Origin of the sequence: Desulfoluna butyratoxydans, from assembly GCF_900699765.1 — a bacterium.
GTDB classification, from domain to species: Bacteria; Desulfobacterota; Desulfobacteria; order Desulfobacterales; family Desulfolunaceae; genus Desulfoluna; species Desulfoluna butyratoxydans.
Genome location: NZ_CAADHO010000015.1, coordinates 42,699 through 100,369, shown reverse-complemented (window position 1 = coordinate 100,369; position 57,671 = coordinate 42,699). Strand labels below are relative to the sequence as shown.

Here is a 57,671-nt window from a genome sequence, read left to right as displayed (position 1 = left end):
CGAACGAACTCTTCACGAAGGTCGTCGATGTAGGCCTTCACCGCACCGGTTTTCAGAGCTTTTTGATCGAGACCGTCCAGCTCCTCTTCCTGGCCGAGGTCGGCCGTCAAGGTCACCACTTCGCAATCATAGGTCTCGATGAGCCACTTGAGAATAACAGATGTATCGAGTCCGCCGGAGTAGGCAAGGACCACTTTTTTGATATCAGACACAATAACCCCCTGGGCATTTTTTTGGCTTCGCAAGACATCAGCACACCGCATTGCAAAACACTTAAGCGGTGACTGGATTCACCGCCTCGCCTGAGGCTCAGGAACGAAGGCGGAATTGCATGATCTTTTGCTCTTACGAACGCATCTTAAATTTTTATCAGAGTGAACAACAAACGCCCTTGATACAGAAAACGATACCAGGGCATTCAGTATGGATGGTACATCAAGGCAAGACCCCAGAGGGCCATTACGTCAACGTCAACCTCGGCAGTGACAACTCGTTCCCTGCCATCCCCCACGCTCCTTATTAACACCACGTTATAAAAGGACGCAACAGACAAATAGTGAGGATGGTGAAGCAACGACAGGAAACAAACAGTGACTGAGCCATGGACACCAGCATCCGCTCCCCTTCGCCTTCCCCGGCCCAAAGTGGAACCCAAAGAGACCCAAACACCGTCTCTGGGGCACTACGCTCCAGCAGCAGGCGTGGCCCTGCGGGTGAGGCGTGCATATTTTGCAGTGCATACACGCCTGCTTAATGCCCACGGTCAACCAGAGGTACGAGGATGAAAGATTAGCGAGCCTCCCTGTCCGCCGGAGGCGCGCTTTATCCCCTTACAACGTCTGGTTGATCAACATATCAAGGATGGCTTTATGCATGTGGAGCTTGTTCTCCGCCTCGTCCCAGATAATGGACTGGGGGCCTTCCATGACAGACTCGGAGACCTCTTCCCCGCGGTGGGCGGGAAGGCAGTGCATGAAGGAGGCATCAGGCTTGGCAAGGGCCATGAGGGCGTCATCCACGATGTACCCTTCAAAGGCTTTCTCACGGACCTTCTGCTCAGCTTCCTGGCCCATGCTGGCCCAGACGTCGGTGTAGACAATGTCCGCTGCGGCCACCGCCTCTTTGGGATCGCGTACCACCGTGATTTTCGCACCACGGGCCAGGGCTTCCTTAAGGATACCCGCATCCGGGTCAAAGCCTTCGGGGCAGGCAAGGGAGAGCTCAAACCCGAGGGTGGAGGCCGCCCACATCCAGGAGTGGGCAACGTTGTTGCCGTCTCCCACCCAGGCCACCTTGGCATCGTAGCTGCCCTTGGCCTCGATGACGGTCATAAGATCCGAAAGGATCTGGCAGGGGTGATACATATCGGTCAGGGCGTTGACCACGGGCACGTCTGAGTAGCTGGCGTACTCTTCCACCAGCTCCTGGGAGAAGGTACGAATCACCAGGCAATCGATGTAACGGGCCAGAACGCGGGCCGTGTCCTTGACGGGCTCGCTGCGCCCGATCTGGGTGTCGTTCTCATTCATGAAAATGGACACGCCCCCAAGCTGGATGGTGGCTGTCTCAAAGGAGATTCGGGTTCGGGTGGAGGGCTTGTTGAACAGGAGCCCCACGCTTTTCCCTTCCAGAGGGCGGTCCGTAATCCCCTCTTTTTTTCTCTTCTTAAGCTCCAGCGCGCGGGCGAACAGAGCGTCAAATTCGTCTTTGGTCAGGTCCTTGAGTGTCAGCAGGTCTTTTTTCATCGTTCTCTCCTTGATCGGTTCCTTTGACGCACAAAAAAAATAATGGCTGTTCAGCTTGGCCTCCGGCGGCAAGGTGTGCCACCTTGAAAGCTTATTGCCGCTGCGCTTTCCCCCTCGATTGTCGCGCCGTAGCCCATTGACGCTGATCGAATGGGAACTCACTGACATGGGCGTAGGCGGATTCCTCGGGGTAAATCGCAGCGGCCTTCACGTATGACGTGTAGTTTTTTTTAACTGAGGCCCAAAACCAATCGAAATACAGACAAATTCGATTGATTAAACACCCACCCCTTCAAAACCTGTTTATCAAACTTTTTAAAAGTTTGGCCCCCGGCGGGGCCGCCGGAGGCCTTTTCCAGGCTACAGAAGCTGAACAGTATCAAACAATCAGGCGGCGCCCATGTCGGTAAAAATCTCGTCCAGTACGCCCATGAGGGCATCGATCTCAGGCCGCGTGATGATCAGGGGCGGCACAAAGCGCAGGGTCTTGCCCTGCACCGCGTTGATCACCTGACCTTTTGCAAGGGCCTTTTCAACCACAGCAGCACCGTCGCCATCGATCTCCATGCCGAGAAGCAGGCCCTGGCCCCGCACATCCTTAACCAGAGCGTGCTTTGCCTTGAGGGTTTCAAGGCAGGCCTTGAAGTAAGCGCCGGTGTCGGCGGCTTTGTCCACCACCTTCTCCTCGTCAAAGGCCCGTACCACGGCAAGGGCGGCCGCAGTCACCAGGGGGGTCCCGCCGAAGGTGGACCCGTGGGCGCCTTTGGAAAATGCAGCCATCACCTTGTCGGTGGCCAGCATGGCGCCGATGGGAAGGCCGTTACCCAGGGCCTTGGCCAGGGTCATGATGTCCGGCGTGACAGAGGTGTGCTGGTGGGCAAAAAGCTTGCCCGTTCTGCCCATGCCCGTCTGGATCTCGTCAAAAATCAGCAGTGCGCCGCTGCGATCGCACAGGGCACGCACCGCTTCGAGGTAACCGTCGTCGGGTACGCACACACCGCCCTCTCCCTGGATGGGCTCCACCAGAACAGCACAGACGGTTTCGTCCATGGCCTCTTCAAGGGCCTTGACGTTGTTGTAGTCCACGTACTCAAAACCGGGCAGGAGCGGGGTAAACCCCTCCTTGACCTTGTCCTGGCCCGTGGCGGACAGGGTGGCCATGGTACGGCCGTGGAAGGATCGGGCCATGGTAATGATGCGATGCCGTGATTCGCCCTTGTCATGAAAGTATTTCCGCGCCAGCTTAATGGCCGCCTCGTTGGCTTCGGCGCCGCTGTTGCACAGGAAGAGCCGGTCGGCAAAACACCGCTCGGTCAACCATTCAGCAAGCTCCACCATGGGCCGCGTATAAAAGAGATTGGAAACATGACACAGGGTCGATGCCTGCTCTGAAAGGGCTTCGGCCACTTTGGGGTGGGCGTGTCCCAGGTTGCAGACAGCGATGCCGGAAAGAAAATCCGTGTAGGTTTTTCCCGCATCGTCAATGAGTGTGGTCCCTTCGCCTTTGACGAAGACCACGGGGCAGCGGGCGTATGTCTGCGCCACCACCTCTGCTTCACGAGCTATCCATTCATTCATAGTACCACTTCCGTCCCGATTCCTTGATCGGTAAAGAGTTCAAGAATCAGCGAATGTCTTCGCTTCCCGTTGATGATATGTGTTTTTTCCACGCCCTGTCTCAAAGCGGCCAGAGCGTATTCAATTTTGGGGATCATGCCGCCGGTGACGGTGCCGTCCTGAATCAGACCAGGCACGCTGTCCGCCTCGATGGTGGAGACCAGATTCTTCTCCTTATCGAGGACCCCGTCCACGTCCGTGAGAAGAAGCAGGCGGGTCGCCTTAAGGGCAGCCGCCACCTCCGAAGCCACCAGGTCGGCGTTGATGTTGTACGTCTCGCCGCTCTCCCCGACGCCCACCGGCGCGATGACTGGAATAAAGCCCTGGGCGGTGAGGGTGTCGATGATCTCAGGGTTCACGCGGGTCACCTTCCCCACATGCCCGGCGTCGATAATTTCGGGGGGCTTGCCCTCCTCCTCGCTGACGATCTTCAGCTTTTCCGCCTCGATGAGACCACCGTCCTTGCCGCTGAGCCCCACGGCCCGACCGCCTTCCCGGTTCACCTGGGCCACAATGGACTTGTTTACCTTGCCGCCAAGGACCATCTCAACCACGTCCATGGTTTCGTCGTCGGTCATGCGCATGCCCCGGACAAAGGTGGAGTCGATGCCCATCTTGTCCAGCACCAGGTTGATCTGGGGACCGCCGCCGTGGACCACCACCGGGTTCAACCCGATGTACTTCATCAGGGTGATGTCCCGGGCAAAGTCTTCCTTGAGCTGCTCATCCACCATGGCATGGCCGCCGTATTTCACCACAATGGTCTTGCCGGCAAACATCCGTATGTAGGGCAGAGATTCAATAAGAATATCTGCGACACTCTTCTCCATCATCGTCTTCATCTCCACAATTAGGCTAAAACCACAAATAATGCCTCCGGCGGCCCTGCCGGGGGCTAAACTTTTAAAAAGTTTAACAAACAGGTCTTAAGCACATATTTCAAATGTACGCCGTCTCAAATACGAATATGATTTGACCCGAGAGTTGACACGAACGCACCGGCAGACCATGCACTTGCGACATACGAGCCCCCCCCCTCTCGCCAATACGAACGCGAGGGGCTCGGAGCATCCACTGCCCTATCCCGGTTATTTCACGAGGAACGAGAAGCAAAGCCCTGTGGTACACCGTTTTAAAAGTGACACCACCTTTCCGCCGGAGTTATTCCGGTTAAAGTCAAGCGAATCCCCAGTGCTCTTCTTCGGGTTTTCAGGAGAATGAAATAGGCCTCTCCTGCAAAACGGTGGCCACATGTCACACCCCGCTCGAATGCCCCGAAACCGTTTGCATGATGCCTGCCTCCATGCATTCGCCGCAGGGTTTCCAGGTGCCCCACCTGGCCGCCGGAGGCATCGTTTTTTACGCTTTGTTTCCACGCCAGGCTTTATGGTGCCGTATCACCCACATTCACTTCCTGGGATGGGCCTTGTCATAGGCTTGTGTCAATCGCTCAATGGACACGTGGGTGTACTTCTGCGTGGTGGACAGGCTCACGTGGCCCAACATCTCCTGGACGCCCCGCAAATCCGCCCCCCCGTCGAGCATGTGAGTGGCAAAGGAGTGCCGCAGGGCATGGGGAGAGACCGGCACGGTGAGCCCGCTCTCTTTGGCTGTCTTCTCCAGGGTCCGGGCCACGGATCGCGTGGAAAGTCGCCCAAGGTTCTTGTTCAAAAACAGCGGCCCCTTGTCGGCAGGCACCTTTTTTTCCTCTTCAAGGGTCTCCCGATAAAACCGGATGGCGCGCAATGCGCGCTCTCCCACAGGAACAACGCGTTCCTTGTTGCCTTTGCCGAGCACGCGAACGCTGTGTGCGCCAAAATTGATGTGGGGACAGTCAAGGCCCGAAAGTTCGGATACGCGGAGCCCGCTTGAATACAGCAACTCGAACATGGCAATGTTACGCCTGGCAAGAAGGGTGCCGTCATCCATGGCATCGAGCAGCCGAAACATGTCGTCCACCGTCAGATAAGCGGGAAGGGTCTTGTCCAGCTTCGGGGATCGGATGGTGTCCAGGGGACTCGCCTCCACCACCCCCCTCTTTTTCAAAAATTTGTACAGGGACCGAAGAGAAGAAAGTCGCCGCGCCACGGAGCGTTTTGAAAGCCCCTCTTTATGCAGCCTGTTAAGGTACCCCCTTATACAGATGACGTCAACAGCATCCGGGCTCAGGCGGGTATTTCTCTGCGTAGAATCATCTGCGCAGCCGGAAAACTCCGCAAAAAACCCGTAAAACCCCTTGAGGTCGGTACGGTAGGCCCGCACGGTATGGTCCGAGTACCCTTTCTGGGCCGAAAGGTACTCCAGAAAATCGAGGATATGCTGATGAAATGTTTTATCCAATGTGGCCTGAAAAGGATCCTGGTTCGTCATGGTGATAACTGAGGGGCTAAGGGCTAAGGGCTAAGGGCTAAGGGCTAAGGGCTAAGGGCTAAGGGCTAAGGGCTAAGGGCTAAGGGCTAAGGGCTAAGGGCTAAGGGACGGTTAGCCCAACAACGTCGGGGGATCAACCTAAAACCGAAACAAATTGCTGTTTTTTTAAAGGAGATACAATAGATATCTTTGAGTTTACACGCCCGTAGGGTGCGGCTCCCGCACCGACAAGCGCACCGCAAGCCCCATGCCGCCCCCAAAAAAGACCGGTTACGTTCCTTGCCTTTATCGCATACAGATCGAAATAAACACATCGATATTCAACAGTCATTATCAAAGGGCATGTACCGAATTAACCCATGACCTATTTCTCCTATTACCGGCTTTTCCTATGACCTATCGCCTATCCCCTGCTTTCAACACCGCCATCACCTGCTGAAGATCCTGCCAGGCCTGACGCTTGCGCTCCGGGTGGCGAAGCAGAAAGGTCGGATGAAAGGTCGGCATCAATCGAATGCCTTTGTAATTCTGAAACTGTCCCCTGATCTCGGCGACGCCGGAAGTAATGCCAAGCAGAGCCTGGGCGGCCACAGCCCCAAGGGCGCAAATCACGTCGGGTCGGACCACAGCGATCTGTCGCTCCAGAAACGAAAGGCAGAAACTCGCGTCAGGACGCCCTTGCCCCGGTGCAGGACAGCATTTGAGCAGGTTGGAGAGGTAGACGTCCTCCCGACGCAGCCCCATGGCCTTGATCATGTTATTGATCAGCTCCCCGGAAGCGCCAAGAAAAGGAGTGCCTTGACGGTCCTCTTCGGCAAGGGGCATATCGCCGATGAACATCAACCTGGCCTGCGGGTTGCCCGCACCGAAAACAATATTTGTCCGCCCACGGAACAGGCTGCATCGGGTGCACTCGCCCATGTCCCGCCGGATGGTTTCCAGGGTATCCACCACGGGCTCGGCAACAGACCGGTGTACCCCAGGGCCAGAGCCTTTTGGTGAAACCGAATCCGTCCCGTTGGAAAACGGGCCCCCCGCCCGGGAAACGCCGGAAACAGGCTGCGGGGCTGCAGACGAGGGTTCCCGCCGCGGTTGCGCCACCTGCGCCCGGTTGACAGAAGCCTGACCGCGCCCCGAAGAGACCGGAGCCCCAACCCGCTTGACAGGTCCTGCGGCAGGGCGCCCCATGGTCCGAAGCAGCTTGGACGCATCCTCCGTGCACTCCACCCCCTTGAGCCCCAGACTCTTCAGATAAAGAAGGGTGGCTTTGATCTCCTCCAAGGGAGCTCTGTGTTGATGTGTCCGGGGATTGTTTTCCATCATGGCGTCTATCTATCCTGAATCTTCACTGTGTTGTGTTTCGTACTATCTAAATTCTAAAGCCTAAAGGCGCTCTTTCAGAAGTCCCGACACCCTGTTGAGGAGTTCATGGGCCACCACATCTTTACCCATGGACTCAAAGGGCTCTTTCCGACCGTCGGGATGAAAAAAGGTAACGATATTCGTGTCGGTCCCAAAACCGGAAGCCGGGTCTCCCACCAGATTGCCCACAATCATGTCCAGATTCTTGGCTTCGATCTTTTTTCGGGCATTTTCAGCCAAAGACTGTGTCTCGGCGGCAAATCCCACAAGCACCTGACGGGTCTTTCGCTTGCCGAGCTCTTTTAAAATGTCAATATTCTTATCGAGCTCCAGGGTCATGTCGTCGCTTTTTTTCTTGATCTTGTGCTCGGCCCGTGTTCGGGGTCTGTAGTCCGCCACAGCCGCCACCTTAATCACGGCATCGACATCGTCAAGGCGGGAAAAAATGGTTTCGGCCATCTCGCCCACGGAAGTCACCGAAAGCCGATCCACACCAAGGGGCGAGGCAAGGCTCACAGGCCCGGAGACAAGGGTCACCTCAGCGCCGCGGTACTCCGCCGCCCGTGCGATCTCATAACCCATCTTCCCGGATGACCGGTTGGAGATATAACGGACCGGGTCAATGGCCTCCCGGGTGGGCCCGGCCGAGACCATAATTTTTTTACCGGACAAATCCTTAGGATACAAAGCCGCCTTCACACGGTCCACAATGGTGGGGGGCTCGGCAAGGCGCCCGGGACCTGTGGTGCCACAGGCCATCTCGCCCACCCCGGGCTCCACAAGGATATACCCGTCCCCTTCCAGGATATCGATATTCCTTTGAACGGCCCGGTTTTCGTACATGTGGGAATTCATGGCCGGGCAGATCAATTTGGGCGCTGTCACGGCAAGCATGGTCGTGGTCACGGCGTCATCAGCGATACCATGAGCCAGCTTCCCGATGACATCTGCCGTTGCAGGGGCCACCACCACCACATCGGCCCTCTCGGCAAGCTCAATATGGCCGATGGAGGCACCTTTACCCTCATCAAACAGATTCGACAAAACCGGATGACCTGAAATCGCCGCAAAGGTCGTCTCCCCCACAAACTCTTTGGCTCCCCGGGTCATGGTGACCCAGACGTCGGCCCCCTCTTTCTGAAGCAGCCGCACCACCTCCACAGCCTTGTAAGCGGCAATCCCCGCCGTCACACAGACCAGAACGTTCTTATTTTCAAGCACAGCCATGACTTATCTCCTCCCTCTCCGCGCAGCGTTGTATGGCTCTCTTACAGATTTACAATGGACACCACTGTATATGGATAAGGCGAATACCACAACCCGGTTGTATCACGAAGCAGGGCTCAGGAAACCCGAAAAAGTAGCCTCGCACGAAATCACAATAACGTTCTTAGAGGTTCCCACGACATAAACCGCCACTGACACCAAAATATGGGTTCTAAGGAGGGCCGCCCCCACAAACATTACCGTTTCAGCGACACACGAAAAAGACATAGAGATTATTGATTCACACCTTCCCTGATACGCCAACATCAATCATAACGAAAAATCATCCTCGACGCAGACAGCGCCGAAAACGTCCGCTTCAACTGACTCCCACCCCACCCGAAAAACGGCAGGAGAGACAGACCGTGAACAATCAGGGAATACCGTTCCGAGCGACATCCAACAATTAAATTGACCCGATAAGCCGCTCAGCGCCCGCAAACACAGCCCCCCACAGTCGCCCACGGGCACAAGCCACTCACCGCACCCCAACACCCCGCCAACCGACACATGTATATCAAGGAGTATCTATTAAGGGTTGACAATCCGATCATTTATGGATTACGTTCAATTATACTACTCATTAAAGGGTCACCCATGAGCAACCTACTTTCCGGCATCATCGGATCCAAAACACGCATCAAACTCCTTGTCCGGCTCTTTTTCAACCCGGACACCCACTCATACCTGCGTGAACTGGCATCCGAATTCGGCTTATCCACCAACGCCGTCCGAGAAGAGCTCAACCAGCTCAGCCAAGCCGACCTGCTCACATCTTCCAAAAACGGCCGACAGATCCACTACGCAGCCAACCGCAACCACCCCCTCTTCCCTGAACTTCGCTCCATGGTCAGAAAGGCCATCGGCGTCGACCAGATCATCGACAGCGTTGTCACCCGTTTGGGCGACCTCGAAGCCGCGTATCTCATCGACGACTATGCTGAGGGCAAGGATACGGGGATTATTGACCTGGTGCTGGTTGGCGACATCGATCCGTATCATTTGAATGATTTGAGCAGGAAAACAGAGCGATATATCAACCGGAAACTCAGGTCGCTGGTGTTGAGCCGGGAAGAGTTCGAGGACTTTCACGAGAACCTTGAAAAAAGACCCATGGTGTTGGTGTGGGAATCGGCACCCCAAATTAACTTGAAAAACCACGATATCTGAAAATCATCCCCGGCAATCGCCCGACCAGAATTCCGAGATATGATTCAGCCTCTGCTCAACCAAGGGAGATAGCAAATAACACATGGGTTGCCGATAACCATAAGTGACGGGTAAATTGTATACAAAATTCAAACTTGGTGTAACCGAGAGGGCGGAGCTGTGTAACCAGAATGCCCCCCTCTAACGACAACTTCTTCACCAAAAGACACATACTCATGAAAAAAGCTCTTATTACCGGTATCACCGGGCAGGATGGTGCCTATTTGGCTGAACTGTTGCTCGAAAAGGGATATGAAGTCCATGGCCTCAAAAGGCGTAGTTCCCTCTTCAATACAGACAGGATAGATCACCTATACCAGGACCCACATACTGAAAATAGACGATTCATCCTCCATTACGGGGACCTCACGGATTCCACCAACCTCATACGTATCATCCAGCAGGTTCAGCCTGATGAAATATACAACCTCGCTGCCCAGAGCCATGTGGCCGTCTCCTTTGATTCTCCAGAGTATACGGCCGATGCCGATGCGTTAGGCACCCTGCGTATCTTAGAAGGCATACGACTCCTCGGGCTCGAGAACAAAACCCGATTCTACCAAGCCTCTACATCGGAGCTCTTCGGTAAAGTCCAGGAAACCCCCCAAACCGAAAAAACACCATTTTATCCCCGCAGTCCATATGGTGTTGCCAAACTTTATGCATATTGGATTACAGTAAACTATCGTGAGGCTTATGGGATCTATGCATGCAACGGCATTCTTTTTAACCATGAATCCCCTCTACGCGGTGAAACATTCGTTACACGAAAAATAACTCGCGCACTCTCGCGCATCAAGTTGGGGCTTCAGGACTGCCTTTACCTCGGCAACATGGATGCCAAACGTGATTGGGGCCATGCCAGTGACTATGTAAAAATGCAGTGGCTTATGCTCCAACAGGAAAAACCCGAAGATTATGTTATCGCAACGGGTGAGCAACACTCCGTGAGAGAGTTTGTCGAAATTGCAGCTCAAACCCTTGACATGAAAATATCCTGGCAAGGCTCCGGCATCGCCGAAAAGGGGGTTAACAGCGAATCGGGCGATACAATTATCGCAATCGACCCCCACTATTTCAGACCTACGGAGGTGGACTCCCTCCTTGGCGATCCATCCAAGGCAAAAGCACAACTTGGCTGGACCCCGGAAATAAAGTTCAAGGAACTCGTTTCTGAAATGGTAGACCGAGATTACGAAGAGGCAAAAAAGGATCTTCTGTGCAGAAATAACGGTTTTGAGATAGCGAGCAGACATGAATAAAAACGCACGCATTTATGTTGCAGGGCATCGCGGCCTCGTTGGGTCTGCCATTGTACGCAAACTAAAAGCAGAAGGATACAGCCATCTTATCACGCGCACCCACGCAGAGCTCGATCTCACGAATCAGAAAGCCGTGGAGCAATTCTTTAATAATGAAAAACCGGAGTATGTTTTTTTAGCAGCAGCCAAGGTTGGTGGTATCATGGCCAATCAGACCTATCCCGCAGAATTCATCCATCAGAACCTGATGATCCAAACCAACGTCATCCACTCCAGCTATGTGCACGGCGTTAAGAAACTCCTGTTCCTCGGCTCTTCTTGTATCTATCCGAAAATGGCATCGCAGCCCATCAAAGAAGAGTACCTGATGACAGGCCCTTTAGAACCCACAAATTCAGCCTACGCCGTGGCTAAAATCGCAGGTATTGAGATGTGCTGGGCCTATAACAAACAATACGGCACCCGTTATATCCCTATCATGCCGACCAATCTTTACGGGCCCAATGACAATTTTGACCTGGAAACATCCCATGTGTTGCCCGCGTTAATCAGAAAATTCCATGAAGCAAAAAAAACAAAAGCAAAGTCAGTGACAATCTGGGGAACAGGAACGCCCAAGCGTGAATTTTTGTATGTGGATGACATGGCAGATGCTTGCATTCACCTGCTCACCAGCACCATGAATACGAATACAGAAATATTGTTCAATATTGGTGCCGGGACCGACATAAGCATCGAAGAGCTGGCTCAAATTGTCGGGAGTATTGTGGGTTATAGCGGCACCATCGTCTATGATCACTCCAAACCCGACGGCACCCCGCTAAAACGCCTTGATGTGAGCAAAACAGAAAAGATCGGGTGGAAACCCAAGACACCACTCGCAGAGGGCATCAGGCGAACTTACACATGGTTCAAAACCAGCCGCCACCCATGGGAACCACAGGATAAGCAGCCATGACTCAGTTTGAACTGATCATTGAACCCGACAAATCGATAAAGAATTTCTGGCGAGAACTTTGGCAATACCGGGACCTCTTCTATTTTCTCGCATGGAGGGACGTCCTGGTTCGTTACAAACAGACAGTTATCGGTGTTGCCTGGAGTGTTTTACGTCCACTTCTGACAATGGTCGTCTTTACCATAATATTCGGGAAAATTGCAAAGCTCCCGTCTGGAGACATCCCCTATCCAATACTGGTATTTTCAGCCATGCTTCCATGGCAATTTTTCAGCAACACCTTTTCCGAGGCAAGCAACTCGCTTATAGCAAACACGCAGCTGATATCGAAAGTCTACTTTCCTAGAATCATCATCCCCACAACAGCAATGGTTGTCAGTCTGATCGATTTTGCGATCTCCTTCATCATTTTATTGGCTCTCATGCTCTGGTATGGACTCATTCCGGATATCAAATTATGCCTATTACCGTTACTAATGCTCATGGCCATATTAACCTCATTAGGCGCAGGGTATATCATGTCTGCCCTGAATGTAAAATATCGTGACTTTAGGCATATCGTTCCCTACATTGTTCAGTTTGGGCTCTATATATCACCTGTGGGATTCAGCAGCGGCATAGTCCCAGAAAAATGGCGACTCCTCTATTCAGTTAATCCGATGGTTGGCGTCATCGATGGATTCAGATGGATTCTACTCGGTAACGATACGACCATTTATTGGCCGGGGTTTACTATTTCAATTGCGCTTTCGATACTCATCTTTTTTACCGGGGGAAAATATTTCCGCATAACTGAACGCAGTTTTGCGGATATTATTTAGATCACTATGAGCAATATAATCACAGTCAATAACCTGGGAAAAAAATATACTCTCGGCCATCATAAACAGAGAGAGTATCAAACGTTCCGTGACTCTCTTTCGCATGGTGTAAGAAGATTTTACCAGCGGATGCGCTATCCGTTATCGCAAAACGCGAACGCTACAACGCAAAATGAATTCTGGGCATTGCAAGGCATTAATTTCGAAATGAAGCAGGGAGATAGGCTCGGTATCATTGGACGAAATGGTGCCGGAAAATCGACACTGCTCAAAATCCTGAGCAGAATCACACATCCGACTGCTGGCAAAATTCATATCAAAGGGAGGGTTGCAAGCCTTCTTGAAGTCGGTACCGGCTTCCACCCTGAGCTCACCGGACGAGAAAATATTTTTCTAAACGGCGCAATCCTCGGAATGACTAAAAATGATATCAAAAAGCGTTTTGATGAAATTGTTGCCTTTGCAGAAATTGAAAAATTTCTTGATACCCCGGTTAAACGATATTCCAGTGGAATGTATGTACGACTCGCATTTGCCGTTGCAGCCCACCTGGAACCTGAGATTTTGATTGTTGATGAAGTCTTAGCTGTTGGCGACATCCAATTTCAAGAAAAATGTATCGGTAAAATGAAAGAAACGACAGACGCTGATAGGACCGTCATATTTGTCAGTCATAATCTCGGAGCAATAGAATCTCTCTGTTCTAGGGTTTGTGTCCTCGATGGTGGGACATCTCTTTATGACGGCGACGTTGAAGCCGGCATTCAGACTTATACTTCCGCACTGATGGAGCAGAACGCCAGTTGGTCATTTGAAAACCGTAAAGACCGACAGGGATCTGGAGTCCTTCGAATACTCTCTTTCCAAATTCTGGATCATTCTGGAACCCCTGTAGATATTGCTATGACAGGAAAGGATTATACGTTTCGATTTAAATATGCTTCATCCATTTCGTATGTCCGTGATCTGGACTTCAGTTTTACCATTAGAGATATGAAAAATATAAACCTGTTCAGAAACAACACGAGGGAACGGGGACTATTTATACCGGAGGCATTGCCCCCCACAGGTTTTATAGACTGCAAGATCTCCCGTCTGCCCCTTACAGCTGGGCGATATGGCTTCGGCTTTAGACTTCTGGTGAACGGTCTGGAATCAGATTATTTAACGGGGCCTTTTGCGGCATATTTCGATGTGGTAGGAGGAGATTATTATGGGACTGGCCAAATTCCAGGACACACCCCTCTTGTTATTGATCATGATTGGGAGTTAGCATCGGAGTTGTAAAGGCAAAAGCTCCCTACCTAAACATTCATAATTCATAAGGCAGCCATGAAAAAGTCTCAGAGCGCCAAACACATATCAAATATTTTTAAAACAAATCAACCACATAAGACCATTCCTCAAAAGTTGATTCGATACATCAAATCTTTTCCGGTAGGGGGACGAAAATCCAACATTTTAAGGAATTTGTTTTATCATCTCCCCATAACGATTCAAAATATAATCCTCGGGTATTTAAGGGTCATAAGTCGGGGCCCAAAAGTTCCTGCCCCCGTGTCCGAAAAGGGTCCTTGGACACACACTTTGTTTCCACTGACTTCGACATGGGAGGAAGTCATTTTTGCCCCCTTCCACGACCCCACCATCGCCACGGGCCTACCCGTATCATTTTCTTCAATAAACGCACAACGATGCTCCTTGCAGCATTTCTGGTGTTGGACAAACCTTTTATGGGAAAGCTGTCCTTCGGTGGGAGACGCTGCCAGTCTTCGCCTTGAAACAGATTTGTCTTATCCGCAATATGACAAAATGCTGTTTTGCCTCTCTATGATACCTGAAACTTCTATCCGGTTTGAGTTTGAAGTTGACGGGAAAATTTATAAACATGACGAGGTGTTCTGGGGAACAGGGTCACGATTGGAAATTTGCATTCCAGCCCCAAAAGGTCACATTTGTGCGATATATATGATTATCAGTACGAAATATAAATTTGAACAAATGCTGTCGTTGAGTTGGTTCGGATTGCAGAATAGTTCTTTAGTTAAACAGTTGCAAACATCCATACAGAAATACGATTCGAGCTGGACAGGCTTAATAAAACCCCTCGATAACTGGGAAGATATTCATTTTCAAGTAGGCTTATTATTTAACGAAACTGATTTAGAAAAATTAAGAGAAAAACGCCTATATCCAGGGTGGAGTGATCATTATCGATATTTGGAAGAAAAGGCAACGATATATATGAACCGCCACCCCGAAGCGGACCTGACTGCATTTTTACCCACGGACGATCGGCGCTATATTCGGGAAAGCGAAAATGACAGGACCCCCTATCATTTTGAAGCACTTGTCCTAGGATTTGTTGGAATAATCAACGATGACAAACAGATGATGCAACATGCACTTAGATATTTAATGAGCATGCTTCATACCGAAAATTGGGTTCAATCTGCAGAACAGAAACTTACAGGATCAACATGGAGCACTCGCTGCTTCATGGAAGAGATGACCACGACCAGCGTCGTCCTTTTAGCCGACTGGTACGCATTTGCTCTTACAGACAGGGCCAAGGATCTCGTCCGACAATGTATATGGGACAAAGGGCTCGCCATAATTGATAGGGATATGATGAAACACGATTATATGCACCGAATCAATCAGGGAGCATGGTTTTGCCGAGCTGGAATTCTGGGTGGATTGTACCTTGAGAACGCATGGCCTCACATGGGAAGATATGTGAATGCTAAATTTGGTACCATGAACAAGATCCTTAAACGTTATATTATGCGTGATGGAGGCGTGGATGAGGGAATCGGTTATTTTTGTATGACCGCTCAAGCCGTGATCCCGGCCCTGGTCGCTTATGCCAGGAGCAGAGGGAAAAGCACTCACAGAATAATAAACCGATACTTTAAAAAAGCAGACAATTACCTTTCGACACTATCCAGTTTCGAACCGGGAAAAGGTTCGGTTGACGGAGACTGCAGAACTGAAAATTTCTGTGGCGATATCGTTCCCGTACTGGCTGGCTTGTTCCCCGGGTCTATTTGTAACGACATCCTGCATCAATGCATCCAAAACAGGAGCATTTACAATGTTACAGGTAGTCTCATAAACAGCGGCGGCCTCATTGGGTTCGTGTACGGACCAGACAAGATAAAGGTTTCCAAGCCGATCGTTTCGACATTCAACATCATGCCAAAGAGTGGGTTTGCCGTCAGCGCCAGGAAATCGGGAACACATTCCCTCCGGATTCTATTTTCAGGTTCGAAACCAAATCCAAGCAGCCACGCCCATTATGATAAGGGAGCGTTCACAGTCGAAGCCGATGGAACAGACGTTTTCGTAGACAGAGGTATGTTGCAATATGACGACCCCAGAGCATTGCTGGCAAAATGCTCTAGAATGCATAATGTTATTACGCCATATCTTCCAAATGGTAGTTATCCAGATCAAAATCTACCCGAAAAAAGAGTCTGCCCCAAAGGCTCTGGAAACGAACAGCAAGTTGAGCTAACTCTCGATCTCGCAGAGGTCTGGAAAGAATACATGAGTTCATACCAAAGGCATATCATATCGGACTCCGTAGAAAAAATCATTATTACCGATCATGGCACACTCAAAAAAAGGGGACGTGTCGCATTTCATCTTCATTCAGGAGTAAAATTCGACCTGGATGCCTATAAAGCCGTTGGAACTGTAAACAGCATGACGTTCGAGGTAACAGCAAAGTGGGCTGATGAGATTTTGCACTTTGAGGATTCATTGAGTTTCGACGGCAGAGCCCTCCATCACTTGGTTTTCCACAGTAAGGAATTGGAAACGTTTTCAATCGAAACAACAATTTCCGTAAAGAGAGACTCTCAACCAACCATCCAGATGATTTGAAGTCATGATTCTCACCCTTACCACTGTCAATATTCTCCCTTCGAAGAAAAAAATATTTTTTTCTTACAGACGAACAACCAGTAAAAATATCATAGTATTACGTCGCCAATCAGAAGCCTATATGTTGGTGCCGCCTCAGGTAAGGCAGGAGTTTCGACCGATGCGGATAATGGCAGAAAGTGTTACTTTCTCACAAAAATATAATTTCAGTTGTGTCACGATGTTAAGGACTTAGCCATGTGCGGTATAATCGGAGCATTGTCGTATCCTCCCGTCGGAGGCCAGTCACTGGAAACAGCACTGGACAGCCTCCACCACCGGGGGCCCGATGACCGTGGGATATACAGTGATGAACAGATTCAACTAGGACACGTCCGTCTGTCCATAATTGACCTGAGCAGCAAAGGGCATCAACCGATGCCTTCCCACTGCGGCAGGTACTGGATCTCATGCAATGGAGAAATATATAATTTCATTGAACTGAAACGGGAACTGGTTCAGTTGGGCTGCGTCTTTAAAAGCCAAAGTGACACCGAAGTCCTCCTGGAAGCCTATGCCCAGTGGGGAAGCTCCTGCCTCAATAAATTGGTAGGGATGTTTTCTTTCGCTATCTGGGATAAAAATAAAAAAGAACTGTTTCTGGCCCGTGACCGGACCGGTGAGAAACCACTTTATTACTGGTCAGACAACAAACAGTTCGTTTTTTCGTCCGAATTAAAATCACTGCTCCATTTGCTTCCATCTACGCCCCGTATTTCCCCTGCGGCTATGGACGCGTATCTCCACAACCAATATGTCCCCGAACCTGAAACTGCCTTAGAAGGAATACATAAACTGCCCGCCGCCCATTTTCTCGTGATTCGATGTGATCAATGGACCATCAAACCAGAGCGATATTGGTGTCTTACTGACGCCAGGCCAGTATATGGAAACCCTGCGCAGCTGGTTCGCCAGCAGCTTGAGCGTTCCATGGAACTGACCTTACGTTCAGACGTACCCGTGGGGGTTGCGCTTAGTGGCGGTATCGATTCCGGAATTATTGCGACCCTTGCGGCCTCGATGAGCAACGCCCCCCTGAGCGCTTTCAGTGTTGGGTATCCGGGCAGGCCGCCCTACGATGAGAGGAGCGACGCAGCCAAGCTGGCAATAGAAAACGGGATTCCTTTCTTTGATATAGAACTTAAGACGAGTCATTTTGTAGATCGTTTCCCTGAACTGGTAACAATTATGGATGATCCAATCGGAGATATTGCTGCCTATGGCCACTATGCAGTCATGGAACTTGCTTCGGACCACGGAATCAAAGTGATGTTGTCCGGTATTGGAGGAGATGAGCTTTTCTGGGGCTATGAATGGATGATAAGGGCAGCGGATATGACGAGAAAAAAAATGCCCGCCGCAGAGTATGATTCACAATTTTTAAAAGCAATTTCCCCGATACTTGAACGCATTGCCTTTACCCGTTTTTATCGGCGGTTAAATTATTCTCAAACAGCTCCGAAACCATTTCGGGACCTCGTTTCCAAGGGAAAAAGGCTGGCCGAAATGGCGGTTCACAGGCCGGATCAATTGGTCCTGAGCAACCTCGTTCCGGATTTTCAGCATGCCATAGGGGCGCTTGCCAATTTCTATACCCCTGATTTTGCGAGACAGATCCCCCATCGAAATCCTTTCCGCCAGTTTTCAGATAAGTTGAAGGGGTTAAAAGAACCACACGAAATCAATATGGCGGTATGCAAGGCGCTATTTGAAACATGGCTCGTTTCAAACTGTCTTTCCCTGGGGGACAGAGTCAGCATGGACTCTTCGGTGGAAGCGCGTTGCCCGTTTCTCAATCATCGCTTGATTGAGACGGTGATCGGCATCATGAACACACACGAAGAGGTCGAATACCGGCATAAAGCTCTCTTAAAAACCGCTGTAGAAGATATTCTTCCGACCGAGGTGCTTCACAGACCGAAACAGGGATTTCAACCACCTGTTAATGAATGGATGACACAAATTGTAAAAACCTATTATGATTATGTAAAAAGCGGTTACCTTATCTCCAACCATGTAACGTCTACATGTACACTGGATAGACTCCTCAAGAGAGCCGACACATTCGGACCCGATTTGTTTCTTTTATATAAAATAACTGTTTTGGAACTGTGGTATGCCGGTGTCGTCCAAAACAAAACGTTCTGAGATTTTAAAGTAGGAACCACACTTGTTTGATAACATAATATCGGTAAATTTATCATTCTCGGGAAATAACGTATCGGCTTACCGAACTTGGAATAAAGCATTTTTTTTTCCGAGAACGATCCGGATATCAAAAAAGCGAGTGCAGCTGTGAAATTCAGCATCGTAACACCCTCATACAACAGTCAGAAATATATCGGTGAAACCATAGAAAGTGTCATCAGCCAGAAAGGTGACTTCGAGATAGAGTATATTGTGGTTGATGCTTGTTCAACGGACCGCACCCCAGATATTGTAAAAGCGTACCAGCATTCCCTTTTGACGTGTGACAGGCCTATTTTTTGCCGACAAGTGACTATCAAATTCTTATCTGGGAAAGATTCGGGCATGTATGAAGCAATCAATAAAGGCTTCGCTAAGGCAACAGGCGATATCTATGCATGGATTAATTCAGACGATGTTTATCGGAACGGGGCTTTTGATACAGTCTCCAAAACCTTTTCAAAATTTTCGCAAATTCGCTGGCTCAAGGGCATAACCTCTTATTTAGATGAGGCTTCTACTTTATATGCATCCGGCAAGTGCAATCTTTATAGCCGCCAACTCATTTCCAAAGGACTCTATGGGCCCGTTCTTCATTTCATCCAACAAGACAGTGTGTTCTGGTTGGCGAATCTCTGGCATGAATCCGGAGGAGTAGATGAAAGCCTTTCCCTTGCAGGTGACTATTTCTTATGGATTGAATTTTCCAAGCACACGCACCTTTACTCATTAAACGCACACATCAGCTGTTTTAGAAAGGTTGCTGGTCAGAAGAGTGAAAACATCCAGGCGTATTTTAATGAGATAAGTGAACAAGGATATCCGAGCCTCGAAGAAGACCGCCTCCTTCGCTTCTATTTCAAACACCGAAAACGACTCCCCTCTTTTCTACACCCTTTGGCTTGCAAACTGTTCCAGTTTAATCGTAATTATCGCGTGGTTATGATGCGCTGTCACAATACGCTAACACTTGTCAAAGGTCCCCACCACACCCTGAGAAACGCCTTATGAAATGCCCAATATGCAAATCCTCACATTCTGTCCCATCCTTTAATTTATGGGACGATCGATACGGTTATCCCGGCAAATTCAAACTAAGGCGCTGCCGCATTTGCGGACACGTTTTCCTAGAAAGCTCCTTCTCCCCGGATCAACTGGCACGCCTGTACACCGACTATTATCCCCGATCGGCGTTAGACGCCGATGAGTATTGCCCCCATATTGAGAAAAAAAAGAGGGATTGCTGGCTCAACGGTGAGTATGCTTCGGCCTTTCGCTGGGTTCCCAAGGATGTTCGCATTCTCGACATCGGGTGTGGTTTTGGAGAATCCCTGGGGTATCACGCCTCAAGGGGATGTGATGTATACGGGGTTGAGGCTGATGAAAACATTCGCCGCGTGGCAGAGAAACAAGGTTTCCGGGTTCATGTCGGTGTGTTTGATCCGACCATTTATGAACCCAACTTTTTCGACTATATCACCATGGATCAGGTGATGGAGCATATGACGGATCCCATCGAGACGTTGAGGAGGGCCGCGAGGATATTGAAACCCAAGGGGCAAATCATTATCACCGTTCCAAACAGTCAGGGTTGGGGAGCGAGAATCTTCTCACAGCGATGGATCAACTGGCATACACCTTACCATCAGCATTTTTTTTCCAAAGAATCCATGGGGATGACCGCACGCAAGGCGGGCCTTGAAATTCTGAAGGTGAAATCAATAACAAATTCCCATTGGCTGAGCTTTCAATGGCATCATCTTTTATTTTATCCGAAATACACTGTTGCCTCCGATTTCTGGTCTCCGAACTGCGGTCCCGTCCCAAAGAAAAGATATTGGCGTGCCCTTCTCGCTCTCACCCACATAACGAAAATTAACCATATGATAACTCGCCTTTTCGATGCCTTGGGCTATGGCGACAACCATTTGTTTATTTTGGAGAAACCTTAAATAATGGTTTATATAATCCTTCCGGTTCACAATCGCAGGAAGATCACCATGGGATTTGTTGAATCTTTGCTTGACCAAAGCTGGAATGATTTTCACTTAATATTGGTGGATGATGGTTCCACCGATGGCACGAAAGAAATGGTTAGCGAACGAATCAAAAAGTTGACTGTAATCACCGGATCTGGAAGTTGGTGGTGGGCCGGATGCCTGCAAAAGGGGTTTGAATGGCTTAAAAAAAAGAATATCCCAGGGGATGACACCGTCCTGATCATCAATGACGATGTCCACATTGAACCGGACTTTCTTGAAAAGGGAATATCCGTTCTGCACGGCAGTAAACGAAGCATCCTTTTAGCACAATCCCAATCAACCCCCGGAGCCCCCTCTTTTGAAACCGGTATCCATGTGAACACAAAAAAATTCACCTTCGATATCGCTTCCGCACCGGAAAAAATAAACTGCCTGTCCACCAGGGGACTTTTCCTGCGGTGGAAAGATTTTCAGGAAATTGGAGATTTTCACCCGATCATTCTCCCCCATTATTGGTCGGATTATGAATTCACCATGAGGGCACATAGAAAAGGATACGCCCTCATCACATCCCCCTCAGTATCTTTGGTCCCCATGCTCCACGACACCGGGCGACAGGGCCTTGATTATTCCGGCAACTATGCTTGTTTCTTGAAATCTGTATTTTCGATAAAGACGATAATGCATCCTCTATATACAGCATCGTTTGTCCTGCTGACCTCTCCATTGAAATGGCTTCCTCTAAATTTGATGAGGGTTGCCTGCAAGACGGTTTTAATCAATTTGAAATATCCTCTTACCAAATTGAGGGCGATGTTATTATCCATGCGGATAAAAAAAATTTCAAAAAAAGCATCTTGCGGCTACCGGGTCATTATCGGAGCCAACACAACGCGGTATCCCGGTTGGATCGCAACGGATTATCCGGAGTTGGATATCACTAATCCAAAACAAATCAACAACTATTTTCCAAAGGATTCTGTGGAGGTTTTTCTGGCTGAGCATGTGTTCGAACATTTAAACATAAAACAGTTGACGATGGCATTAAATAACTGCAAGGCCCACTTGTCAAAAGGCGGGCACATAAGGATTGCGGTTCCTGACGGTTTTCACCCCGACGAAGAGTATATAAACCAGGTCAGGCCAGGCGGATGGGGAGTAGGATCATCCGATCACAAAGCACTTTACAATTATAAAACCTTGACGGGGATCCTCGAAAAGGTTGGTTTTCAGGTGCAGCTTCTTGAATGGTTTGATGAGAAAGCCAAATTTCATTTTGTTGACTGGAAGCGTGAATCCGGTTTTGTAAAAAGATCCTCCAGATATGACGAAAGAAATCGGAACAGGACTCTTGCGTATACCTCCCTTATAGTTGATGCGGTCAAACCTTGAACGCCAGAGTGAATTGTTGCGGTGTGCCATGGCGGCAGCCTACCGTCATTGGAGGACACCTTTCTCAAAGTAGTGAGGATATTAACCGATCATGAAAGCAGCACCGGTTGCCCTGTTTACATACAACAGGCCTGAACACACGCGCCGAACGGTGGAGGCACTTCGCAATAACGAACTGGCCGGGGCCACACCCCTGATTATTTTTTCCGATGGGCCCAGGGATCATTCCATGGACAAAAGTGTCCAGGAAGTACGGAATTATATTTCAACCGTTGACGGCTTTGAAAGTATTGTCATTCACCATAGGAAAAAAAACATGGGGTTGGCCTCTTCGATCATCCAGGGAGTCACCGAAGTCGCAGGAGAATCCGGCCGGGTGATCGTTCTGGAAGACGACCTTGTGACCGCGCCTTCGTTTCTTTCATATATGAATGAAGCCCTCTCTTTTTACCGTGACACCCCGGAAGTATTTTCGATTTCCGGGTACAATCTGCCCCCACAGACCATGAAAATAGCTGCCGATTATCCATATGACGTCTACTTCAACCCCCGTGCGCATTCATGGGGCTGGGGAACTTGGGCCGACAGATGGGCAAAAGCGGACTGGCAGGTGAATGATTTCAAAACCTTTATTGCGGACAGGGAACAGATTAGGCAATTTCACTCAGGGGGGGAGGATTTGACCCATATGTTGCAACTGCAGATGGAAGGGCGCATTGATTCATGGGCCATCCGGTGGTGCTACACCCATTTTCGGGAACATGCCTTCTGTGTTTATCCCACCCGTTCCCTGGTGGAAAATATCGGTTTCGACGGAAGCGGCGTTCACTGCGGGGCCTCCGGCAATGACAAATACTATGCACCACTGCCTGAGGGGAAACAACGCTTCAATTTTTCAATGGTAATTCAAACAAATGAAACACTGATGGATGATTTTCGCGCGGCTTATCGGCCCGCCCGGGGGCCCGGAAAATTCATCCGTATGCTCAAACGATTTAAGCAGTTCTTTTTAAAAGATTAAGTGGATGACATTGATGATGTCACACACAGGCCATCAGAGACAGACTACACTTTAGACAAAATAAAGGGATGCACGGAATGAAAGCCGTCATACTTGCAGGTGGTTACGGTACCAGGCTAAGCGAAGAGACAGAAGTCAAACCCAAACCCATGGTGAGAATCGGCGGACGGCCGATTCTCTGGCACATCATGAAAATCTACTCGGCCCACGGGATCAATGATTTTATCATTTGCTTAGGATACAAGGGATATGTCATCAAGGAATATTTTGCCAATTATTTTCTCCACATGTCCGATGTCACATTCAACATGGCGAACAACGAAATGGAAGTCATACAGAAAAACGTAGAGCCATGGCGTGTGACCCTTGTGGATACCGGAAATGGAACCATGACCGGGGGCCGCCTGAAAAGGGTGGCCAAATACCTTGGAGACGAAACATTCTGTCTAACATACGGGGACGGGGTGGGTAACATCGACATCACGGAGGCCCTCGCATTTCACCGGAACCATGGGCGTAAGGCCACCATGACCGCTGTCATGCCCCCTGCCCGATTCGGTGCATTGGAAGTTGCTGGAAACCGGATCACCAATTTTTCAGAAAAACCCCAAAGCAGTGAATCCCGGATTAACGGTGGCTTTTTCATTTTGGAGCCCGCGGTGATTGATTACATTCAGGGAGACAGTACATCATGGGAAAAAGAGCCGCTGGAGCAACTAGCCCGGGCCGGACAACTGGAAGCCTATTTCCATAACGATTTCTGGCAGCCCATGGATACCCTGCGGGATAAAAAGAGACTGATGGATCTCTGGGATGCCGGCAACGCGCCCTGGAAGGTGTGGTGATACCTATGCTCCAAGAAACATTCTGGCAGGGAAAAAAAGTGTTGATAACGGGCCACACCGGCTTCAAGGGGTCCTGGCTATGTATCTGGCTGCATACTCTGGGTGCCAGGGTTACGGGGTATGCACTGGCTCCCCCCAGCCAGCCCAACCTCTTCGAAAGCTGCGGTATTCACAGTCTGGTTGAGTCTGTCACGGCGGATGTTCGTGATCTGCACCGGCTGTCAGATGTCGTGGCACAGACAAGGCCGGAAATCATCATTCACATGGCCGCGCAATCCCTGGTAAGAGAGTCTTATGACGCCCCCGTCGAAACCTATGATACCAATGTGATGGGCACGGTTAACCTGCTCGAAGCCGTCAGAAAAACCCCAGGTGTAAAAGCGGTCATCAATGTCACCTCCGATAAGTGCTATGAAAACATAGAAACGCTTAAAGGCTATCATGAAAATAAGACACTCGGGGGGCATGACCCCTACTCCAACAGCAAGGCCTGTTCCGAACTGGTGACAAGAGCATTTCGATCCTCCTTTTTTCATCCCGACCGATACAATACCCACGGAGTGGCTCTGGCAACCGCAAGGGCAGGCAATGTAATCGGCGGTGGAGATTGGGCGACAGACCGTCTCGTTCCCGACTGCATAAGGGCCATGTTAAAAAAAGAGACCATTTTATTGCGATTCCCCCAGGCGGTCCGCCCGTGGCAACATGTGCTGGAACCCCTGCGGGGTTATCTGATGCTGGCAGAAAAACTTTACCTGTCGGGTCCACAATTTTCAGGGGCCTGGAACTTCGGCCCTGCAGAGGAGGACACAAGAACGGTCTTAAGTGTGGTAAAAAAACTTTGCGTAACCTGGGGGGCTCCCGAGGGATATGCCCTGATGGATGGCAACCATCCCCATGAGGCCGGCCTCCTGAAACTGGATTGTTCAAAAGCCAGAGAAAGGCTGGGATTCAATCCGTACTGGCATATTGATATCGCCCTTGAAAAGGTTGTCGCATGGGCAAAGGCCCGCGAACGGGGCGAGGACATGCTGGCCTTCAGCCAAAGACAGATAGCACAATATCAGGAAGAGGGACACTAAGGTCATGAATGAGGAGCATGTGTTGCGCCAGGGAGCCCTGGATGCGGTTACCAAATATTTTCGAAGGGTTCTTGACACGAAAAGGAAATTTACGCCGGGAGACCGAATCCCCTACGGCGGAAGAGTTTTCGATGAAGAGGAGATCCGGTCCCTCACCGAATCCTGTCTCGATTTCTGGCTCACCTCCGGCCGTTTCGTAAAACGGTTCGAAAAGGAATTTACTGAATTTATCGGTGTGCGGCATTGTGCGCTGGTAAATTCGGGGTCATCAGCCAACCTCTTGGCCTTCATGGCCCTGACCTCACCGACCCTGGGTAAAAAGTGTATTCGCCCGGGGGATGAAGTGATCACCCTGGCTGCTGGATTTCCCACCACGGTTTCACCGATACTGCAATTCGGGGCTGTTCCTGTCTTTGTGGACATCGAATTGCCCCAGTACAATATTGATTGCGCTCTGCTGGGAGGGGCGCTGTCGGAAAAAACAAAAGCCGTTATGATTGCCCATACCCTGGGGAACCCCTTCGATGCAGAACGTGTCAGACAATTCTGTGAGAAAAACGAACTTTGGCTGATTGAGGACAATTGCGATGCGCTGGGTTCAAAGATTCTATCCGAAGGCGCCTGGAGATACACGGGAACATTCGGCCATCTCGCGACGTCGAGTTTCTATCCCCCCCATCATATGACCATGGGCGAGGGAGGAGCAGTTTATACCAATGATACAAAGCTGTTCAAACTGATAAAGTCGTTCCGGGACTGGGGCCGGGATTGCTGGTGCGACTCAGGCCAGGACAATACATGCAAACATCGGTTCGACCGGCAGTTCGGCCTGCTGCCCAGGGGATATGATCATAAATATGTCTATTCCCACTTCGGTTACAACCTTAAGGTTACGGAAATGCAGGCTGCTATCGGTTGCGCGCAGTTGAAAAAGCTGCCTGGATTTATCAAGGCCAGAAAAAAGAATTGGGACAAACTGTTCAATGGCCTGGACAAACAGAAAAAATTCTTCCATCTACCTGAAAAAGCACCAAATACTGATCCAAGCTGGTTCGGATTCCTCCTGACAATACGTGAGGAGGCGCCCTTTAACAGAGATGCCATTGTCCAGCACCTGGAAGAGTGCGGCGTTCAGACTCGAATGCTGTTTGCGGGGAACCTGCTCCGTCATCCCTGCTTCGATGAATTGCGCTGCAAAAAAGAAGGGTTCAGGGTTTCCGGCACCTTACACAATTCTGATCTGATTACGGAGCGGACATTCTGGGTCGGAGTTTATCCTGGCCTGGATGATACGCAGATCGAATTCATGATAAACTGTGTGGACGATTTTTGCGGACGGTACTGATTTGAACGATTTCACCGCTGAAAGCAGGTGCAAAAAAAAGGCGTTTGTGACCGGGGGAACCGGTTTTGTCGGTTCCCACCTCGCAAAAGGACTTCTTTCCAGAGGATGGGAAGTGCATCTCCTGATCCGGGAAACGTCCTTGCTTCCGGAATCCATCAAGCCGGAGGAAAATGTATCCACCCATCTTTATGACGGAACCACAGATTGCCTTATCCGAATCCTGGGTATAGTAAAACCCCATGTGGTTTTCCACCTTGCCGCCTGCTCCATTGCAAGACACACACCCGATGATATCATTCCCTTGATACATTCAAACATTTTGCTGGGTACCCAGTTGATCGAAGCAATGGTTAAAAACCAAGTGTATTGCCTGGTTAACACCGGAACCTACTGGCAGCATTATGGCAACGAGGAGTATAATCCCGTCTGCCTTTATGCGGCAACAAAACAGGCCTTTGAAATGATCCTCCGGCATGCCGTGGAAACATCTTACCTCAAGGCTGTTACCCTTGTACTATACGACACCTATGGGCCCGGAGATACAAGGGGAAAACTCTTTGACCAGCTTGCCGTCGCATCCAAGGAGCAAAAGCCCCTGCCTTTGTCTCCGGGAGGGCAGAAGATTGATTTTGTTTTTGTCGGGGATTGCGTCGAGGCCTATGTCATCGCATCAGAACAGTTGATGCACCGCCGCTTTCCCTGCAATGAGCGTTATCGGATTTCATCAGGCAGGGCGCTGACACTTAAAGAAGCCGTCTCCGTTTATGAATCGATTTCCGGAACAAAAATTCCGGTAATATGGGGCGGAAGACCGTATCGAGCGAGGGAGATCATGCACCCTTGGGATGGCGGAACACCTCTCCCCGGATGGCACCCGAAAGTATCGCTGGAAGATGGACTACGAATTATGCTGCACGAAAAAACTTCACGTGGGAATTCGATTTGATATGAGACATAGACTCACAATTATTGGTGGCTTAATGCCCGGCCCCACCGGTGTAGGCAGAGTCATGACACAACTTGCCTCGGAAATTAATCAAAAAAACAAGACCGGAGGACATTCGACAAGACTGCTTTATCGTGGACAGGGCAGGCCCGTCAGAAAATTGTTTTCACAAAAACAGCTTGTGCTTGCCCTGAAGACGATCATGACAGCTTTCTGGAGCGAAGCACGGTTCCGAACCGTCACGGCAAAACTACCCAGGAAGGATACGTCTTTACTTATTCACCCGCAGACGCTGGGATATGAATGGTCCATCGAGTTTATCAAAAATTCTAAAAAGCCCGTGTGGTTGTACCTGATGGATTCATCTTTTTTTTGTATCCGTTCCTATAACTACATGGCCCATATGGAGAGCGCCTGCACAAAGTGTATCGGAGGTGATCTCACCCATGCCCTGAATAATCGCTGCTCAACAGATTTCGGGAGCACAGAGGGGGCGATGGAATTTATCAGCTCTCTCAAAGAGCTTAGCACAAGGGTAAAAGTTCGATTTATTGCTCAAAACAAGCAACAGGCAGAGCTTGCAAAAAAACATTTCGGTGAAAAAGCCACAGTTAAAATCGGTGGCATCTGGGCCGCTGACTGGTGTCTCGAAGAGGCCCCCGCCCCAGCGGTAACGCCCCACAAATACGACATCGTTTTTCACGCCCCACCTCTTGATGCAAAGGGGTTTTCCTGGGCGTTGGAATTGGCTGAGGTTTTGACGGAAAGACGTTTTCTTTTTCCTTTTGAAAAACCGGAATGGGTCACCAACGCTCTCCCCAATTGCACTTTCAAAGACTTTCGCTGGGAATCCGGATTACGGGAAGCCGTCACCGGTTGTCCCCTTGTGCTGGTTCCCTCTCTTTGGTCTGCCCCCATAGAGGGGGCGCTGATCAAATCCATCCGCCTGGCGCAAAAAACGGCTGTTATAAGAAACGAAACAGCGTATTCCAGAGAAATTCCAGAAGATGTCCTGCTTCAATTAACCTTCGATGTGAAGCGTGCCGCAGAGGAAATTGAAGTGTATTTTGCCAACCGCCAAAAAGCATCTCCCCAAGCAGGTAAAAATTTTTACGACGACTTCATGCAATCCAACACCCGCCTGTTGGAACGGCTGCTACGATTAACGTTTGATTAACCCATTGCAAGATTGGGAATCTCGTAAGCGTTCACGGCCAACCAAACAGCCGTGAAAGGAACGTATCCATCTTTAATATTTATCGAAACAACACCATTGTTCAGAACAATTTCAAAATAGACATGCAAACACTAGTGTATAACCTGTCTTTATGAAAACGATACCTAAGCCATCATGAGACACCCCCAAACCATGACCCATAAACCATTTTTTTCAATTATCACGGCCTCGTACAACGCCGACAGGACAATTGATAAAACGATCCGTTCAATCAAAAAGCAGACCTTCAAAAACTATGAACACATTGTCGTCGACGGAGGTTCGAAGGATCAAACGCTATCCATCCTAACCCATCACTCCGGGTCATACCCATTGCGTTATGTATCAGAAGATGACCATGGTGTTGCCGATGCAATGAACAAGGGGGTTCACATCTCCACGGGGGAGTATATTGTCTTTATCCACGCAGATGACGAACTCGCCGATGCCAGTACCCTTCAAGGCGTGTTTAACGACATGACCCGCGAAACCAGCAAAGTCTATGCTTACGCCATCAATTTCGTTGCAAGGAACGGGAGCCATATTGCCCGCCCCATACGCATTCCCTTCTGGTATAAACTTCGCAACACGATCCCCCACCAGGGGGCCTTCGTACACCGAGATATCTTCAGGAAATACGGAACCTTTGATACCTCATTTTCAATTTCCATGGACTATAAACTGTTCTACGCCGTGTTACTGGCCAAAGAGCCCGTCGTCTACAGCAATACCATCGTTTCGAATATGGGGTCACAAGGCATCAGCTCGGACCGTAACCAGTGCCACGAACGCCTCAAACAGGATTTCAGAATCCAAAATACGCTGGAAACATCATTGTTCTGGAAATGGGTTCACCTCTTTTTTCAATACCCGTACTATCTCTATAAAACACAAATCGTACCGCGCATTAAACAATCAGGAAACCAGGCAGGAAAAGAGTGAACATTATCTCGCCAATGGCAGATGGAAACGGGGCATACATTCTCCATAAACACATTGAACGCCACCTTCCCGGATACAAGGTCAAGGGGTATTCTCCGTATTTGACCCTTTTTCCTTTTTTACTGAAAACGATTCACATACCTCAAAAAACAAACCTCATTCACACAACACCTGACTATGCTCCCTTTTTCGTGTCCAAAGACAAGCCCCTTGTCATCACATTTCACGGGTACTCCCTGGACAGTGCTACCGGACACTACAACTCCGTATTGCAAAACGTACACTACTCTACCACGCTCAAGTTGTTCACACATCTTGCGATAAAACAGGCCCGGACCATTACGGCAGTAAGCAAGCACACGGCCTCACTTATCATAAAAAACCACAAGCTTTCCAAGCCTGTTCATGTCATTTACAACGGCATTGATGAGACAACATTCAGGCCCATTTCAAAAAACAACACAACAAATAAAATAAATATCCTTTTCTCCGGCAACCTCAAACGCCAAAAAGGGGCCCACTGGCTGCCCGAAATACGGAACAAATGCACCGGCAACCTGGCCTTCCATGCAACGTCCGGCCTGATGGATATCCCAAGGAACCTCGAAGGCATCACCTCCGTTGGCAGATTCAGGCACGACGATATGCCACACCTGTACAACGCCATGGATATCCTTTTGATGCCGACGGTACGCGAGGGCTTTGGCTTAGCCGTCGCAGAAGCCATGGCGTGCGGACTTCCCGTTGTTGCGACCAACTGCTCGGCACTTCCTGAGCTGGTCGATCACGGGAAAGGCGGATTTCTGTGCCCCCCGGGGGACACGGATGATTTTGCGGAAAAGCTTGGCATTCTGGTAGATTCGCCACAATTACGGAAAGAAATGGGAGAGTACAATCGCAGCAAAATTGAATCACATTTTACACTCCGTCGCATGCTCACGGGGTATCGAGATCTTTTTGAAAGCATCCTGTAGGTAGCCGGAAGGCCCCACGGCAGGCGGATTGGAAGGTCTAACCGGGACAGTCCCCAATGCGCGTTCACAAAGCCCGGGCCTTCACACCGTTTTGTCGGTGTACATTCCAAACATCCATCGCCCAAGGCCCGCTGAATCAGATCCGGCTTTCACAGGATATGATAAAATCGGCAATTCGCCGGGACGTGCCGTGGACCGGCCCCATGGAAAGCGGTTCGGGTTTTTTCCCACATTTTTTATTCAACTGATCTTGAACCCGCTGGATGTCATACTTGGCCAAGACCGCATTCTTTCCAAGGCCATCGTCACGCTCGGTTGATGACCGGAGAATGATGCAGGGAATATTGAAATAGGAGCACTCCTCCTGTATGCTTCCGCCATCTGTCATGACGCAATCCGCGTTGACCATCAATTCAATAAATTTATCATAAGGCTGCAAAGGCAAGCACGTGATATTCTCATGATTCGATATCGCCTCCAGCATGCCATACTTCTTCAATTGAATGACGGTGGGATCATGCAGCACAAAAATAAGAGGCCCCTTGTCGGCAGCTGCCAGAACGGCTTGATATAAAGCCTTCAAGCGTCGCTGATGGTAGATATTCTCTGCGCGATGTATGGTAACAAGAGTGTATCTATGTTGCAGCTTCGATACCGGTTGAGGGGCTCTCGATACCTGCCTCAGCATCTCCAGTGCAGCATCTTTTCCTGTATTCCCTTCGATCAAGACAGACTTCGAGCGGTACCCCAGATCGCACAAATTCCCATATGCTTTACCAGAGGGTGCGATCAGGTAATCCGACAATTTCATGGACAGAAGGCGAATCATCTCCTCGGGAAACGGGTTGAGCCAATCATAGCTCCGGAGGCCGGACTCAATATGGACGACCTTGAGGCCACAGCGTTTCGCGCACAAAATGGATAAAAGAGTGGTCAGGGTATCGCCGTGAACGACACAGACGCCCCCCTTGCCGTTGAAGAGGTGATTGAACAGTCTCCCGGGTTGGCAGACCAGTTTCAGGGTGTCCTTTGCAAACCAAGCCATTGCATCACGAACCCTGTCGATGTTCTCGGACCTTGAATTCATGACCGCGTCGGGCTGTGGCAAATGGAACAGAGCCATCAAGTCGGCCGTTGTCTTGGAGTGCTGCCCGGAATCTATCAAGCGGTATGCCATGCCTTTTTGACTGACCGCCCCGATAACCGGTGCCACCTTGATAAATTGGGCCTTCGTTCCTATGAAAAAATGTATCATCGCATATGACCACGCTCGAGGAATAAGGTTCCGGATGTCATCAACGACAAGAATCAGCACATCAGGTTGCGTCATCTGTCAATTTAAACGAGCCACGAGACGCAAAGCATCGCTGAATTAGAATTTATCGCCGCTCGTTGTGTCGTGCCGATCATATCGCAACTGACAGATCTGCTCAGAAATGATGCCCATCATAAAAATGATGACCCCCGACATAAAAAAAACAGCACTCATATTTGTAAACCGCCCATCGGTCAGGTAGGTATATGCATAATTGAAACACCCGAGAAGAAACATCACAGCACTCACGGGTAAAAAGACACGAAGGGGAGAGTAGAGCGTACACACCTTAATGATAATCATCAAAAACCGCGTTCCGTCTTTTACCAGGTGAATCCCGCTTTTTCCGCCAACGCGTGCCTTCGCCTTTATCGGAACATACGTGACACTGTAACCGCTCCGAAGAACAGCCAATGTAAGGGTGGTCGGATAGGAATACGTATTGGGGAAAAGGGGCAAGTGCTCAAGGGCCACGCCACGGCGGACCGCTCTGAAGCCGGATGTCAAATCCTGAACCTTGAACTTTGCGACATAAGATGCAAGGGCGTTGTAAATCATATTTCCAACGGCCCTTTGAGGCGTGGCCTGCCCAAGGAAGGAACGCGAACCGACAGCCATGTCATAGTGATCCATGAGGGCCACAAGGGATCTTAAGTCCCCAGGATCATGTTGTCCATCGGCATCCATCGTAACAAAAATATCCCCTGAGGCCCGACGCATCCCTGACTTTACCGCAGCCCCGTTCCCCATATTGTAGGGGTGACGAACCAACGTCACGCCGAATGGCTGGCAGATGTCTTCAGTCGCGTCGTTGGACCCATCATTGACAACAACAATCTCATAATCGGGATAATTCGAAGTCAGCTCCGACAACAACGCAGGCAGAGAGTCCTCCTCGTTAAAAACCGGCAAAATGACGCTGACGCGTCCCATACAGAACTCCTTTTCATCGTTCCCCCATGAGAAGCCAGGTCCACACATGGTTCCAATTGGGAAAAATACAGTCACGTGCAACAAGTGGCGTCATGGGTTTGCCGATGCCTGGACCGGACCCAAAAAATCAAAGTAGATCCTTCCTTTCAAAGCATTTGGTAGAAATCACGAGCAACGTTAGTGCATACACGATTCCATATGTCCAAGACACCAAAACAGCCTTTGGATCTATATCCAACATGTGAACATACTGATAAGAAAAATCGAGATTTTTAAAATTCGGTATCAACGAATAGACAACACGCTGCAATACGGAGCTATCTGCGACGTGATAGATGTGTTTAATCTGATAAGAAACGCTCCCGATAACATAGAAAAACAGTGTAAACATACCGCTCACAAGAGGTGAACTCACAACGGAGAACAACACAGCGCAACTCAGAATCATGATGATTTTGAGAAGAATAGAACCAAAAACCACAAGGGATCCAGGGGACACATCGATGTTTTTATAAAATAAAAAAAATACGATACATACAAACATCAGTGTTTCGACAAGCAAAAGAGCAAAAAAAAGTCCGGTGAATTTTCCCACAATAAACTCGGATCGTCTCACCGGCTTCGAGAGAATATTAAAAACGGTCTTCTGTTCAATCTCACGATAGACAAGTGTTATACCGACAAAAATGGAGATGAGAACACCGGTGATCTCCATTGCAAAAAAGGAGAAATCCATTATGAAAACCCGTGTTTCTCCGATTGAAAGACGCCCCAACAGACTGGAAAAAAGCATCACAAACAGTGAAAAAAAGAAAAAGACATAATACACTTTATCCCTAATCACTTCCTTATAGGTATTCTTTCCAACGCACAGTACATGATGGATATTCATATGTTCGGCCCTTTGGTTGCCCTTCTATCAATCCACTCTTCCAACGGAGGGATAACCCGTTCAATATTCGTTAGTGTCCCTCCTGATTGAATGACGGACGTGACCCTGAGATGTAACTCTTTTTTTGTAAGGACGACCTCACGGTGTTCAGCGGTATCATCGGCATGGTGAGTCAAAGAATAATCAATGCACCAGCTTGATTTTCCAAGGATGTCGTTCATCTGTATCTTGTTGACCAAACGTCCGCCGTCAAGCAAATAAACCGTATCACAGAGTTTTTCCACATCGTCTAAAATGTGTGATGAAAAAACGATGGTCTTTCCGTTCCGCTTGAGCCCCTCAATAAGCGATCTGATCTCTTTCCTGCCCACAGGATCCAGCCCCGACATGGGTTCATCAAGAATAATGAGCAGCGGATCATTCACAAGGGCCTGGGCGAATCCGAAGCGCTGAAGCATTCCCTTGGAAAAGGTGTTGAGCCGTTGGGCATGAACGTCTTTGGGCAACCCGACTTGGATCAAAGCATGTTCAAGCTCTAAAGGGGATACGTTTACCCCATCAAACAGGGCAACATAGAAGGACAATGCTTCAATCGCTGTCAAATATTTATAAAAATAAGGATTTTCCGGCAAAAAGCCGAGACGCTGCCTCGGGTTGTCCCCCATCTTTTCGCCAAATGAGACACGGCCTTTGTCCGGAAAAGCCAAGCCCGTTAAAATCTTAAAAAGGGAGGTCTTCCCGGCACCGTTGTGGCCGATGATCCCCGCAACCGTCCCTTCGCCGAGTTCCAATGTCACACCGGATAAAATCGTTTTTCTCTTTGACCAGAAATGCCCCTTGAAGGTTTTCGTTACGTCCTTCAACGACACAAGGGTGGGGGACGCCTCATCCATTCTATCACTTTCTTTTTTCGTCATATGCATCTGCATACTCAAAATAGCCCCATTGCCTCAAGCAGTGTCGATTCGTTTTTGTTAAACATCAACCTCAAAAGATACTGGCTTGTTTCTTTCTCCACTTGCCCCTTGAGGGCACGTTTTTTTTTCCTTAAAAGAGAAAGAATATAGGGATCATCATACACCTTCAAAAAGCGTTCGACAGCTTCCAGACCGGCATGGGTGTCACCACCTTTTGCATACAGCGTTGCCGCAAGACGAGGGAAATAAGCGGGTGCTGCCTCAAAGGTTGAAGCTTCTTCAATAAAACGACCTGCACGAGAAGAATCGTTTGACCAAAAATAGGCATTGATCCCCAGATAAAAGGGAATATACCAGTACCGCTCGCTTCTCTTGGAGACATGAACCCGTCCCATTTCAAGAATACGATTCGAATAGTCGACATCACCCGTCAGGCGCGGCACAAGGGCCCCTGTAAATTCATATACGCCCCCGAATGCCGGTGACAAGCGTGTGATGCTATCAATATAGGTTTTAAGAAAATGCGCATCAGTACCGGTCTTTGATTCGGTCCCCAGCCGGAAGACTAAATCCAACCACAAGCAGTCCGCCGCAAGGCTCTCATGGCCTAACGAGAGTATTGATAAATATGGAGGAGAAATATCTATCAAGCGGTAGTTGTCATCGTGATCCGGACTATTGCCGTCATGCATCCAAAAAAAATCCAATGCAACAATCATGCTGAGGCACACAACGACCACCAGAAAAAATTTAGCGCGATTCATTGCAGTCTCTCAGTACTATTTTATCAATAAAACCCCAATTACACCAAAAGACAGGCTGAATTCAATCAGCCTGTCTTTTGGTGTTTTCACTATCATGCTGGTGGTTTCAAAGATATCCACCTACCTAAGACAGCCATGGCAGCAGCCTTTTCCTGGCAGGTGAACAGCCAAAACCAACAAAAAATGATTTACTGACTGCTTAAAACGTATCCTTTGCAGACGTTTTGGAGACACTGCTGGTGTTGGATACTGACCAAACATTATCTCCACTTCCGCTGCCGTCAAGATTGCCCGTTGCTGTGGCTGTAAATGCAATTGCGGTAGCAGCAGTGGTTTGATAGGTAAAGTATACGTTTGAATCTTTAGGCGCAAAGCCGATTGCAGCATATCCAGCTGCCGTGGGACTCCAAGTTCGCTTGGCGCCACTCGCTGTACCTGCCGGATTTGCTGCCAGCGTAACATACCCATCATACTCGGCAAAATAAGCTTCTTGAGCAACAGCAATGGCAGCCAGGTTCACCTTGGCCTCGGACTCCTTGGACTTGAGCTGGTAGTTGCGGAAATTGGGAATGGCCACCGCGGCCAGAATCCCGATGATTGCCACGACAATCATCAATTCGATGAGGGTAAAGCCTTTGTTGTTCTTCATCATGAGTCATTCCTCCTGGTTTTTTGGGTAAATTGCACCTAAGACAAGGCACGCTTCTCATTCGTTCAACATGAGGGGTTTGGATAAACCGCCATCGTCAACAGCCAATGCCACAGTTCATTCGGAGAACCCCATGGCATCACGTGAAAGATGACTGTGCACAATTCATTCCATACCACTACATATATTTATAATAAACATATATTACACGGGATATCAGCAGAGATCTTACTTATTACGCCTCTCCTCGCTATCACCACGACCCATATAGGGCACCAACCTGACAAAAAACGTCACATCACAAAATATTGAGCTTGTCACACCGGTACCTGAACGACCGAAACGACACCCCCAGAAGCTCAGCCGCCTTGCTTTTGTTGCCTTTGGTGAATTCCAGGGCTTTTTCCATGTACGCTTTTTCGATGGATTCGAGAATCTCGGGAAGATCCACACCGGTGGCCACGTCGTCGAGGTCGAAGCGGCGCCTGGGGACGCCTTCAATCCAGCGCCTTCGCTTGGAAGACATGGAGAGGCTCTCGGGGAGGATGATGTTGGTGGCCGAGAGGGCGACGCTGCGCTCAATGAGGTTCTCAAGTTCCCTTACGTTACCCGGAAAATCGTAATTTTTCAACAAATCAATGGCATAGGATGAAATCTTGGTAATATCTTTGCCCATTTCCCGTGCGTACTTTTCGAGGAAAAACTGGGCCAGGGGCTTGAGGTCGGCCTTGCGCTCGCGCAGAGACGGGACGCGGATTTCAATGACATTGAGGCGGTAGAACAGGTCCTTGCGAAACCGCTGCTCCATCACCTCCTCTTCGAGGTTTTTGTTGGTGGCGCAGATGATGCGGGTATCCACACTCACCTCGCGGGTGCCGCCCACGGGCTTGATCTTGCGTTCCTGAACCACCCGGAGGAGCTTAACCTGAAGGGGCATGGAGAGCTCTCCGATCTCGTCCAGAAAAACCGTGCCGCCCTCGGCCTCTTCAAAGAGGCCTTTCTTGTCGTGGGTGGCACCAGTAAAGGAGCCCTTGAGGTGGCCGAAGAGTTCACTCTCCATGAGGGTCTCAGGGATCCCGCCGCAGTTTACCGCCACAAAGGGATGTGCCGCACGGTTGCTCAGGGTATGTATGGACCGGGCGATGAGCTCTTTGCCTGTGCCGCTTTCGCCGGTAATAAGGACATTGGTCCGTGTGCCGGCCACCTGCTCCACCAGGGTGTAGATGCGCCGCATGGGACCGCTGCTGCCGATCATGGTACCGAAATGGAGGACCTCCTGGGTCTCCTCGGAAAGCTTTTCTTTTTCAGCGGCGATGCTCTGGAGCTCCAGGGCGCGCTTGAGGGTGTCTTTCAGCTCCTCGTTATCGAAGGGCTTGGGAACATAGTCGTAGGCGCCCTCGTTCATGGCCTCCACCGCGGTCTCGGTGGTGGCAAAGGCAGAGATCATGACCACGGCGGTTTCCTGCTTGACCTCCTTGGCGGCCCTCAGGACATCAAGGCCGGTCAGGTCTCCGAGGCGGATATCCGTGAGCACCAGGTCAAAGGTTGTTTTCCTGATTCGTTTAACCGCGTCTTTACCGCAATCCGAAAGGGTCACCCCGTACCCTTCCCTGGTCAGCATCAGTTCGAGGAACTCACGCATTCCGAGATCATCATCCACAACAAGAATTTGGGGTTTTTTAGACATGTATCGATTCCGTCACGTTTCAATCTGAGTCACCCGGCCTGATTTGCTCGGGAACATTTCATTTTATAGATCGGTCATGCTGTGCTGCATCACGTGTGTCAAGGAAGGGTTATTGTGCGTGTGTACAAGCAGGATGGGTTGGTAGTGACATTTTTTGTCACCCCATGACATAATTCGGCAGACTATTTAGGCACACGCACCTGAGGGGCGGCTTGTCCCATGAGATGAAAGCCGCCCCGTTACCAGCCGGAGTGTATTTTTTATTTCGTTTGCTGTGAAGCACTTACCAGATCAGATTGCATACACAGTCTTCCCATCCACAAGGGTCCGTACGGCCCGTCCCTTCATGGTCCACCCCTCAAAAGGCGTGTTTGCACTCTTGGTTTGCAATTGGGATGCCACAACGGTCCATTCGGTTTGATCATCGATGAGGGCAAGGTCGGCCGGGTGGCCCGCCACCAGAGAATTGTCAAGCCCCAGGATCTCTGCCGGGCGTTTGGACATGCGGACCACCATCTCCTCAAGAGTCAAGACGCCGTCCCTGACGAGCTGCAAACTCAGGGGCAAGGAGGTCTCCAGGCCGATGATGCCGTTCATGGCCCGGTTGAACTCCAGGTCCTTCTCCAGAATGGAATGGGGAGCGTGGTCTGTGGCAATGACATCCAGGGTGCCGTCGGCAAGGGCTTCGCGGACAGCCTGGCGATCCTCTTCCGTTCGCAAGGGAGGGTTCATCTTGGCGTTGGTGTTGTACCCCTTCACCGCCTCGTCCGTCAGGGTGAAATAATGGGGTGCGGTTTCAGCCGTTACGGACACCCCACGTTTTTTGGCATCCCGGATGGCCTCAATGGATTCATGGGTGCTCACATGGGCCACGTGGAGCCGGGCGCCGGTGAGTTCTGCCAGGCCGATATCCCGGATGACCATCATGGACTCCGAGATATTGGGTATCCCGGCAAGCCCCATGCGGGTGGCGGTGAGACCCTCGTTCATGCAGCCCCCCGCCACCAGGGAGAGTTCTTCGCAGTGTGAGACCACCAGCATATCAAAACCCTTGGCATACTCCATGGCCCGGCGCATGATCTGACCGTCCTCCACGGGACGACCGTCATCGCTCACGGCAACGGCCCCGGCGTTTTTCAGCTCGCCGAACTCACACAAAGAGCCCCCGGAGAGCCCGGAGGTGATGGCCGCCACAGGATACACTTTGGCGTAGCCGGCTTCCTTGGCCTGCTTCACGATAAAGGAGGTGATCTCCGGCGTGTCGTTCACCGGCTTCGTGTTGGGCATGGCACACACCGCGGTAAACCCGCCTGCAGCAGCGGCCCTGGCACCGGTTTCAATGGTCTCTTTGTACTCTTCCCCGGGTTCCCTCAGGTGAACGTGCACGTCGATGAGTCCCGGCACCACCAGGAGCCCCTGGGCGTCGATCACCTCGGCACCTTCGGGGATCTCTTTTTCACCCCGGGCAACCAGCGCTTCGATACACCCATCCTTGATCCAGACATCGTAATCACCCACCGCGTTGCCGGGATCCACCACCCTGCCGTTTTTAATCACTGTCTGCATCACGACCTCCTGCCAGAAGATAAAAAAGTGCCATACGCGCTGCCACACCGTTGGAGACCTGATCCAGGATCACGGACCACGGTCCGTCGGCGATGTCGCTGGTAAGCTCCACCCCGCGGTTCATGGGTCCGGGATGCATCACGATGGCCCCTTCGTTGGCCCGCATGAGCCGCTCCCGGGTCAGCCCGTAGTTTTTGGAGTACTCCCTCACCGATGAGAACAGAAAATTTTCCTGCCGCTCCTTCTGGATCCGGAGCATCATCACCACATCGGCGCCTTCCACGGCTTCGTCCACGGATGTGGCCACCTCACACCCCAGCTCCGCCACCCCGTAGGGAAGCATGGTAAACGGCCCTGCCACCACCACCGAGGCACCCATCTTGGTGAGCCCGTTGATGTTGGAGCGGGCCACACGGCTGTGGGCGATGTCCCCGATAATGGCCACCCGTTTCCCGGCAATGGAGCCGAGCTTCTCACGGATGGTGAGCATGTCCAGAAGGGCCTGGGTGGGATGGGCGTGCATACCGTCTCCCCCGTTGATCACCGACGCATTGACGCGCTGTGCCATCATGTGGGGGGCTCCGGCCGATGAGTGGCGCATCACAATGATATCCGGATTCATCGCCTCAAGGGTGAGGGCCGTGTCGGCCAGGGTTTCCCCCTTGACAAGGCTGCTTGAGCTGGCCGCCATGGAGATACTGTCAGCGCTCATGCGCTTGGCGGCAATGTCAAAGGAGGTCTTGGTGCGTGTGCTGGGCTCGTGGAAAAATAGAATGATGGTCTTCCCGCGCAGGGTAGGAACCTTTTTCACAGGGCGCCGGGAAACCTCCCGCATCCTCTCCGCCGTATCGAGGATCAACCCGATCTCCTCGGCCGAAAGGGACTCAATATCCAGAATATCCTTGTTCTTTAGCTTCATGGCACCTCAGATCTGGAATTTTTATGTAGTGTGACCTTTAAAACAGCCGCCGGCAGCCCTGCCGGAGGCCAAACTTTTGATCCGCCTTCGCCCAGGGGCTACGGCGCGACAAGAAAGTTGGATAAACAGATTTTTACAATGGATTCAATTTCATCTGAATCAAAGGCGAATGTGCTTTTATGTGAAAGCAGATTCCTTTACAACAGACAAGCCGGACAGTGCTCGATAACCTATATCCTATGCCCTATGACCCAACTTACCTGAGTATATCCCCCATCCGACCCCATCTCACCGAATGATCCCGTCCGTTCCAGGAAAAGTAGATCATAAAGGCCTTACCCTTAACGGCCTTTAAGGGAACAAATCCCCAAAACCGGCTGTCATGGCTATTATCCCGGTTGTCTCCCATGACAAACAGAGAATCTTTGGGAACCGTAACGGGCCCGAAGTTATCCCGCGTGGTGAGCTGGCCGGGAAGCACCCGGCGGTCGGTATGGATGGTATAGTCCCTCTCCACCCGCTTTCCGTTGACGTAGAGCTTCTTGGCCCGCATCTCCACCACATCCCCTTCAACACCCACCACCCGCTTGATGAAGTCCTTCTTGGGATCTTCCGGGTAGATAAACACCACGATGTCGTCCTGTTTCGGCTCTTTGACGGGGATGATGGTTTTTTGGATAAAGGGAAGCTTCACCCCATAGATAAACTTGTTCACCAGGATATGGTCGCCGATCTGAAGGGTGTTGAGCATGGAGCCCGAGGGGATCTTGAACGCCTGGACCACGAAGGTTCGAATGAAAAGGGCCAGGATAAGGGCAATGACAATTGCCTCGATATTTTCGCGAAGGGGGCCTTTGGCCGGAGAGGAGTCAGCAGGGGGATTCTTTTTCGATGCCAATGTGGATTCGCCTTTTGATTTCAGCCCTGCAGAGCCTGGCTGCCCCTTGGACGCACCTCAAACCCATGGAGTGAGCGCATGTCAGGGCAGCCGGAATGACCGGCACAGGCCGTTTCATCGTAAAATACAGTAAACGTCGGAATAGAGACTGATGACCACGAGTCGTGGTCCATGCGGATACATTGAAAGGCTCGTACAGCGAGGCTACCTAAAGGCTCACCACGCCGCCAGCCGGACGCCTGTCGCGTTGACGGGCCATCCGTAACGATGCCGTCGCATTGCCCGTGATCATATACCGGTCCCCGGGCATCGGCAATATAAAAATAGGCTATGTCACCCGGCCTGAACAGGGCAACGAGCCTTCACAAAACGCCGGATGCAAACCATGTTCTTGAACGCCGGGAGCTCCCCGGCAAAGGGCCGCAACCAGCCCCTGCCAAAAACGCCCGTAACCATTCAGCTTGCCTCCGGCAGAGGCGCCGGAGGCATCTTGAGCTGAATAGTTCCAAACGCCCTACTCTACAGGCAGAAGCTCCTGGGGCACCCCAAGCAGAAACTCCCCGCGCTGGATCCACCCCTTCAGGGTCTCGGCCACGGCACGGGCCTTGACCATGCTGGAGAGGGGCACCGTAGAAATCGTCTCGCCGTTCACGGTAATGCTTCCGCTTTTAAGCTCCTTGTAGCTTACCTGACCCAGACTGCGGGACACCCCGTTGGGATAATCATCGCTGTAATCCACCACCTGGGTAAAGATCTCTTCGTCCCGGACGGCGGTGTACCTTGCCATCTCCTCATTGAGGATGGGAATGGGAATCCCCAGCCCCACGGACAGCGAACAGCCGTACCCTCTCATGCTCACCCCGCGAAGCCATTCCGGGGACATCTTCTTCAAATCGCCCATGGCCCAGATGGTCCCGGCGGGCGAAAGGGGCACATCGTTTTCACCCCTGGGGTTCCCCGGCCTGTGCTGGGTCCCGGGACCGGCCACGTAGCCCTGGGCTCCCCCCAGAAATATTCGGGTGCCGAAGCCAATGGTCTTATACAGGGGATCGTTCAACAGAGGAGAAAGTTCACCGGCAGAGCAGTAATTGGCGTTGCCCATCTTGGGCTTCAGGGTCCCCATGTAGGTGTAGATGGTCTTGTCCGAAGGGTTCACCGCGCAGTTGTAGTTCTGGTAGGCGTTTCTGGGGTTGCAGAGCACGGCGGACGGAAGCTCTTCAAGGGTCATCTCCTTTTCAACATGGAGATTGGGGTAGCAGGCCGTGCCGTAGCTGTCCGCACGGATGTAAACTGTCTTTCCGGCCACCAGGTCTTCGATGACATGGCCGCCGCCGTATCGGAACTCCCCGGGATAGACCTTGTTCAGGGGGTCATCGTCACACACAGCCGTGGCACCCAGGTAGCAGTCCACCGCCGCCACGCCGGAGTAGGCCGGGACGTTGTTAAACCAGGTGGAGGTGGTGCGCACGGACGGCGTGGACTGGCCGATGTTCAGGAAGGCCCCGGACGAGCACATGGGGGCAAAGGTCCCGGTGGTAACCACATCCACCTGCCGGGCAGCCTCCTCAGGGCCTTTTTCGTCCACAATGCCGATCATCTCTTCAGCCGTGACAACCACAACGTCACCGCTCTTGATCCTGGCATTAATCTCTTCGTAAGTTTTTTCTACCTTGAATGTTTTGCCCACCTGATTTCAGCTCCAAAAATTGAATTGGTTGTGTGATCTGCAGAGGGGCACGCCCAGCGGCCCGAGCCACCGCACCCGCCCCACGGCTTTATCACCCGCTCACCCCGGCGCTTCCGAGCTCCCGCTTCACCCGGTCAAGCTTTGAGGTGATGTTGTTTTTAATCCAGTGGCCGTCCAGCCATTCGATGGGATTGACAAACACATGGCCCACAATCATCCCGAAGTGAAGATGGTCGCCACCCACAAGCCCCGTGACGCCCGTTCGCCCCACCACATCGCCTTTTTTCAGGACGTCGCCCTCTTTCACCCGCACCGAACTCATGTGGGAGTAGCTGGAGAGGAGACCAAAGCCGTGGTCGATGATAACGGTTCGCCCGTAAATCCCCACCTCCTGAACAAAAACCACCTTGCCCGCGTTGGCCGCAGGGATCTTGGCGTGCTTGATGGAGGCAAAATCCATCCCGAGGTGGTACTTCTGATCCACCCGCTGACCTTTGTAATAGTAGCTTCGGTGGTCGGCAAAGGTGGCCGGGGTGGCGGAACCCGGCAGCTGCTTGAAGGTGCCCTTCCACCGCATCTTGGCCTCGGTCTTGGTTCCGTTGGACAGGATGGTCCGGTTGTTGTCCGCCCGCATCTTGTCGTTGATCACCAGGTACTTTTCCAGGTTGTTGGACGGCTTTGCCCCAAATTGCTCCACGCTCATGGCTGGAATCTTGGCGTTGAGGAACCCGTCGCCGATGTTGATGCGGTCGCTTTTGAACTGCTTGCCGATAATATAGTGGTAAAAGCCTGCCTTGGTGCGGTTCCCGGCCTCGTCCTCGGCCTCCACCAGAATTTCGGTCCCCTTCTTCTGGAGGTGGGTCAGGGCAAAAAACGCCACATAAACGTTGTCATGGCCTTCAAAATAACCGGCATACCCGGGGAAAAAGTTGTCGCCGACCCTTACCCCGCTTTCAGTGACTTTCTCAGAAACCCGATAGGCCACCACCCCGGTGCCGCCCTGGGCCACGTTATGGCTCCGCGTCAGGATATCCACCACAGGGGGCTGGGTATCGATGGTGATCTCTTTTTCAATGTAGGTTGTGTTCCCCTTGAGCAGGTTGCGAAGGGAGTGGTCGGTGGCACGGATGCGCAACAGCGCCTTGCCGTCGGTGAGTCCTAGTTTGCCCGGGTCTGCGTCCACGTCGATGGTATCGGAAAAGGTGCTCCCTTTTCCGGGGAACCCGTCACTCGGCCAGGTCTTGCTGTAAATCACCTTATCCACGCCGCCGCGGGACAGGGCGACCCACACCTCCCGCAGACCGCTTGTTTCATCGTTCACGGTTCCGGTCAACCGAGCCTGGCTCCCCAAGGTCTCAAAGGAGAGATCCAGCCCCACCTCAGGGGGGGTTCCTTCCAGTCGACTGAAACCGAACCAACCGGCCACAATAAGCATTACCAGAAAAAGCAGGACTACCAGCCGCCCTTTTTTGCTTTCTTTTTTTTGTCTCAAACTACATCTCCAGACACCCGCACCAAAAATAAAATTGAGGGGCAATGATAGAAAACCTGAACTGAAAAACCGCCCAGGATGCGTTCACACAAGGCCACGACGCCTGCACCGGGCCCCATGGAAAAACGCCCGATACCCTTGGCAATCATGGGCACTTTGGCATATCAACATTATCAGATACCAGCAAACCCCATGGTTATCAAGGGCTCTTTTGGCTGCTTGACTTTTGGTGGGTTTCCGGGATACATCCCTTAGATCGTTCGGGTACAGCAAATTCCGTACCTAAACAAAAAATTCATTTAAGAAACGTCACGCCCGAAGCGTCTCGCAAATTCGGGTGTTATCTGGTACAGGTAATCGGCAACATCTTGACATGCGATCAGGCGCCTTGCGACGTATTCGAGGCGGCCACACCCCAACCCCGAGACTTTTTTAAGGAGTTTTGTATGCCAGACCCCATCCGTTCGTTACGCACCGGACCCGATGCTCCCCCATTCCTGATTGCCGGCCCCTGCGTCATCGAAAACCGGGACATCTGCATGCGCATCGCCGACTTCCTCAGGCGACTGACCGTTAAAGAAGGGGTCCCCTTCATCTTTAAAGCGTCCTACGACAAAGCCAACCGCACCAGCATTGATTCGTTCCGAGGCCCCGGCCCCCAGGAAGGGCTGCGCATCCTGGAAGAGATAAAGCGCGAATTCGACATTCCCGTCATTTCGGACATCCACGCACCGGCCCAGGCCGCAGAAGCCGCCGAGGTCCTGGACATCATCCAGATCCCGGCCCTGCTCTGCAGGCAGACCGACCTCATCGTGGCTGCCGCAGAAACCGGCAAGCCGGTCAATATCAAAAAAGGTCAGTTCCTGGCCCCATGGGACATGGGCAACATCGTCGACAAAGCCCGTTCCGCAGGCAACGACCGCATCTTTCTTACCGAACGGGGGACCGCCTTTGGCTACAACAACCTTGTGGTGGACATGCGGAGCCTGGGGATCATGAAGGAGACCGGCTGCCCCGTCATCTTCGACGCCACCCATTCGGTGCAGCTCCCCGGAGGCCAGGGCAGCAAGTCCGGCGGGGACCGCAGGCAGGCGCCGCCCCTTGCCCAGGCCGCCATTGCAGCCGGAGCCGACGGCCTCTTCATGGAGACCCACTTTGATCCGGACAACGCTCTGTGCGACGGCCCCAACTCCGTCAACTTCGAGATGATGGAGACCCTGCTCCCCCGCATCGTGGCCATCAAGTCCATTATAAATGACGGAGGCAAGGCATGACCTCCACGGAGAAACTCGCTTCCGTCGACCTGCTCATCATGGACGTGGACGGAGTCCTCACCCAGGGCGAAGTCACCTACTGCGACGACGGCAGCCAGATCAAGTTCTTCAACGTCAAAGACGGTCTTGGTCTGAGGCTCCTCATGGACGCAGGAATCCAGACCGCCATCGTCACCGGCCGATCCGCAGGGGCCCTCCAGGCCCGCGTGGACAACCTGGGCATCCCCCTTCTCTTTGACGGCGTCTCAGACAAGGCAAAAGCCCTTGAAGAGGTGGTGGCACGCTCGGGGGTTCCTGCCCATCGCATGGCCTTCATGGGCGACGACCTCCCGGACCTGCCCATCATGAAACGGGTCGGGGTTTCCATTGCCGTGGCCGATGCCGTGGCCGAAGTCAGGGAACGCGCCCACCTGACCACCACCCACGCCGGAGGCAAGGGGGCGGTCCGGGAAACCTGCGAAGCGATCCTCAAGGCCAAGGGGCTTTGGGATAAAGCCATCGAAAGATTCCTTGCATGAAGCGCAAAGGCACCATAACCACCCGAAAGGTGGTCCGTAGGGTGCTCATCGCCATCATGGCTGCCACCGCCCTGTCCACCGGAGTCATCCTGGTCACCCACAGAAGCGGCCAGACGCCAGCCACAGAGCCCCGGGAGGAGAACAAAGCAACCCTCACCCTGGACAAGATGCGCCACACCTCGTCCCGTCAGGGCGTGGATGAATGGAGCGTCGAGGCGGAAACGGTCAACCTGTACAACACGGAAAACCGCGCTGTGTTCCTGATGCTCACCGCCCGGTATTTCGAAAAGTCCGGCGCAGTCACCACCCTGACTGCCGACAAGGGAGTCCTTGATACCCAGACCCGGAACATGGAGGTGTCCGGCAATGTGGTGGTCAAGCGGAGGGGAATCACCATCACCAGTGACGCCCTCACCTACACCAAGGAATCCCAGGTTATCATCTCCACAACCCCGGTGGTCATCACCGACGACATCTCCCGTCTCACCGGGAATGCCATGTTCCTCGACCTTGCCGGGGGACGGATGACCCTGGACGGAAACGTCAACGGCACGCTCCGAGAAGCAAGCAAAGGAAAATACGATGAAACACGCCCCCAGTAAATATCTCTGGTGCCTCCTCCTGGCCCTTGTCCTGATACCTGCAGCCGGCATCGCCCAGGAAGGCGAAGTCGGCATCAGCGCCGACCACCTCACCTCGGACAGCCAGGGACGGTACGCCCTTTTCTCCGGCAACGTCCGCATCACCCGGGACGGTGCCGTACTCAAGGCCGACTCGGTCCAGCTCCACTACGAAGACGGCAAACAAAAGGGAGACACCACCAAGGGGCTCTCCCTCATCGAAGCCGAGGGCAACGTCACCATGGACTTTGAAGAGAAACGCGCCACCGCCGACAAGGCCATGTACGACCTGCGCAAAGAGGAGGTGACCCTCACCGGAGGCCCGCCCCGCGTGGTGAGCGGCAAGAGCACACTGACGGGCAAAACCATTGTCATCAACCGCCTTACAGGCGCCATCAAGGTGGACAGCGGCAACAGCACCCGGGTAAAGGTTCGGCTCGTGCCCGGGGAAAAGGGGTTCTCCTTTACCCCGGACAAAAAGGACAAATAGAGCTTCAAGCCTTGAGAATAGCCGCTTTTAGGTAACCGCTGACAACATGCCAAGTGCTTTTTCAAAGCCCCTGTGGTATGGTAAGGGACGTCCCGGACAAGTTGAACCGACTACCGGTGTAAGGGCCGCCCTTGAGATCGGCGACAGATGCATTATATTTTTAAGGTACGGACCCGGTAAGTGAAGACGCATTACGAAGAGGGAAGATCGGGATTTTATGACTGAGCTTGTGATGAACAGCCTGATAAAAACGTACGGAGGGAGAGCCGTTGTGGACGGTGTCTCCATCCGCGTGGAGAGCAACCACGTCACCGGCCTCCTCGGCCCCAACGGCGCAGGGAAAACCACCACGTTTTACATGGCTGCAGGTATTGTACGTCCCGATTCAGGCTCCGTCTTCATCGACAGCCAGGAGATCACCGACTATCCCGTGTACAAACGGGCCAGATGCGGGATCGGCTACCTCCCACAGGAGTCATCCATCTTCAAGTCCCTGTCGGTCAGGGACAACGTCATGGCGATCCTGGAACTCCTGGACATCTCCAAGCAGGAACAGGAAGAGCGCCTGGAGACCCTCCTGGGGGAACTGCGTATCAGTCACCTTGCCGACCGCAAAGCGGCTGTCCTCTCCGGCGGAGAGCGCAGACGCCTGGAAATCACACGGGTCCTGGCCATTAAACCGGATTTTATCCTTCTGGATGAGCCCTTCGCAGGGGTCGATCCCATTGCGGTCATCGACATCCAGAACATCATCGCCATGCTCAAAGAGCGCGGCATCGGGGTCCTGATTTCCGACCACAACGTCCGCGAGACCCTGGGGGTCTGCGACAACGCCTACATCATGAGCGTCGGCAAGGTCATAGAGTCCGGCTCACCCGAAGAGATTGCATCAAGCGAGATCGCCCGCCGAATATACCTGGGCGAAGGCTTTAGCCTGTAACATACCGCAGGCCCCCGAAGCGCCACAGGGCCCGCGTCTTTAATTTCGATGGATCGAACCGTCCCGACAGACGGCTTCAGTCGGCGTATCAATGGCGATGCGACCGGTAACCCAAACTTGTGTGAACCGTAATGGAAACCGTGAAGTTGTAGTTATGGCAATGGAACTCAGGCAACAGCTGCGCCTCTCCCAACAACTGGTGATGACCCCCCAGCTTCAGCAGGCCATCAAGCTCCTGCAACTCTCCCGTCTCGAGCTGGTCGACGCCATCTCCCAGGAGCTGGAAGAAAACCCGGCCCTCGAAGAGATTCAGGAGACGGCACAACGGGAAGCGGGAACCCACGAGGACGAGAAGCCGGCACCGGAAGAGAACGCAACGTCCGAAGTGAAAATCGACGAGAAGATCGGAAGCGACATCGACTGGGACAACTACCTGGGAGAGTACAACTCCACAGGCAAGGCCCAGTACGAATCCGAGCAGAAGGAGGCGCCCAAATACGAGGCCTTCGTATCCCAGAAGAAATCCCTGGATGACCACCTTCTCTGGCAGCTCCTGATGACCTGCCCGGACTCCGACACCGAGGAGATCGGCTGCCTCATCATCGGCAACCTGAGCAGCGACGGCTATCTCACCGCCTCCGTCGAAGAGATCGCGGAGGAGTGCGGCCACTCTGTGGAACTCGTGGAAGATGTCCTCGAAGAGCTCCAGACCTTTGATCCTCCGGGTATCTGTGCCCGGAACCTGGGGGAGTGCCTCCTGATCCAGGCCCGCCATTTCGGCGTTGAGACCCGGATCATGAAGGAGATCGTCACCAACCACATCAAGGAGCTGGAGAACAAAAACTACAAGGCCATCAGCAAGGCGCTGAAAGTCGGCCTGCCCAGCATCATCTCCACGGTGAACATCATCAAGGAGTTTGAATCCAAGCCGGGCCGTCCCTTCAGCACCGAAGAGCCCCACTACATCACTCCGGACATCTACGTCTACAAGGAGGAAGGGGAATTCATCATCGCCTTGAACGACGACGGCATGCCCCGGCTCCGCGTCAACCCCTATTACCGCCAGGCACTCTCCAAGGGCCAGGACATCCCCAGCGACACCCGGGACTACCTCCAAGACAAGATGCGCTCCGCGGCCTGGCTCATCAAGAGCATCCACCAGCGCCAGAAAACCATCTACAGCGTCATGGAGAGCATCTTAAAGTTCCAGGCCGAGTTCTTTGAAAAAGGGATCTCTCATTTAAAGCCCATGGTGCTGCGGGACGTGGCCCAGGACATCGGTATGCACGAGTCCACCATCAGCCGGGTCACCACCAACAAATACGCCTATACCCCCCAGGGTATCTTCGAGCTGAAATACTTTTTCAACAGTTCCATCAACCGCGTCCACGGAGCAGCCATCGCGTCGGCCAGCGTCCAGGACAAGATCAAACAGATCATTGACGGAGAGGATACCAAAAAACCCTACAGCGACGAGAAAATCGCGCAAATATTAAAAAAGGAGGCCAATGTAGACATCGATAGACGAACGGTAGCCAAATACCGTGAGGCAATGAAAATATTGCCGTCAAGCAAACGAAAACAATTTTAGGAGGTCATTTATGCAAGTATCTGTAACATTTAAGAACATTGACCCTTCCGACGCACTCAAGGCGTACGCCACCAAAAAGCTGGAACGTATCGACAAACTGCTTGATGCCCCTTCCGAAGCCAACGTCGTTTTTTCCGTTGAAAAGATACGGCATATTACCGAAATAAACGTCACAAGCGGCCGCACCACGGTCCACGCCACGGAAACAAGCGAGCGCATGTATGCAGCCATCGACCTTGCCGTGGATAAAATCAAGCAGCAACTCTCCAAAAACAAGAAAAAGATACAGGCCCGCAAAAGCGGCAACCCCGGGATCCGTCCCACCCTGGCCGAAGAGATAAACGAGGCCCCTGTTGACGTGGATGAGTTTGATGACTTTTCCGATTTCGATATGGATGAGGACCGCCGGCTGGCCTGACCCGCCGTCCGTCCGCAACGTCACGAGGATGAACTCGTAAAATATAGCCCCGCCTGAAAACGCCCCGCACCTCCGTTTCAAGGGGATGCGGGGCCCTTGAGGAGCAGCCGAAAATGCGTTTCGATTTCGCCGGGTTGATCACACACGGGTTCATCTTCCAACAGGGCGACTCGCCCGTATACACGACAGCCTCCGGGAACCACCGTCCAATGAAATCCATTTGACAACCCCGGTGATGTCAGCTACAAAACACTCCGTTTAAAAGGTGCCTGCCCGGTGCAGGCGCCTTTTTTCATGGGCAAAAACCGATGCACGGATGACGAGACGCGACCCGCGCATCAGGTCTTGAAAGATGGGCCATCCACTGATATGAAAGTAGAGGTCCCAAACCTGTCGGCAGCCGCCTCTCGCACGACCCTGCAAAGGACGGCCTGACACACGGCCTGGCAGACACACCGCCGGACAGGCCAACAGAGACTCTCTGGGTGAATCATTATGAAAATCCTTGATGTACTGCAGCTGGAAACGATCATCCCCGAACTCACGTCACGGGACAAAAAAGGAATCCTGGAAGAACTCGCGGCCCCCATTGCGGACCTCACTGGCCTCCACCACCCGGACCTGGTAAGGGTTCTCCTTGAACGGGAGCAACTCGGAAGCACCGGCATCGGAGACGGCATCGGCATTCCCCACGGAAAGATCGCCGGTCTGGACCGCATGGTGGTGGGATTCGGCATGAGCCGCCAGGGTGTGGACTTCGACTCCCTGGACGGGCGACCGGCCCATATCTTTTTTGTCCTCGTCACTCCCGAGCAGTCCACCGGTCAACATTTAAAGCTCCTGGCCAGGCTCTCCAAAATGCTCAAGAGCGATCTCTTTCGCAAAAAACTGATGACCGCCACATCACGGGACGAGATCCACGCCATTATCCGAAACGAGGACAACGAAAACGGATGACGGCCCGGGCTTTTCCCGGGCACCATCGGATGTCAGCCCTTGAGAGGCAAACTCCTTGACGACTTCAACGAACACCAGCACCCCGAACCGGTCCGTTCCCTAAAGGGCACGCAACCTTCACGCGGCCTTGCCGGCGACGGCTCCGGGCAGCAAAGGGAGTTCTCCCCATGAACATCTTCAACATTTTCATCATCACAGGACAGGCAGGATCCGGTAAAAGCACGGCCCTGGCCGCGTTTGAGGATGCCGGATACTATTGCGTGGACAACCTCCCCGTCACCCTCCTGCCCAAGTTCATGGAAATCCCCATTGCCAAGGAGACCCACTACAGAGGCATCGCCTTTGGCATGGACCTTCGTGAGCGCACCTTTCTCAAGTCGTACCGCGGGGTCTTCGACGAGCTGAAGCAGGCAGGCCACAACCTGAAGGTGATCTTTCTGGAGGCCGACGTCGCCACCCTGACGCGACGCTTCTCCCAGACGCGCCGCACCCACCCCCTGGCCGTGGGGGACAAAGGGGTCATGGACGCCATCACCCAGGAACGGGAAGAGCTCACAAGCCTGCGCAACGAAGACGCCACCCGGATCATCAACACCTCCAGCCTGACGGTCCACGAGCTGAAAAAGGTTATCTCGGAGCTGGCCGCAGACTCCCACCACAAAACCCCGCTGAAGATCTCCGTGGTCTCCTTCGGGTTCAAGTACGGTGTCCCCCAGGACGCCGACCTCATGGTGGATGTGCGGTTCCTCGAAAACCCCTACTTCGTCCCGGAGCTCAAGCCCCACAGCGGCCTCTCCCCGGACGTACGGGACTTTGTCCTCAACGGCGAGGGGACCCGGACCTTCCTGCTCAAATACACCGATCTTCTGGACTTTCTCATCCCCATGTACCAAAAGGAGGGGAAACACTACCTCACCCTGGGCGTGGGATGCACCGGAGGGCGGCACCGAAGCGTGGCCGTGTCCTCGGAAATCCACAACCACTTGAAGCGTCGTTATTCCGATATCCGCCTCCTGCACCGGGACATCGGCCGGGAGGAATAAACGCCGGCAGGTGTGTGCCCTGCCGCCAAAAAATGATACACTCGTTAGCGTTACAGACCGAACACGCCTCGCACCGAAGCCCATGCTGCGGCACCACACCGCGGGGGCATGCTCCATGCCGCCCGGACCGTGGCGAGGCCACCATACAAGATGCCCCACATGAGGTTTATATATGATTGGCATACTGGTCGTCACCCACGGCAATCTCGGTGAAATCCTCATCGAAACCGCCGAATTCATACAAAAAGAACCCCTTGAGCAGGTCAAGCCCGTCTCCATCAACATCACCAAGAGCGTCGATGACCTGCACAACAAGGTGGCCAAGGCCATCAAAGATGTCAACTCCGGAGACGGGGTTCTCATCCTCACCGACATGTTCGGCGGCACCCCCTCCAACCTCTCCCTCTCCTTTCTGGAGGAGGACCAGGTGGAGGTGATCTCCGGGGTCAACCTGCCCCTTTTGATTTCTGCGGTGGGCCGCCAGAAAAAAGGAGCCCTGGCCTCCACGGCCAAGCTTCTGGAAAACACGGGCAAACGCAGCATCTCCCTTGCCAGCAGCATCTTAAACGGCGCCAAGCGCTGATGCATTCCCCTTGACAGGGTAAGAAACGATCGCCATCGGGGCGACCGCGATATAAGCAACCGGGGGCCGGGTCCACACCAAGATTCCGGCCCCTTACAACGTTTAAAGACCCGCCCGAACATTGCCTTTGGATGGGCTGCACCTGTTGCAGCCCCGGACATCGGACGCCTCTTTGCAAACGTCACCAACCATTTATCACCATCACATCTCCAACTGGTGCTGACACCCAACGTTGGACGGAGGAAGACCCATGAGCATCAAAATCGGTATCAACGGATTCGGACGTATCGGTCGTATGGTTTTCAGAGCAGCCCTCAACAACCCCGCAATCGACGTGGTTGCCATCAACGACCTCACCGACATCAAAACCATCGCCCACCTTCTGGCCTACGACTCCGTACACGGACGCTTTGACGGCGAGGTAAAAGCTGCGGATAACGGCATTGTCGTCAACGGCAAAACCATCCGCGTCACCGCCGAAAAAGACCCCGCCAACCTGCCCTGGAAAGAGCTTGATGTGGCCATCGCCATGGAGTGCACCGGCATCTTCCGCGACCGCGAAGGCGCCTCCAAGCACCTGGCAGCCGGCGCCAAAAAAGTGATCATCTCCGCCCCGGCCAGCGATCCCGACGCCACCATCGTCATGGGCGTCAACGATGCCACCTACGATGCGGCCGCCCACCACATCGTCTCCAACGCCTCCTGCACCACCAACTGCCTGGCCCCCGTTGCCAAGGTGCTCCACGAGACCTTCGGCATCAAAGAGGGCCTCATGACCACCATCCACGCCTACACCGGTGACCAGCGCATCCTGGACGCCCCCCACAAGGACCTGAGGCGCGCCCGTGCCGCCGGTTGCTCCATGGTCCCCACCACCACCGGCGCTGCCAAGGCCGTGGCCCTGGTCCTGCCCGAGCTCAAAGGCAAGCTCAACGGCATGTCCATCCGCGTCCCCACCCCCAACGTCTCCCTGGTGGACCTGGTGGTCAACCTTGAAAAGCCCGCCACCAAGGAAGAGGTCAACGCAGCCCTTCAGAAGGCTGCCGACGGCGAGCTCAAAGGGGTCCTCGATTACTGCGATGCTCCCCTGGTCTCCATCGACTTCAACGGCTGCCCCGCTTCCTCCAGCGTGGATGCCCCCTCCACCGACGTCATCGACGGCATGGTGAAGGTCCTCTCCTGGTACGACAACGAGGCAGGCTACTCCCACCGCATGGTGGACCTGGCAGCCATGATCGCATCCAAACTGTAATCTACTGCCTCGGACCGGCCTCCACCAGAGGCCGGTCCCACAACATAAGGAGCCCCCTATGGCAACCCGTACCCCTCTCATCGCCGGCAACTGGAAGCTTCACAAGGACTGTGCCGAATCCGTTGCCTTTGCAACCGAGCTTAAAGATGCCCTGGGCGCCGACATCGACGTGGACGTGATGGTGGCCCCCACCTTCACCGCCCTCTACCCTGTCTGCCAGGCCCTTGGGAAAAGCCCCATCGCCGTGGCAGCCCAGGACATGTTCTGGGAAACCACTGGCGCCTGGACCGGAGAAATCTCTGCCGAGATGATCCGCTCCTGCGGCTGCACCCATGTCATCATCGGCCACTCCGAGCGCCGCCAGTTCTTCGGCGAGACCGACGAGACCGTCAACAACAAGCTCAAAGCCGCCCTGAAGGCCGGCCTGGTCCCCGTGGTGTGCATCGGTGAAACCGACGAAGAGCGAAAACAGGGAAAAACCTTTGAGGTCCTTGACACCCAGGTTAAAATGGGATTTAAGGGGTTGTCCGCCGAGGAGCTGGCCACTGTTGTCCTCGCCTACGAGCCCGTCTGGGCCATCGGCACCGGCAACACGGCAACGCCTGATATGGTTCAGGAAGTGCACGCCTTCTTAAGGAAAAGCGTTGCCGACAGCCTCCAGAAAGAGCTTGCCAATGCCATGAGAATCCTATATGGTGGCAGCGTCAAATCGGGCAACATTGCTGAATTAATGGCCCTTGAAGATGTGGATGGCGCCCTCGTTGGAGGAGCCAGCCTTGACACCGAATCCTTCAGCGGGATTGTTCGATACAAACGATGATAAACGGATGGCGAACCCATGCTTTTTGTTAAAATAGTTCATATTCTGGTCTGCGTCGGCCTGATCCTCATTGTCCTTCTCCAGACCGGAAAAGGCGCCGATATGGGCGCATCATTCGGTGGTGGAAGCAGCCAGACCCTTTTCGGCCCCTCCGGCGGCGCCACTTTCCTGAGCAAGGCCACCACGGCCATCGCGATCATCTTCATGATCACCTCGCTCTTCCTGGCGTACGACTCGGGTACGAAAAAGACCGGCTCGGTGATCACCGCACCCCCGGCTGCCGAGCAGAGCGCTCCCGCAGCACCTGCGGATACAAAAAGCGAATAGTCGCACGATTTGCCGAAGTGGTGGAATTGGTAGACGCGCACGGTTGAGGGCCGTGTGGGGCAACCCGTGGGAGTTCAAGTCTCCCCTTCGGCACCATATACGAAAACCCCGTCTTGTGAACACAAGACGGGGTTTTTTATTGCCCGAAATACGTCAAGCATTCAAGACGATCAAGAAAAGCGCACAGAAAACCCGTAAATGATCTCTTTGCGCCTTTGCAAGGCCTGCTTATATCAAGGCACCAATCACAATAAATGATCGTTGCGTTGGCCCTATCATTGTCCCCTGGAATCGTCTCATCAAAATCCCGGAACCGCCCTACGGGAACATTATCCTGAAAATACACCTCAAAATGTGCTCCTCCCCCAGCCACGTTTTCCACCCCTCAAAAAAAGCCAAGAGCCTTGCAAAAAGGGCTTGATCAACCCGAAAACCGATGTTATAACGCTCTCACATTTTGCCGAAGTGGTGGAATTGGTAGACGCGCACGGTTGAGGGCCGTGTGGGGCAACCCGTGGGAGTTCAAGTCTCCCCTTCGGCACCATTTGACTTCAACCCCCTTGCTGGAAACGGCAAGGGGGTTTTTGTTATGGCCAGTCACTTGACACCCCTCCTCTCACGCCCCCATACCCTGGCTCACCCCGACAAAAGCCGAACCATATAAAAAACATTGACAATCCGATGGTTTAGCAGTACTTTCAGTAAAGCTATCAACACCCCTTCCATTACCAACTCACGGCTCACTAAACACAAAGTGCTTTTTCTCTACGCTACAACTCTTACGGAAGATGCCCCCCCCCCTGCCGCCTGGTACATTGACACACCAAAAACAGACCCTTCATTTCGAAAACCATCTGCAGCGCTGATTGTCAGCAGCTACACACACGCCAAACGTCGTTGTCACCTGTTGTGCAAGCCTCAATACCGCCAATGCGTGTTAGATAACCACGTGTAACCATCAAGGAGGAAATCATGGCCGCCCCGTTAGCAACCATATTGGTTATGTCTGACCCCCAATTTTTTTTCGGAGGGAAAGATCATCTCTCGGATGACGATGTGGCAAGAAATAATGTCTCTGTCTTGAGAGCTGTCAGACGCATCCAAGATAAAATTTCCCTAAAATGCGCCATCATCTGCGGAGACTTTACCATGGGTGGCCTGTCCCAAATGCGATGTTTTCTCAATGCATATCTCAAGCCCTATGAAGGTGAAATCAACAAAGACTACTATAGCGGTACCGTCTACATGCCGGGTCCGATAGTCCCCATACCGGCACCAATGAACCCATCAATCGATGAAGACGTCTACGACGATTTATTGGATGCATCTCTTAAAGTCAAACCCGTCTACCTGCTGCTTGGGAACCACGATCAATGGCACTGGGAATATGATGAGGACCTCAGCCCGGAAGCCATCGTAAACAAGCTCTACCCGAAAATGAAAACAGTGGGCACACAGTTCGACATCGGAGACAAGTACCATATCGTTCTGTACGACGGCATCTCCACGTGCCTTGGAAGCAAATACCCTCCGCTGATGGATACCTTGCACTGGGCAAAGGACAACCATAGAAAAGTCGTTGTCTTTACCCATAATCCGGACAGGACATCTGACCCATGGTCTGATCACAGTTATGATGAATACAACAAAGAATATGCCGACAACTTCGCCAAAGCCATCACCCAGTATCCCGACACCATTGCGGGCGTTATCGGGGGTCACTGGCACAACAAATGTGGCGAAATGAAAAAATATTACCCACGCATAGACCCGACCCTCGAAACCCTCTATGACGGTGGCATCGGAACGTATAAAACGTTTTTGCTGCTCAGATTCTATGAGACATCCATTGAGTTTCTGCCGTTAAAGGCAAGAGACTATGACGGCAACATCACAAACATCCACAGCGATAAAGACATTGACATCAATACACAAGTTGACACCTGGGGCTGGGAGTCGCTCTATACTGATTACTGAATGCCCCCAAGCTCAGTTCTCCGGCATCTGAAGACTCTTTCAGTGCACCCAAAGAACACCCCTTAAAAAAACGCTGCGGCCCATTGAAAAAGACTTGATCAACCCGAAAGCCGGTGTTATAACGCTCTCACATTTTGCCGAAGTGGTGGAATTGGTAGACGCGCACGGTTGAGGGCCGTGTGGGGCAACCCGTGGGAGTTCAAGTCTCCCCTTCGGCACCATTTAAAAGCAAGAGCCGTCGGATTCATATCCGGCGGCTTTTTTGTTTTTGGGCAACTGGGCAATCTGCCTCCTCACCTCCGGTGATTGAAACACGCCCCCACCACGTTGACAGCACCAGGTACCGCGCCCCTTCACGTCTCCTTAATCCCCTGTCAACGCCCACTACCAGCCTTAGGGCTCTTCGTTCTGCTCCGGCCTGTTTCCATTATTCACATCATCTGAAGATGTTACCCCTCGCCTCAAAAAAAGAGCGCCGAAATCGTGGAAAAAGGCTTGATCACCCCCAAAGGCGGTGCTATAACGCTCTCACATTTTGCCGAAGTGGTGGAATTGGTAGACGCGCACGGTTGAGGGCCGTGTGGGGCAACCCGTGGGAGTTCAAGTCTCCCCTTCGGCACCATTTAAAAGCAAGAGCCGTCGGATTCATATCCGGCGGCTTTTTTGTTTT

The 57,671-nt window shown here is 52.2% G+C and carries 51 protein-coding genes and 4 tRNA genes (1 of these 55 only partly in view); 36 read left to right on the top strand and 19 right to left on the bottom strand.

The window, feature by feature from the left end:
• The 7 genes from MSL71_RS25130 to coaBC all read right to left on the bottom strand — a co-directional run.
• Positions 1-212: the 5' portion of an argininosuccinate synthase gene (locus MSL71_RS25130; protein ID WP_343052832.1), read on the bottom strand. Its footprint begins 1,003 nt before the window's first position; the window shows 212 of its 1,215 coding nt (coding positions 1-212); its start codon is at positions 210-212; its stop codon lies beyond the left edge, outside the window.
• 618 nt (positions 213-830) lie between these two features.
• Positions 831-1,745: an ornithine carbamoyltransferase gene (gene argF / locus MSL71_RS25125; protein WP_180146860.1), complete on the bottom strand. Its 915-nt coding sequence runs from the start codon at positions 1,743-1,745 to the stop codon at positions 831-833.
• 387 nt (positions 1,746-2,132) lie between these two features.
• Positions 2,133-3,323 (bottom strand): acetylornithine transaminase, encoded by a 1,191-nt coding sequence (locus MSL71_RS25120; RefSeq protein ID WP_180146857.1) that lies wholly within the window; start codon positions 3,321-3,323, stop codon positions 2,133-2,135.
• Positions 3,320-4,192, bottom strand: coding sequence for an acetylglutamate kinase (gene argB, locus MSL71_RS25115; RefSeq protein WP_180146910.1), 873 nt, complete (start codon positions 4,190-4,192; stop codon positions 3,320-3,322). Before argB ends, MSL71_RS25120 begins: the two co-directional genes overlap by 4 nt.
• Positions 4,193-4,769: 577 nt before the next feature.
• On the bottom strand, positions 4,770-5,702 hold the full coding sequence (locus tag MSL71_RS25110; RefSeq protein WP_246317942.1) for a tyrosine recombinase XerC: 933 nt from the start codon (positions 5,700-5,702) through the stop codon (positions 4,770-4,772).
• A 426-nt stretch (positions 5,703-6,128) separates the two neighbouring features.
• Positions 6,129-7,055, bottom strand: coding sequence for a uracil-DNA glycosylase (locus MSL71_RS25105; RefSeq protein ID WP_218951136.1), 927 nt, complete (start codon positions 7,053-7,055; stop codon positions 6,129-6,131).
• Positions 7,056-7,115: 60 nt separating this feature from the next.
• The gene (gene coaBC, locus MSL71_RS25100; protein ID WP_180146851.1) at positions 7,116-8,321 is read right to left on the bottom strand and encodes a bifunctional phosphopantothenoylcysteine decarboxylase/phosphopantothenate--cysteine ligase CoaBC; all 1,206 of its coding nucleotides are present in this window, start codon (positions 8,319-8,321) and stop codon (positions 7,116-7,118) included.
• A gap of 636 nt (positions 8,322-8,957) precedes the next feature.
• On the opposite strand from coaBC, the gene MSL71_RS25095 reads away from it, so the two are divergent.
• The 18 genes from MSL71_RS25095 to MSL71_RS25010 all read left to right on the top strand — a co-directional run bounded on the left by MSL71_RS25095 (position 8,958) and on the right by MSL71_RS25010 (position 30,472).
• Positions 8,958-9,530 carry a winged helix-turn-helix domain-containing protein gene (locus MSL71_RS25095; RefSeq protein ID WP_180146848.1) on the top strand — a complete coding sequence of 191 codons (573 nt, stop codon included), beginning with the start codon at positions 8,958-8,960 and terminating at the stop codon, positions 9,528-9,530.
• A 215-nt stretch (positions 9,531-9,745) separates the two neighbouring features.
• Positions 9,746-10,831: a GDP-mannose 4,6-dehydratase gene (gmd, locus tag MSL71_RS25090; RefSeq protein ID WP_180146845.1), complete on the top strand. Its 1,086-nt coding sequence runs from the start codon at positions 9,746-9,748 to the stop codon at positions 10,829-10,831.
• Positions 10,824-11,789 (top strand): GDP-L-fucose synthase family protein, encoded by a 966-nt coding sequence (locus MSL71_RS25085; protein WP_180146842.1) that lies wholly within the window; start codon positions 10,824-10,826, stop codon positions 11,787-11,789. The genes gmd and MSL71_RS25085 overlap by 8 nt, the downstream gene beginning before the upstream one ends.
• Complete coding sequence (locus MSL71_RS25080; RefSeq protein WP_180146839.1) at positions 11,786-12,610, top strand: ABC transporter permease; 825 nt, start codon at positions 11,786-11,788, stop codon at positions 12,608-12,610. The genes MSL71_RS25085 and MSL71_RS25080 overlap by 4 nt, the downstream gene beginning before the upstream one ends.
• A gap of 6 nt (positions 12,611-12,616) precedes the next feature.
• A complete protein-coding gene (locus tag MSL71_RS25075; RefSeq protein WP_180146837.1) occupies positions 12,617-13,897 on the top strand; it encodes an ABC transporter ATP-binding protein in 1,281 nt (426 codons plus the stop codon).
• 465 nt (positions 13,898-14,362) lie between these two features.
• Complete coding sequence (locus MSL71_RS25070) at positions 14,363-16,501, top strand: heparinase II/III domain-containing protein (RefSeq protein WP_180146834.1); 2,139 nt, start codon at positions 14,363-14,365, stop codon at positions 16,499-16,501.
• Between the two features lie 237 nt (positions 16,502-16,738).
• The gene (asnB, locus tag MSL71_RS25065) at positions 16,739-18,688 is read left to right on the top strand and encodes an asparagine synthase (glutamine-hydrolyzing) (RefSeq protein WP_180146831.1); all 1,950 of its coding nucleotides are present in this window, start codon (positions 16,739-16,741) and stop codon (positions 18,686-18,688) included.
• 147 nt (positions 18,689-18,835) lie between these two features.
• Positions 18,836-19,738, top strand: a complete 903-nt coding sequence (locus MSL71_RS25060; RefSeq protein ID WP_180146828.1) for a glycosyltransferase — start codon at positions 18,836-18,838, stop codon at positions 19,736-19,738.
• Positions 19,735-20,679 carry a class I SAM-dependent methyltransferase gene (locus MSL71_RS25055; protein WP_180146825.1) on the top strand — a complete coding sequence of 315 codons (945 nt, stop codon included), beginning with the start codon at positions 19,735-19,737 and terminating at the stop codon, positions 20,677-20,679. The genes MSL71_RS25060 and MSL71_RS25055 overlap by 4 nt, the downstream gene beginning before the upstream one ends.
• Before the next feature lie 3 nt (positions 20,680-20,682).
• Positions 20,683-22,101 carry a glycosyltransferase gene (locus MSL71_RS25050; protein ID WP_180146822.1) on the top strand — a complete coding sequence of 473 codons (1,419 nt, stop codon included), beginning with the start codon at positions 20,683-20,685 and terminating at the stop codon, positions 22,099-22,101.
• Between the two features lie 91 nt (positions 22,102-22,192).
• On the top strand, positions 22,193-23,122 hold the full coding sequence (locus tag MSL71_RS25045) for a glycosyltransferase (RefSeq protein ID WP_180146819.1): 930 nt from the start codon (positions 22,193-22,195) through the stop codon (positions 23,120-23,122).
• Positions 23,123-23,199: 77 nt separating this feature from the next.
• A complete protein-coding gene (gene rfbF / locus MSL71_RS25040; protein ID WP_180146816.1) occupies positions 23,200-23,967 on the top strand; it encodes a glucose-1-phosphate cytidylyltransferase in 768 nt (255 codons plus the stop codon).
• A 5-nt stretch (positions 23,968-23,972) separates the two neighbouring features.
• On the top strand, positions 23,973-25,049 hold the full coding sequence (rfbG, locus tag MSL71_RS25035; protein ID WP_180146813.1) for a CDP-glucose 4,6-dehydratase: 1,077 nt from the start codon (positions 23,973-23,975) through the stop codon (positions 25,047-25,049).
• A gap of 4 nt (positions 25,050-25,053) precedes the next feature.
• On the top strand, positions 25,054-26,394 hold the full coding sequence (gene rfbH / locus MSL71_RS25030) for a lipopolysaccharide biosynthesis protein RfbH (RefSeq protein WP_180146811.1): 1,341 nt from the start codon (positions 25,054-25,056) through the stop codon (positions 26,392-26,394).
• Between the two features lies 1 nt (position 26,395).
• Positions 26,396-27,340, top strand: a complete 945-nt coding sequence (locus MSL71_RS25025) for an NAD-dependent epimerase/dehydratase family protein (RefSeq protein WP_180146808.1) — start codon at positions 26,396-26,398, stop codon at positions 27,338-27,340.
• 64 nt (positions 27,341-27,404) lie between these two features.
• On the top strand, positions 27,405-28,517 hold the full coding sequence (locus MSL71_RS25020) for a hypothetical protein (RefSeq protein ID WP_180146805.1): 1,113 nt from the start codon (positions 27,405-27,407) through the stop codon (positions 28,515-28,517).
• Positions 28,518-28,709: 192 nt separating this feature from the next.
• Positions 28,710-29,498, top strand: coding sequence for a glycosyltransferase family 2 protein (locus MSL71_RS25015; protein ID WP_180146802.1), 789 nt, complete (start codon positions 28,710-28,712; stop codon positions 29,496-29,498).
• Positions 29,495-30,472 carry a glycosyltransferase family 4 protein gene (locus MSL71_RS25010; RefSeq protein ID WP_246317932.1) on the top strand — a complete coding sequence of 326 codons (978 nt, stop codon included), beginning with the start codon at positions 29,495-29,497 and terminating at the stop codon, positions 30,470-30,472. Before MSL71_RS25015 ends, MSL71_RS25010 begins: the two co-directional genes overlap by 4 nt.
• Positions 30,473-30,608: 136 nt before the next feature.
• Here MSL71_RS25010 and MSL71_RS25005 read toward each other — a convergent pair whose 3' ends face one another.
• The 12 genes from MSL71_RS25005 to MSL71_RS24950 all read right to left on the bottom strand — a co-directional run bounded on the left by MSL71_RS25005 (position 30,609) and on the right by MSL71_RS24950 (position 44,191).
• Positions 30,609-31,787, bottom strand: a complete 1,179-nt coding sequence (locus MSL71_RS25005; protein ID WP_180146799.1) for a UDP-N-acetylglucosamine 2-epimerase — start codon at positions 31,785-31,787, stop codon at positions 30,609-30,611.
• A gap of 57 nt (positions 31,788-31,844) precedes the next feature.
• Positions 31,845-32,720, bottom strand: a complete 876-nt coding sequence (locus MSL71_RS25000; RefSeq protein WP_180146796.1) for a glycosyltransferase family 2 protein — start codon at positions 32,718-32,720, stop codon at positions 31,845-31,847.
• Positions 32,721-32,847: 127 nt separating this feature from the next.
• Positions 32,848-33,612, bottom strand: a complete 765-nt coding sequence (locus MSL71_RS24995; RefSeq protein WP_180146793.1) for an ABC transporter permease — start codon at positions 33,610-33,612, stop codon at positions 32,848-32,850.
• Positions 33,609-34,529 carry an ABC transporter ATP-binding protein gene (locus tag MSL71_RS24990; protein ID WP_180146790.1) on the bottom strand — a complete coding sequence of 307 codons (921 nt, stop codon included), beginning with the start codon at positions 34,527-34,529 and terminating at the stop codon, positions 33,609-33,611. Before MSL71_RS24990 ends, MSL71_RS24995 begins: the two co-directional genes overlap by 4 nt.
• 14 nt (positions 34,530-34,543) lie before the next feature.
• Positions 34,544-35,293, bottom strand: coding sequence for a hypothetical protein (locus tag MSL71_RS24985; protein WP_180146788.1), 750 nt, complete (start codon positions 35,291-35,293; stop codon positions 34,544-34,546).
• 199 nt (positions 35,294-35,492) lie between these two features.
• Positions 35,493-35,945 (bottom strand): type IV pilin protein, encoded by a 453-nt coding sequence (locus MSL71_RS26775; protein WP_281374553.1) that lies wholly within the window; start codon positions 35,943-35,945, stop codon positions 35,493-35,495.
• Between the two features lie 295 nt (positions 35,946-36,240).
• Entirely contained in the window at positions 36,241-37,629 is a 1,389-nt protein-coding gene (locus tag MSL71_RS24975) for a sigma-54-dependent transcriptional regulator (RefSeq protein ID WP_180146784.1), read from the bottom strand.
• A gap of 291 nt (positions 37,630-37,920) precedes the next feature.
• Positions 37,921-39,195 (bottom strand): dihydroorotase, encoded by a 1,275-nt coding sequence (locus MSL71_RS24970; protein ID WP_180146781.1) that lies wholly within the window; start codon positions 39,193-39,195, stop codon positions 37,921-37,923.
• Positions 39,179-40,114, bottom strand: coding sequence for an aspartate carbamoyltransferase catalytic subunit (locus tag MSL71_RS24965; protein WP_180146778.1), 936 nt, complete (start codon positions 40,112-40,114; stop codon positions 39,179-39,181). Before MSL71_RS24965 ends, MSL71_RS24970 begins: the two co-directional genes overlap by 17 nt.
• A gap of 256 nt (positions 40,115-40,370) precedes the next feature.
• Positions 40,371-41,012: a signal peptidase I gene (lepB, locus tag MSL71_RS24960; protein ID WP_180146775.1), complete on the bottom strand. Its 642-nt coding sequence runs from the start codon at positions 41,010-41,012 to the stop codon at positions 40,371-40,373.
• 514 nt (positions 41,013-41,526) lie between these two features.
• A complete protein-coding gene (locus MSL71_RS24955; RefSeq protein ID WP_180146772.1) occupies positions 41,527-42,699 on the bottom strand; it encodes a homocysteine biosynthesis protein in 1,173 nt (390 codons plus the stop codon).
• A gap of 91 nt (positions 42,700-42,790) precedes the next feature.
• Positions 42,791-44,191 carry a M23 family metallopeptidase gene (locus tag MSL71_RS24950; protein ID WP_180146768.1) on the bottom strand — a complete coding sequence of 467 codons (1,401 nt, stop codon included), beginning with the start codon at positions 44,189-44,191 and terminating at the stop codon, positions 42,791-42,793.
• A 446-nt stretch (positions 44,192-44,637) separates the two neighbouring features.
• On the opposite strand from MSL71_RS24950, the gene kdsA reads away from it, so the two are divergent.
• From kdsA to MSL71_RS24860, 18 genes are all read left to right on the top strand, one after another.
• Positions 44,638-45,465: a 3-deoxy-8-phosphooctulonate synthase gene (kdsA, locus tag MSL71_RS24945; RefSeq protein WP_180146765.1), complete on the top strand. Its 828-nt coding sequence runs from the start codon at positions 44,638-44,640 to the stop codon at positions 45,463-45,465.
• Positions 45,462-45,983 carry a KdsC family phosphatase gene (locus MSL71_RS24940; protein ID WP_180146762.1) on the top strand — a complete coding sequence of 174 codons (522 nt, stop codon included), beginning with the start codon at positions 45,462-45,464 and terminating at the stop codon, positions 45,981-45,983. The genes kdsA and MSL71_RS24940 overlap by 4 nt, the downstream gene beginning before the upstream one ends.
• A complete protein-coding gene (gene lptC, locus MSL71_RS24935; protein WP_180146758.1) occupies positions 45,980-46,585 on the top strand; it encodes an LPS export ABC transporter periplasmic protein LptC in 606 nt (201 codons plus the stop codon). The genes MSL71_RS24940 and lptC overlap by 4 nt, the downstream gene beginning before the upstream one ends.
• Positions 46,566-47,093, top strand: coding sequence for an LptA/OstA family protein (locus MSL71_RS24930; RefSeq protein WP_180146756.1), 528 nt, complete (start codon positions 46,566-46,568; stop codon positions 47,091-47,093). Before lptC ends, MSL71_RS24930 begins: the two co-directional genes overlap by 20 nt.
• Positions 47,094-47,310: 217 nt before the next feature.
• Entirely contained in the window at positions 47,311-48,033 is a 723-nt protein-coding gene (gene lptB, locus MSL71_RS24925) for an LPS export ABC transporter ATP-binding protein (RefSeq protein WP_180146753.1), read from the top strand.
• Between the two features lie 154 nt (positions 48,034-48,187).
• Positions 48,188-49,624 (top strand): RNA polymerase factor sigma-54, encoded by a 1,437-nt coding sequence (gene rpoN / locus MSL71_RS24920; protein WP_180146750.1) that lies wholly within the window; start codon positions 48,188-48,190, stop codon positions 49,622-49,624.
• A gap of 10 nt (positions 49,625-49,634) precedes the next feature.
• Positions 49,635-50,042, top strand: coding sequence for a ribosome hibernation-promoting factor, HPF/YfiA family (gene hpf / locus MSL71_RS24915; RefSeq protein WP_180146747.1), 408 nt, complete (start codon positions 49,635-49,637; stop codon positions 50,040-50,042).
• Between the two features lie 495 nt (positions 50,043-50,537).
• Positions 50,538-50,999 (top strand): PTS sugar transporter subunit IIA, encoded by a 462-nt coding sequence (locus MSL71_RS24910; protein WP_180146744.1) that lies wholly within the window; start codon positions 50,538-50,540, stop codon positions 50,997-50,999.
• A 167-nt stretch (positions 51,000-51,166) separates the two neighbouring features.
• The gene (rapZ, locus tag MSL71_RS24905; RefSeq protein WP_180146740.1) at positions 51,167-52,042 is read left to right on the top strand and encodes an RNase adapter RapZ; all 876 of its coding nucleotides are present in this window, start codon (positions 51,167-51,169) and stop codon (positions 52,040-52,042) included.
• 172 nt (positions 52,043-52,214) lie between these two features.
• Positions 52,215-52,625 (top strand): PTS sugar transporter subunit IIA, encoded by a 411-nt coding sequence (locus MSL71_RS24900; protein WP_180146737.1) that lies wholly within the window; start codon positions 52,215-52,217, stop codon positions 52,623-52,625.
• A gap of 250 nt (positions 52,626-52,875) precedes the next feature.
• On the top strand, positions 52,876-53,877 hold the full coding sequence (gene gap / locus MSL71_RS24895; RefSeq protein WP_180146734.1) for a type I glyceraldehyde-3-phosphate dehydrogenase: 1,002 nt from the start codon (positions 52,876-52,878) through the stop codon (positions 53,875-53,877).
• A gap of 58 nt (positions 53,878-53,935) precedes the next feature.
• A complete protein-coding gene (gene tpiA / locus MSL71_RS24890) occupies positions 53,936-54,697 on the top strand; it encodes a triose-phosphate isomerase (RefSeq protein WP_180146731.1) in 762 nt (253 codons plus the stop codon).
• Between the two features lie 18 nt (positions 54,698-54,715).
• On the top strand, positions 54,716-55,024 hold the full coding sequence (gene secG / locus MSL71_RS24885; RefSeq protein ID WP_180146729.1) for a preprotein translocase subunit SecG: 309 nt from the start codon (positions 54,716-54,718) through the stop codon (positions 55,022-55,024).
• 11 nt (positions 55,025-55,035) lie between these two features.
• Positions 55,036-55,120 (top strand) — tRNA-Leu (locus MSL71_RS24880).
• A gap of 363 nt (positions 55,121-55,483) precedes the next feature.
• A tRNA-Leu gene (locus tag MSL71_RS24875) sits at positions 55,484-55,568 on the top strand.
• Between the two features lie 428 nt (positions 55,569-55,996).
• Positions 55,997-57,001: a metallophosphoesterase family protein gene (locus MSL71_RS24870; protein WP_180146727.1), complete on the top strand. Its 1,005-nt coding sequence runs from the start codon at positions 55,997-55,999 to the stop codon at positions 56,999-57,001.
• A gap of 136 nt (positions 57,002-57,137) precedes the next feature.
• Positions 57,138-57,222, top strand: a tRNA-Leu gene (locus MSL71_RS24865).
• Positions 57,223-57,538: 316 nt separating this feature from the next.
• A tRNA-Leu gene (locus MSL71_RS24860) sits at positions 57,539-57,623 on the top strand.
• The last annotated feature ends 48 nt before the right edge of the window (positions 57,624-57,671 follow it).

Bases quoted from the DNA above. Each gene is read 5' to 3' on its own strand.
- MSL71_RS25085 (WP_180146842.1), top strand. From the start codon at position 10,824: ATGAATAAAAACGCACGCATTTATGTTGCAGGGCATCGCGGCCTCGTT.
- MSL71_RS26775 (WP_281374553.1), bottom strand. From the start codon at position 35,945: ATGATGAAGAACAACAAAGGCTTTACCCTCATCGAATTGATGATTGTC.
- argB (WP_180146910.1), bottom strand. From the start codon at position 4,192: ATGGAGAAGAGTGTCGCAGATATTCTTATTGAATCTCTGCCCTACATA.
- MSL71_RS25120 (WP_180146857.1), bottom strand. From the start codon at position 3,323: ATGAATGAATGGATAGCTCGTGAAGCAGAGGTGGTGGCGCAGACATAC.
- MSL71_RS25095 (WP_180146848.1), top strand. From the start codon at position 8,958: ATGAGCAACCTACTTTCCGGCATCATCGGATCCAAAACACGCATCAAA.
- lptC (WP_180146758.1), top strand. From the start codon at position 45,980: ATGAAGCGCAAAGGCACCATAACCACCCGAAAGGTGGTCCGTAGGGTG.
- gap (WP_180146734.1), top strand. From the start codon at position 52,876: ATGAGCATCAAAATCGGTATCAACGGATTCGGACGTATCGGTCGTATG.
- MSL71_RS24995 (WP_180146793.1), bottom strand. From the start codon at position 33,612: ATGAATATCCATCATGTACTGTGCGTTGGAAAGAATACCTATAAGGAA.
- MSL71_RS25000 (WP_180146796.1), bottom strand. From the start codon at position 32,720: ATGGGACGCGTCAGCGTCATTTTGCCGGTTTTTAACGAGGAGGACTCT.
- MSL71_RS25080 (WP_180146839.1), top strand. From the start codon at position 11,786: ATGACTCAGTTTGAACTGATCATTGAACCCGACAAATCGATAAAGAAT.
- tpiA (WP_180146731.1), top strand. From the start codon at position 53,936: ATGGCAACCCGTACCCCTCTCATCGCCGGCAACTGGAAGCTTCACAAG.
- MSL71_RS25050 (WP_180146822.1), top strand. From the start codon at position 20,683: ATGGTTTATATAATCCTTCCGGTTCACAATCGCAGGAAGATCACCATG.
- rfbH (WP_180146811.1), top strand. From the start codon at position 25,054: ATGAATGAGGAGCATGTGTTGCGCCAGGGAGCCCTGGATGCGGTTACC.
- MSL71_RS25075 (WP_180146837.1), top strand. From the start codon at position 12,617: ATGAGCAATATAATCACAGTCAATAACCTGGGAAAAAAATATACTCTC.
- MSL71_RS24930 (WP_180146756.1), top strand. From the start codon at position 46,566: ATGAAACACGCCCCCAGTAAATATCTCTGGTGCCTCCTCCTGGCCCTT.
- MSL71_RS24990 (WP_180146790.1), bottom strand. From the start codon at position 34,529: ATGACGAAAAAAGAAAGTGATAGAATGGATGAGGCGTCCCCCACCCTT.
- MSL71_RS24900 (WP_180146737.1), top strand. From the start codon at position 52,215: ATGATTGGCATACTGGTCGTCACCCACGGCAATCTCGGTGAAATCCTC.
- MSL71_RS25055 (WP_180146825.1), top strand. From the start codon at position 19,735: ATGAAATGCCCAATATGCAAATCCTCACATTCTGTCCCATCCTTTAAT.
- kdsA (WP_180146765.1), top strand. From the start codon at position 44,638: ATGCCAGACCCCATCCGTTCGTTACGCACCGGACCCGATGCTCCCCCA.
- argF (WP_180146860.1), bottom strand. From the start codon at position 1,745: ATGAAAAAAGACCTGCTGACACTCAAGGACCTGACCAAAGACGAATTT.
- MSL71_RS24985 (WP_180146788.1), bottom strand. From the start codon at position 35,293: ATGAATCGCGCTAAATTTTTTCTGGTGGTCGTTGTGTGCCTCAGCATG.
- lptB (WP_180146753.1), top strand. From the start codon at position 47,311: ATGACTGAGCTTGTGATGAACAGCCTGATAAAAACGTACGGAGGGAGA.
- gmd (WP_180146845.1), top strand. From the start codon at position 9,746: ATGAAAAAAGCTCTTATTACCGGTATCACCGGGCAGGATGGTGCCTAT.
- rfbF (WP_180146816.1), top strand. From the start codon at position 23,200: ATGAAAGCCGTCATACTTGCAGGTGGTTACGGTACCAGGCTAAGCGAA.
- MSL71_RS25015 (WP_180146802.1), top strand. From the start codon at position 28,710: ATGACCCATAAACCATTTTTTTCAATTATCACGGCCTCGTACAACGCC.
- MSL71_RS24975 (WP_180146784.1), bottom strand. From the start codon at position 37,629: ATGTCTAAAAAACCCCAAATTCTTGTTGTGGATGATGATCTCGGAATG.
- MSL71_RS25105 (WP_218951136.1), bottom strand. From the start codon at position 7,055: ATGATGGAAAACAATCCCCGGACACATCAACACAGAGCTCCCTTGGAG.
- MSL71_RS25045 (WP_180146819.1), top strand. From the start codon at position 22,193: ATGAAAGCAGCACCGGTTGCCCTGTTTACATACAACAGGCCTGAACAC.
- MSL71_RS24910 (WP_180146744.1), top strand. From the start codon at position 50,538: ATGAAAATCCTTGATGTACTGCAGCTGGAAACGATCATCCCCGAACTC.
- coaBC (WP_180146851.1), bottom strand. From the start codon at position 8,321: ATGGCTGTGCTTGAAAATAAGAACGTTCTGGTCTGTGTGACGGCGGGG.
- MSL71_RS24965 (WP_180146778.1), bottom strand. From the start codon at position 40,114: ATGAAGCTAAAGAACAAGGATATTCTGGATATTGAGTCCCTTTCGGCC.
- MSL71_RS24970 (WP_180146781.1), bottom strand. From the start codon at position 39,195: ATGCAGACAGTGATTAAAAACGGCAGGGTGGTGGATCCCGGCAACGCG.
- MSL71_RS24870 (WP_180146727.1), top strand. From the start codon at position 55,997: ATGGCCGCCCCGTTAGCAACCATATTGGTTATGTCTGACCCCCAATTT.
- rapZ (WP_180146740.1), top strand. From the start codon at position 51,167: ATGAACATCTTCAACATTTTCATCATCACAGGACAGGCAGGATCCGGT.
- rpoN (WP_180146750.1), top strand. From the start codon at position 48,188: ATGGCAATGGAACTCAGGCAACAGCTGCGCCTCTCCCAACAACTGGTG.
- secG (WP_180146729.1), top strand. From the start codon at position 54,716: ATGCTTTTTGTTAAAATAGTTCATATTCTGGTCTGCGTCGGCCTGATC.
- MSL71_RS24940 (WP_180146762.1), top strand. From the start codon at position 45,462: ATGACCTCCACGGAGAAACTCGCTTCCGTCGACCTGCTCATCATGGAC.
- rfbG (WP_180146813.1), top strand. From the start codon at position 23,973: ATGCTCCAAGAAACATTCTGGCAGGGAAAAAAAGTGTTGATAACGGGC.
- asnB (WP_180146831.1), top strand. From the start codon at position 16,739: ATGTGCGGTATAATCGGAGCATTGTCGTATCCTCCCGTCGGAGGCCAG.
- MSL71_RS25020 (WP_180146805.1), top strand. From the start codon at position 27,405: ATGACACAACTTGCCTCGGAAATTAATCAAAAAAACAAGACCGGAGGA.
- hpf (WP_180146747.1), top strand. From the start codon at position 49,635: ATGCAAGTATCTGTAACATTTAAGAACATTGACCCTTCCGACGCACTC.